This is a genomic window from Pantoea dispersa, assembly GCF_014155765.1.
In the GTDB taxonomy this organism is placed as follows: domain Bacteria; phylum Pseudomonadota; class Gammaproteobacteria; order Enterobacterales; family Enterobacteriaceae; genus Pantoea; species Pantoea dispersa.
Map to the genome: position 1 here is coordinate 262,746 of NZ_SCKT01000005.1, position 56,773 is coordinate 319,518.

Here is a 56,773-nt window from a genome sequence, read left to right on the forward strand (position 1 = left end):
GCTGCGATTCAGACGGCAGGAAGGCGGCCTCTGAACCCGCGCGAAGGAATCACATGCCGATGTATTTTTTGCCCTGCTTCAGCACCACATCGCAGGCTTTGGTTTTCAGCTTCTCACCCATCGGCGAGTTGCTCAGGCTTTGCAGATTCAGCTGCTGACCGTTGCCGGTGTTCAGCAGGCCCTGCAGCCCCTGCTGGTAATCGGTTTTCTGCTGCTGCGCGGTGGTACTGCTCAGGCCCAGCTTGCTCAGCACCTGATCCTTCACTGACTTCACGTTGTTATCCACCACGTTGTGCTGCACGCAATACTCCATCACGCCGGCGGCGTTGGTCATGCTATTGGCGCTCACCGCTTTATCGCCGCCGTTCAGCAGGCCGCTGAGCGAAGAGAGCGACAGGCCGCCGTTCTGTGTGTTGCTGGTGGCGGTGTTGCCGCTGTTCTGCTGCGACAGCTGCGATGCGGCGCTGCTCAGCTGATCCTGCCAGCTCGCCGCCGATGCGCTACCGGCTACCAGTGCCGCCGCGATACCCCATCCCCAAACTAACCGTTGTGTTGCTTTTTTCATCTCAACCTCGTTGTGCTTATACGTCTGACTGCGTCAGTTGTGGTTAAGAGGCATGCAGCGGCAGAAAGTTCCGGAGAAGTGGCCGCCGCGCGCGAGTTTGGGAGTGTTCCGGAGGCGACTGCCGGGGTTTTGCGCAGCGTTTTTGGCAGCGCTGCTTTTTTCGACGTTTAGCGCACATCCCCGTCGATTCCGGTTGCGCCGCAAGCGCGTAACGGTATAATCGCCCACGTTTTCCGCATCCTCTTCAGTGCCGAAGTGGCGAAATCGGTAGACGCAGTTGATTCAAAATCAACCGTAGAAATACGTGCCGGTTCGAGTCCGGCCTTCGGCACCATCTGATGCAACTTAAGTCGCTTACGAGCGGCTTTTTTTGTGCCTGAAATTCAGTAGCTGCAAGGTTTTTTTGATTTTTCTCTTGGCTTAAATCGATCTGGTTTGAGTTAAATCGGTTTAATGATCTTTTTATCTGACATTGCGGCCGATCAAAATGTCTTTGCTGAAAAAGTTTAGGGCTTTTGTGCTTAGTACGGCACATCAAAATCAACGAATCCTTAAGAATTAATTAGTTGATGTGACGTTGTTCGTTGCCCGTGAAGATGCAGGAAGCTAAGATAAAAGCTTATAGGCCATAAATATATGGATAGGCTGCACAGCGACAGATCAAAACTTAATGATGAATAAATCTAATTTTGAGTTCCTGAAAGGCGTCAACGATTTCACTTATGCCATCGCCTGTGCGGCGGAAAACAATTATCCGGATGATCCCAACACCACGCTGGTTAAAATGCGTATGTTTGGTGAAGCGACGGCTAAACACCTTGGCCTGCTACTGGGCGTCCCTTCCTGCGAGAATCAACATGATCTCCTCCGTGAGTTAGGCAAAATTGCCTTTGTTGATGACACTATTCTTTCTGTATTCCACAAATTGCGCCGTGTCGGTAACCAGGCAGTGCATGAATACCATAACGATCTTGATGATGCCCAGATGTGCCTTCGGCTCGGCTTCCGTCTGGGTGTCTGGTATTACCGTCTGGTCACGAAAAATTATGATTTCGCAGTGCCTGTTTTTGCGTTGCCTGAACGTGGCGAAAACCTCTACTACCAGGAGGTGCTGACGCTGAAACAGCAGCTGGAGCAGCAGTCACGCGAAAAAGCGCAGAGTCAGGCTGAGCTGGCAGCACAGCAGCAGAAGCTGATAAGCCTGAACGGCTATATCGCTATTCTGGAAGGTAAGCAGCAGGAAACTGAAGCGCAAACACAAGCACGACTTTCGGCGCTGGAAGCCCAGTTAGCTGAGAAAAATGCAGAACTGGCGAAGCAGACTGAACAGGAACGTAAGGCATACCAGAATGAAATCACCGATCAGGCCATCAAGCGTACGCTTGATCTGAGTGAAGAAGAGAGTCGCTTCCTGATTGATGCACAGCTGCGTAAAGCAGGCTGGCAGGCCGATAGCAAAGCGTTGCGCTTTTCTGAAGGCGCGCGCCCGGAGCCGGGAGTCAACAAAGCTATTGCTGAATGGCCAACCGGTAAAGATGAAACGGGCAAGCAGGGTTTTGCGGACTACGTTTTATTTGTTGGTCTTAAGCCCATCGCAGTAGTAGAAGCGAAGCGTAAGAACATTGACGTTCCCACCAAGCTCAATGAGTCCTATCGCTACAGTAAATACTTCGATAATGCGTTCTTACGCAATACGTTGCTGGAAGAGTACGCGGCAGAAGACGTGCACGAAGCGGTACCGCTCTATGAAATCAGCTGGCAGGATACCAGCGGCGAACAGCGCTTTAAAATTCCCTTCTGCTTCTCCACCAACGGGCGTGAATATCGCGCGGCGATGAAGACCAAAAGCGGCATCTGGTATCGTGACGTTCGCTATACCACCAACATGTCAAAAGCCTTGCCGGAGTGGCATCGTCCGGAAGAGCTGCTGGACATGCTCGGTAGCGATCCGCAGAGACAAAATCAGTGGTTTGCTGATAATCCAGGGATGAGTGAGCTGGGCCTGCGCTACTACCAGGAAGATGCTGTGCGGGCGGTAGAAAATGCCATCGTCAATGGGCAGCAGGAGATCCTGCTGGCAATGGCGACCGGTACCGGTAAAACCCGTACCGCTATCGCCCTGATGTTCCGTCTTATCCAGTCCCAGCGTTTTAAGCGCATTCTCTTCCTGGTTGATCGACGTTCTCTTGGTGAGCAGGCGCTGGGCGCGTTTGACGATACGCGTATAAATGGCGACACCTTTAATAGCATCTTCGATATTAAAGGGCTGACAGATAAGTTCCCGGAAGACAGCACTAAAATTCACGTTGCCACGGTTCAGTCGCTGGTTAAACGCACCCTACAATCTGACGAACCCATGCCGGTTGGTCGTTACGACTGTATCGTGGTGGATGAAGCACATCGCGGTTACATTCTTGATAAAGAGCAGACCGAAGGTGAACTGCAATTCCGCAGCCAGTTGGATTACGTCTCAGCCTATCGCCGTATTCTCGACCACTTTGATGCCGTGAAGGTTGCACTAACCGCTACGCCTGCGCTACATACGGTGCAGATTTTCGGCGATCCGGTTTACCGCTACACCTATCGTACTGCGGTAATCGACGGTTATCTGATCGATCAGGATCCGCCGATTCAGATCACCACCCGCAACGCGCAGGATGGCGTTTATCTCGCTCAGGGTGAGCAGGTCGAGCGTATTAGTTCGCAGGGTGAAGTGATTAACGACACCCTGGAAGACGAGCAGGATTTTGAGGTCGCCGACTTTAACCGCAAGCTGATTATTCCCGCGTTTAACCGCGCCGTCTGTAATGAACTGACTGAGTATCTCGATCCGACCGGGCTGCAAAAAACGCTGGTATTCTGCGTCACTAACGCCCATGCCGATATGGTGGTGGAAGAGCTACGTGCCGCGTTTAAGAAAAAGTATCCGCAGCTGGAACACGACGCGATTATCAAGATTACCGGTGATGCCGATAAAGACGCGCGTAAAGTGCAGACCATGATCACCCGCTTTAACAAAGAGCGGCTGCCGAATATCGTCGTCACTGTCGATCTGCTGACCACCGGCGTGGATATCCCGTCGATTTGTAACATCGTTTTTCTGCGTAAGGTACGCAGCCGCATTCTGTATGAGCAGATGAAAGGTCGTGCGACGCGTCTGTGTCCGGCGGTGGCTAAAACCAGCTTTAAGATTTTTGACTGTGTCGATATTTATAGCTCGCTGGAGAGTGTCGATACCATGCGCCCGGTAGTTATCCGTCCTCAGGTCGAACTGCAAACGCTGGTCAATGAAATCACCGACTCCGAGACTTACAAAACCATGGAGGCGGATGGTCGCAGCTTTGCCGAGCACAGCCATGAACAGCTGATTGCTAAGCTTCAGCGTATTATCGGCCTGGCCACGTTTAACCGTGACCGCAGCGAAACCGTAGATAAGCAGGTGCGTCGTCTTGATGAACTCTGTCAGGACACAGCGGGCGTTACGTTTAACGGTTTCGCCTCGCGTTTGCGGGATAAAGGAGCGCACTGGAGTGCCGAAGTCTTCAATAAACTGCCTGGCTTCATTGCCCGTCTTGAGAAGCTGAAAGCCGATATCAATAGCCTGAATGATGCGCCAATCTTCCTCGATATTGACGATGAAGTGGTAAGCGTTAAGTCGCTCTATGGTGAGTACGACACGCCGCAGGATTTCCTTGAAGCGTTTGATTCGCTGGTGCAACGTTCACCGAATGCGCAGCCAGCCTTACAGGCGGTGATCAATCGTCCGCGCGATCTCACCCGCAAAGGACTGGTCGAACTGCAGGAGTGGTTTGATCGCCAGCATTTTGAGGAATCTTCCCTGCGCAAAGCGTGGAAAGAGACGCGCAACGAAGATATCGCAGCCCGGCTGATTGGCCATATCCGCCGGGCGGCGGTGGGTGATGCGCTGAAGCCGTTTGATGAGCGTGTCGATCATGCCCTTAAACGCATCAAAGGCGAAAACGACTGGAGCAGCGAGCAGGTCACCTGGCTCGACCGTTTAGCTACGGCGCTGAAAGAGAAGGTGGTGCTTGACGACGACGTTTTCAAAACGGGCAATTTCCATCGGCGTGGCGGAAAGGCGATGCTGCAAAAAACGTTCGACGATGACCTCGACAACCTGCTCGATAAGTTCAGCGATTACATCTGGGACGAGCCTGCTTAACGCGTTATCATCCCCGGCAATGTCATCGTCTGCGGCCCTCATTAGGGCCGCTGTCTATTTATGGAATACCCAATGAACAATAACGATCTGGTCGCGAAGCTGTGGAAGCTCTGTGACAACCTGCGCGACGGCGGCGTCTCCTATCAAAACTATGTTAACGAACTCGCATCGCTGCTGTTTCTGAAAATGTGTAAAGAGACCGGCCAGGAAGCGGATTACTTGCCGAAAGGCTATCGCTGGGATGATCTGAAATCCCGCATCGGCCAGGAACAGCTGCAGTTCTATCGGAATCTGCTGGTGCATCTGGGGGCCGATAACCAAAAACTGGTGCAGGCGGTATTCCAGAACGTGAATACCACCATTACCCAGCCCAAGCAGTTAACCGAGCTGGTCAGCAATATGGATTCGCTGGACTGGTACAATGGCACGCACGGCAAATCCCGCGATGACTTCGGGGATATGTACGAAGGGCTGTTGCAGAAGAACGCCAACGAAACCAAGTCGGGTGCCGGTCAGTACTTCACCCCGCGTCCGCTGATCAAAACCATTATTCACCTGCTGAAACCGCAGCCGCGTGAGATAGTGCAGGACCCGGCAGCGGGGACGGCGGGCTTTCTGATTGAAGCCGATCGCTATATTAAGTTGCAGACCAACGATCTTGATGACCTGGATAACGATACGCAGGATTTCCAGATACATCGTGCTTTTGTTGGCCTGGAACTGGTGCCGGGCACTCGTCGTTTGGCGCTGATGAATTGCCTGTTGCACGACATTGAAGGCAATCTCGACCACGGTGGTGCGATCCGCCTGGGTAATACGCTGGGTAGCGATGGTGAAACCTTGCCGATGGCGCATGTGGTTGCGACCAATCCTCCGTTTGGCAGCGCAGCGGGCACCAACATTACCCGTACCTTCGTTCACCCGACCAGCAATAAACAGCTGTGCTTTATGCAGCATATCGTTGAAACCCTGCTCCCTGGCGGCCGTGCTGCGGTGGTAGTACCGGATAACGTGTTGTTTGAAGGCGGCAAAGGGACCGACATTCGTCGCGACCTGATGGATAAGTGTCATCTGCATACCATTCTGCGCCTGCCAACCGGCATTTTTTATGCTCAGGGCGTGAAGACCAACGTGCTGTTCTTTACCAAAGGCACGGCGGCGAAGCCGACTCAGGACAAGAGCTGCACCGATGATGTGTGGGTCTATGATCTGCGAACCAATATGCCGAGCTTTGGTAAACGCACGCCATTCACCGACGAGCATTTAAAGCCGTTTGAGCGCGTGTATGGCGAAGACCCGCACGGCTTAAGCCCGCGTAGTGAAGGTGAATGGAGCTTTAACGCTGAAGAGACGGAAATAGCCGACAGCGAAGAGAACAAAAACACCGATCAGCATCTTGCGACCAGCCGCTGGCGCAAGTTCAGCCGCGAGTGGATCCGCACGGCGAAATCCGATTCACTGGATATCGCCTGGCTGAAAGATAAAGACAGCATTGATGCCGACAACCTGCCGGAACCGGATATTTTAGCGGCAGAAGCGATGGGCGAACTGGTACAGGCGATGGGCGAACTGGATGCGCTGATGCGTGAACTGGGTGCGAGCGATGAAGCCGATGCACAGCGTCAGTTGCTGCAGGAAGCGTTTGGTGAGGTGAAGGAATGAGTGAAAAAACGAGGCCAGAATCATGGCTGTCAAAAATAGCCATTGATTGCTTTGATCAAATTTCAACCACAAACAATAAGGTAAAGAGTACTGCTTGTTCACCGCATGGGTTATATCCTGTAATTGACCAAGGGAAAAATTATATCTCTGGATATATTAATGATGAGAGTAAACTTATCAAAATAACTACGCCTATTTGTATATTTGGCGATCACACTAGGATCATCAAATGGGTGGAGCATAATTTCGTGCCTGGTGCTGATGGTACTAAACTACTAAAATCCAAGGGTTTTATTTACCCTAAATATGCATATTACAGCCTTTGCGCTCTGAATATTCCAGATAAGGGATACTCACGACACTTCAAGTATTTCAAAGAGTTAAAAATTGATATTCCTGCATGGGAAGAACAAAAAATTATCGCTGAAAAACTCGATACGCTGCTGGCGCAGGTTGATAGCAGCAAAGCACGTCTTGAGCAAATCCCAAAAATCGTGAAACGTTTTCGCCAGGCGGTGTTGGCTGCTGCGGTAGAGGGAAATTTAACAAATAGGTTAGATGAAAACCACAACTGGCAGGAACTACCATTGAGCCATATTGCGTCTCATATTGTGGACTGTCCGCATTCAACCCCTAAATGGAGCTCTGAAGGAAAATACTGCGTCCGGACTACAGCGTTCAGTCCATTTAATTTGGATCTATCTAATCAGGGATATGTTGATGAACAAACATATCTAGGAAGAATACAAAGGCTAAAACCTGAAGCTGATGATATTTTATATAGTCGTGAAGGTACCGTAGGTATTGCCTGCCAAATACCTAAAGGAGTAGAACTGTGCCTTGGGCAGAGAATGGTACTAATCAGAGCTACTGATAAAATAGCTGGAAAATATTTAACTATAGTGCTCAACTCTAATAAGATACTTAAAATTGTTAAATCCATGACAATGGGAAGTACCGTGCCTAGGATAAATATTTCTGATATTAAATCTTATCCAATCCCTTTCCCCCCACTGCCTGAGCAACACGAAATCGTCCGCCGCGTAGAACAACTCTTCGCTTACGCCGACACCATTGAAAAACAGGTCAACAACGCACTTGCCCGCGTAAACAATCTGACACAATCGATTCTGGCGAAGGCATTCCGTGGTGAACTCACCGCACAGTGGCGGACTGAAAACCCGGAATTAATCAGCGGAGAAAACAGTGCCGCCGCGTTGCTGGAAAAAATTAAAGCCGAACTGGCAGCCAGCACAGGTAAAAAAGCCTCGCGTAAAAAATCCTGATTCTTGTCTTATTGCGCACTTTGATGGTGCGCTTCTTATTATTTCCTGCCAGCTAAAGCGTAATTTTTATATTAAAATGATTTTATAAATAGCTTTTTCCCACTATTTCAAGCTGGGCTTCCTGTCTCTTTCCTGATGATATATACAGGTTTTTAGCGCGGCGCAGATATGCTGCAACACACCCCCGCCGCTAATCAAAACTACTATTTAGAAGGAATAGTAATCATGACTGACACGCATTCTATTGCACAACCGTCTGAACCAGAAGTCCTCGCGGCAAATAATCGCCAAATAACCGTTGGCTATGCGAGTTGCTATCCGGATTATCGTCGAACTCCTGCCATCATCATGAAAGGACAATGGCTGGAGGAGGCTGGTTTTGCCAGTGGCATGGCGGTTGAAGTGAAGGTAATGAAAGGCTGCATTGTGCTCACCGCCCGGCAGAAAGAGGATGAGCTAATGCAGTCGTTGCGCCAGGCATGCAAGCTGTCAGCACGGAAACAAAAGCAGGTGCTGGAGTTTATTCGGGTCATTGCCGGTAAACAGAAAGTCATCTGAATGATAAACCGCTCCCGACATCGCATCGGGAGCGGTTAACTTTCAGAGGGCAGTACAGAGCTATTCTAAGTAATATTTGCAAGCTTCGGAAACTCTAGCATCATTGGCAGTGATATTAGAACGGCATGCGAGGGAAAGATGGCTGGAAATTGGGTTCGTCAACTGTGCACTATTCTTGTATGTATTTTGATGAGTGGTTTTTTAAGTGCTTGTACTGAATTAGTTTCGGGTAGCCGCTCTATACCTGTAAAAGTGACAGATTATGAAGAAATCCATAAGATTACGTCTACAGTCTTAGACGCGCCATTGATCACTGCCCCCATTGGAAATCGACCTGTGAGAATATACAAAGTTGCTTTTGATGGGACGCTCAACGATCATGCCAGGATACCATCTGGTGAGCGGGAGACTCTTGTTGCCAGGATAGCAGAGCTTGTACAAGCTGATATTTACTATCCCGGAGCTGGAATGCAGGGCAGTAGTATCGATTATTTCGACGCTGCAACTGGTAGAAGTAGTATGGCAATTGCAGCAGATGCGGAAAAAAAATTCTATGCTCAAGCCAGAATTTGGCTAAAGCAAAATCCTGAAACTGATATTCGTGTTTTTGTTACCGGATTCAGTCGGGGAGCGGCAACTGCCAGGCACTTTATTAATATGGTCAGTAATCATTGGGGCCAGTATTTCAATTCGGATATTAATAGTCCACGATTTTATGCGCTGCTCTACGATACCGTAGCAACAGGTCAGCAAGATCGCCTTATTCTGAACATACCTCAGGACGTTGATTATCTTGTGCACTTTGTTGCAATAGACGAGGCCAGAAACTGGCTTTTTATTCCAACTATTGATGAGGATAAAACACCGTTACTTCGAGGTGCGCAGTTTTTCCCTATAAATCGTATTAATACTATCTATTTGCCTGGATCTCACTCTGATATAGGCGCTTCATACTCTAAGGGTATTGGGGATTTATATATTACATTAACTGAGCAGTTTTTATACATGATGGGCCTGGCTCAGACAAATTGTTGGGAAAACCATGATGATCCATTGTTAGCAGGGAAGCATGATTCACGAGGAGGGCTGGATATTTTATTTGGTAGTCAGAATCCAAACACTGTGATGGTTGTTGATCGGCCTGCAGTTATTAAAGAGACTAAGCCGCTGACAATTATACAGCGTAAAAATATCGCCCTCCGCCTGAATGAGATGTGGGTAGCCAATTTCAGGCGCATGGCGGGAATGTATGTCGCTCAGTCTGAGACGGCGCTAGCAACTATCACATTACGAAAATCAATAGAAGGTATTGTACCTGTCAGTGTATCGAATAACATAAAACCAGAATCATTAACACTATCACCTGAAGGCAATGCTATACGGCTCCGTTTTAGATTCACTATGGGGAAAGGTGAAAATAGTTTACTTCTTAAACCGAAAGTTACCAGGCGTATAAAATTCGAAGGCTCTAAAATTGCTTTTGGCTTTTTGGAATCACCGCCAGACAGTTACATGGCTACTTGGGTAGATAATCGGCTTATCGAATTAACTCCTATGACAGTTAGCTCAGAAGCTGTTTCTAAAGCTCCACATCAAAATTGTGTTAAACAGTTGGATGGCACGTTCCGCTCGCCTATCAGGGCTATGATTTTGAACCCCAACTAAAAAGCAGCGAGAGAGCATGATTAATTTGAATGGAAGTCTGGAGTCTGCGGCACGCAGGTTTCAACAAGCCTGATCTCTAGTGAGGCCAACACCGATTTTATATTTTAATTTCAAGAAGGTATTTGGCCCCGAAAGGGCTTCTTTGGTTTATAAAAACTCAGATAGTTTCACTATCAGTGTCACTATATCAATTTTAATAAACTAACTTAGCCATTCAGTCATGACCTTTTCCAGTTTACCCAGTGATTGCGCGCGCTTTTCTTCCGACATTTTTATGATGTTGCTGAGCTTCCATTGAACAGCTGGCAAATTTTGAATGTGGGTTTCTGGTGCTAAATGCCAGTCAGGTTCGCCGCGTTTGAATGACATCAGGAAATCGAAGTCCTGCTGAGTAAAATGCGCCTTCAGCGCACTGAGCATGCTTTCCGGAACCTCTCTCAGCGCTTCCAGTGAGACAACCTCAAAGGTCATGCCGCTGAATTCATTTTGAAAGGGCGCGGTAATATCCTTCCAGCGCGGGCTAAGCACTTCAGACAATGGACGCTTATGGCTAAGCAAATAAGTAATAAAGCCATTGAAAATCGTCCGGTCGATTCCCTGGGTATCAAGGAGCATTTTAACGTCGTAAAAATCTCTGGGATGCTGGCGATCTAACGCAGCACATAGCTTGCCACCGTATAAGTCAGGCAGTGAGACAACCGGGATCGCGGCAAAACCAAATTCTTCCTCCACCGCTTCCACGACATCGCGTTCTTGCGGTGGATACAATGTTCCACGGGCAACGGGTGAAACTTCAATTTTAATTTGCGCGTCATTCGTGGTGACAATGATGCGCATCTCATCGGGGTTATTGGTTTGCAGCACTGCGCTGATCCCGGCTTGCGCTTCCAGTTCGGCAGCGATGCGGGCAAGCGCTTCCCGCACGTTAGGTAACGCAACCTCTCTGCTTTCCAGTGGGATATAAGCCAGATCGATATCAACGGATAATCGGGGAAAATCACGGATGAATAAATTGATCGCAGTTCCACCTTTCAGCGCAAAACAGGTCTCGTTAGCGACATAGGGTAATGCCCGCACCAGCAGCGCGACCTGGCGGTAGTAAGGTGAGGTTTTATCCATGGCTTATTCCCTTCTTAGTAAAATTTTCGGGCACAGTAATCAGGTATTGCGTGTCCAGTTTGCCATTAACAACGATTTGTCGGTTGCCCGATCCCAGGTCGATTTTGCTGGTATCCACACGTTTGAACCATGCATGTTCATAGAAGCTGGCGAAAAAAAGATACAGGCGCTTGGTTCGCACAGACTGGCTAAGCGTGAGGAGGTTTTCCACTTTACGTGGGTTGAGATTGACCAGCCCCTGAAAAAGCTCGGCAGCATGCTCAAATGAGATTTCCTTAGGCACCGCGCTTAATAGCTCGTAGGCGGCCAGTTCTGGCACGCTGGCAGTTATTTTTTTCCCTTTGATCTCAAGCTGGGTTCGGTACTTCTCATCCAGTTGAGGGAGTTTTAAGGCCGATAACGTAAGCCACTCAACATGGGAAAATTCTTTAAACCATTTGGGCAATATGGTTTTATTTTCAACACTAATCCAGCATTGACTCTGTTTAAGCTGCAGGTAATGGGATCGTCCCTGCCAGGAGAGGCTACTCAATCCAGCCAGATAGACTGATGCTTCAAGCTGGTTCTGCAGACACCATAGCGCATCGCTCCAGTCAGGTTCCCGGCCAGCGCGGACATAAACACCAGCACGCAGTTTTTCCAGCCAGCCATTTTGCGCGTATTTAAATGCCAGTGAAGGCGATATGTTGTTTCGGGTTAGCCAGTTTTGTAAAACCAGGCTTCCTGGAGCGGTGTTCTGCAGCAGCCAGTTTATTTTTGATGTCATACATTCACTAATAGTGTGACTATGATTAAAAAAGTAAACCGCCCTGCGAGTAAAAAGTCAATGTACGGTGTTGATCGCAGCCTGAGCATCGTCAACAAAAAAAAGACTTTCCCTCAAAACTCCGCAAGATCCATCAGGCCCACTCTCCGCCACACGGGCATACTCATTCCCCAGAGAGGATGCTATGCCAGTAAACAAAAACGATCACCGCGAGACCTACCGCAAGCGCTTTGACAAGGTGTTCGACTACATCGAACGCCATCTTGATGAAGCGCTGCTGCTGGAGCAACTGAGTGAAGTGGCGCACTTTTCGCCGTACCACTTTCACCGCCAGTTCAGCGCCTGGTGCGGCATGCCGCCGGGGCGTTACATCCAGTTGATGCGGCTCAAACGGGCGTCGTACCGGCTGGCATTCAATCCGCACGAGAAAATCATTGAGATTGCGCTCGATGCCGGTTTTCAGCATGCCGAATCATTCAGTCGCGCCTTTAAACAGGTATTTGACGTGACGCCGAGTGAGTTTCGTCAGCAGCCGGTGTGGATGACCTGGCATCAGCGCATGCCTCAGCCACCCGTCAAACGGAGAGAGAGTATGTCAGTTGAGATTAAAATGTTTCCCACCACGCCGGTGGCGATGCTCACGCATCACGGCGATCCGCAGCGCATCAACGAAACGGCGGCGCAGTTTATTGCCTGGCGCAAAAGCAGCGGCGCGTCGCCGGTGCGCAGCAGCCAGACGTTCGGCGTCGCGCCGCGCGATCCGGCCAGTACGCCAGCCGGGGATTTTCAGTATCACCTTTGCGGTTCGGTGACAGCACCGGTTAACGAAGACAACGCCTTTGGCGTCGTCAACAGCACCATTCCCGGCGGACGCTGCGCGGTGCTGCGTCATCACGGCTCGCACAGCGCACTGACCGAGCTGGCGCGATCGCTCTACAGCGAATGGTTGCCGGCCAGCGGTGAAGAGCTGCGCGATTTCCCGCTGTTCTTCCACTATCACAACTTCGTGCATGAAGTGGCGGAACACGAATTGCTGACGGATATCTATCTGCCGCTTAAGTGATGAGGGTCCCGGTAGCAATGGCTATCGGGATTTTTATGCAGGATTGCGATACGTATTCACGGCTGACATTTTTTTCCTCCTGCCTCGCGGCAAGGCATGGCAAAATGCCCTGCGATCCTATCAGCACAGGCGAAGAGGCGACGATGACAGAGCAACTCGAACAGCGTATCTATGAACTGGTGCGGCGCTATGACGGCGTGTATCTGTTCAAGCAGAAAACGCTCACGCCGCAGATTGATATCGACAGCGATCTCAACTTCGAGCGTGACGAAGCTGCCGCGCTGATGGAAGAGTTTTTCAGCGAGTTCGGGGTCGATCGCGCGAATTTCGCTATTGAAACCTATTACCCGGACGAACCGTCGCTGGCGCAAATCCTCAACCCGTTCAATAAACGTGAAGTGCCGGTAGTGCCGGATTTCACGCTGGGCATGCTGATTACGTCGGCGCAGGCGGGGCGCTGGCTGTTTGAATAATGCGGCAGCGCGCCGCTGCGGTTTGGCGGCCTGCGGCTCAGCGCGCCACGTGCACGCCAAATCCGCGCTCACCTTCCGCAAGATCCTCGCGCAGCGTCAGCGCCGGAATCACATATTCACCGCCGTTCTGGCGACGGAAGGCAATCGGTTGATCCTGCGCTAAGCGATCCAGCCGTTGCGCCAGCGCGGCGCACCAGCCATCAAAGCGCTCCTGCGCCGACTTCTGCACGCGATACAACACCAGCGGTGGCAACACGCTGAAGCCGGGATAAAACAGCATGCCGTGCTGGATCGGGAACAGCAGATCCTCAATCGGGCCGTTGATGCCGCGCGGCGCGTAGTGCGACTCCCAGCCGCCGGTTGTCACCACCAGCATGGCGCGCTTGCCGGTGAGCGAGCCTTCGCCGTAGCGATCGCCCCAGTGATGATCGTTGTGCTCGCCGACGCCATAGGCAAAACCGTTGGCATACACGCGGTCAAACCAGCCTTTCATGATTGCCGGCATCGAAAACCACCACAGCGGAAACTGAAAAATCACCGTGTCGGCCCAGCGCAGCTTCTCCTGCTCGGCGGCAATGTCCGCTGCCTGCAACTGGTTTTCATAGGCGAAACGCGAATCCAGCGTGGCATCAAAATGCGCGCCCACCGGGGGCGCCAGCGTGTCGGCGGCATCCAGCTGCGCTTTCCACTGCATGGCGTACAGATCTGACACCTGCACCTGATGGCCCGCCTGCTGCAGATGATTCACGGCAAAGTCTTTCAGCGATCCGTTCAGCGAGCGCGGTTCCGGATGGGCATACACAATCAAAACATTCATGGCGGTATCCTGTGAGATGAAAACCGCTGCAGGTTAAGCCAGCACTGGCTATAGTAGAAATCAATTACTGATATCTCAGGTATAGACAGAATGAATATGCACTCGCTGGATTTGAATCTGCTGCACACCTTAGACGTGCTGCTGGTGGAGCAGAACGTGACGCGCGCAGCGCAGCGCCTCAATCTGTCGCAGCCGTCGGTAAGCGCTCAGCTGGCGCGCCTGCGGGTGCTGTTTGACGATCCGTTGCTATTGCCCGGTCCGCGCGGCATGCTGCCCACCGCCCGCGCCGAGGCCCTGCGCGAGCCGCTGCGTCTGGCGCTGGAAGCGCTGGAGCGCGCGGTGGCACCGCCGGCAGCGTTCGATCCGGCGCGCGCGGAGCTCACCTGGCGTATTGCCGCCACCGATTACATGTCATCGGCGCTGATCCTGCCGGCGCTGAAACTCATTCGTGAAGCAGCACCGCGCAGCCGCATGGCGGTGTTTGCACTCAATCCGCCGCAGGTAGCGCAGCAACTGGAGAAGGGCGAGCTGGATATGGTGTTTCACACCGGTGACAACGCGCCGCCGACGCTGCATCAGCGCCGCTTGTTCAGCGAGCGCTACGTGCTGGCCGGCCGGCACGATCATCCGCAGCTGCAGCAGCCCCTGACGCTGGACCGTTTTTGTCAGCTGGAGTTTGTGATGGTTTCGCCGGATGGCGGCGGCTTCAGTGCAGCCACCGATCGCGCGCTGGCCAGGCTCGGCCGCACGCGCCGCGTCGCGCTCTCGGTGCCGCATTTCCTGTTTATGCTCGACACGCTGGCCAACAGTGATTTGGTCGCCGTACTGCCGGAGCGCCTGGTGCGAAACGCGCCGCAGCTCCGCGTGCTGGCACCGCCGCTGGAGATTGAAGGGTTTGACATCCTGATGCTGTGGCACGAGCGCCTGCATCGCGATCCCGCCCAGCAATGGCTGCGCCAGCAGATTGTCGCAGCGCTGTAAACCTGAACTCTCGCCGAATAAGTCGCGGTCTTCATGCCCTCAGGCCTTGTCCGACAAGGCTTGCTCCTGCATTGCTGATGCGATTAGCGCCACCGCTCCACAGCACGCATCATATCAACACGACGAAACACTCGCGTTTTAACGTGCAGGAGAGAAGACCATGCAGATATTTGTCACCGGGGCCACTGGCTGGGTAGGTTCAGCGGTGGTGGAAGAGTTGATCGCGGCGGGCCATCAGGTAACAGGGCTGGCGCGTTCGGCGGAAAAAGCCGTGGCACTGGCCGTCACTGGCGCACAGGTTATTCGCGGTTCGCTGGAGGACGCTGACGTACTGCGTGACGCCGCGCAATCCGCGGACGCCATCATTCATACTGCGTTTAACCACGATTTCTCGCGCTTCGTGCAGAACTGCGAGCAGGACCGCCAGGTGATCGAACTGCTCGGCGAGGCGATTGCCGGATCGGATCGCATGCTGCTGGTGACGTCCGGCCTGTCCGGTATGGCGCGCGGGGCGACGGAGCTGGATCAGCCGCAGCCGGTGTCACCGCGTCAGTCGGAAGCGGCGGCGCAGGCGCTGTCGCAGCGCGGCGTGCACGTGGCGACGGTGCGGCTGGCGCCGTCGGTGCATGGCCTCGGCGACCACGGTTTCGTGCCGATTCTGGTGCGGCTGGCGCGTGAGAGCGGGATTTCCGCCTGGTGCGGCAGCGGTGAAAACTGCTGGTCCGGTGTGCACCGTCGCGATGCGGCGCGCGTCTATCGGCTGGCACTGGAGCAGGGCGTCACCGAACGCGTTTATCACGCGGTGGCCGATGAGGCGGTGCCGTTCCGCGCAATCGCGGAGACGATCGGACGCCAGCTCGGATTGCCCAGCGGCGAGCGCGACCGGGCTCATTTTGGCTGGTTCGCCAACATGGCGGCGGGCAACATGGCGGTCTCCAGCCAGCGCACGCGCACGCTGCTGGACTGGTCTGCAACCCGTCCGGACCTGCTGAGCGAGCTCAATACGCCTGCCTATTACACCCATCTCTGATATCACGCTGCCGCTGCGTGCGGCAGTTTTTCTGGATTATATCGATGAAAAATAATGTATTTATCACCTTGCTGCCGGTGACGCTGGCGGTGTTTATCGCTTTTCTCACCATGGGGATGCAGCTGCCGGTGCTGCCGCTGCATCTGCAGCAGAACCTCGGCATGGATACGCTGGCGATCGGCACGGTCATCGGCGCGCAGTTTGTCGCGTCGTTGCTGACGCGTTCGTGGGCGGGCAACTTCGCCGATATGCGCGGCGCGAAACGTGCGGTGCTGGCCGGGCTGTTGGTAGTGGCAAGTTCCGGCGTGATCTACCTGATTTCGCTGCTGTTCGTTGATCGGCCTGCCAGCTCGGTGGCCATCCTGCTGCTGGGGCGTGTGGTGCTGGCGCTGGGCGAGAGCCTGCTGGCCACCGGCGCGCTCGGCTGGGGGCTTGGGCTGGTGGGACCGGCCAATGCCGGTAAAGTGATGGCGTGGATCGGTATCGCGATTTACGGCGCCTGGGCGCTGGGTGCGCCGCTGGGCGTGGCGATTTATCACGGCTGGCACTTCACCGGCATCGCCATGGCGATCATCGTGGTACCGCTGCTGCCGCTGATGTTTATCACCCAGGTGCGCGCCGTCGCGCCGACCTCGACCAAACGCACGCCGTTCTACAAAGTCATGGGCGCGGTATGGCGGCCCGGGCTGGGTCTGGCGCTCGCCAGCGTCGGTTTTGGCATGATCACCGCGTTTATCGCGCTGCTGTTTGCGGCCAGGGCCTGGGGCAACGCGTCACTGGCGTTCACCGCATTTGGCGTGGCGTTTATCGCGGCGCGCCTGTTCTTTGCCCATCTGCCGGATAAGCTGGGCGGCGCGCGTGTCGCGCTGGTATGTGTGCTGATTGAAGCCTGCGGTCAGCTGCTGATTTGGGGCGCTGATGACGCGACCCTGGTTTATCTCGGCGCAGCGCTGACCGGTTTTGGCTATTCGCTGGCCTTTCCGGCGTTCGGCGTGGAAGCGGTGCGCCGTGCGCCGCCGCACACCCGCAGCCTGGCGATGGGGGCTTACGTGGCGTTTCTCGATATCGCACTGGCAGTCACCAGTCCGCTGGCGGGCGCGCTGGCCGCCCACCGCGGCGTGGCTTCGGTGTATCTCGCTGGCGCGATTGCCGTGGCGCTGGCGATGCTGGTGGCGCTGAGCCTGATGGCGCGTCAGCCACAACCACAGGCAGCGATGGAATAAGACCCGCCGCAAAAAATTCACTTCTCCCGCGCCGCAAAAATCATCACACTAGCCACCTTTACCATTAGGGAGAGATGGCATGAAAAGCCGATTGCTGCTGGCGCTGACGCTGTTCGCCAGCCTGAGTACGCCGTTGTGGGCCGACGAAGGCGTCTCGTTTAGCCATAAAGACTGGGAGCTGGCTTGTGATAATACGCTGACCTGCCGCGCCGCCGGCTACAGCGCCGAAGAAGGCGCGGGCGGATCGGTTCTGCTGACGCGCGCCGGCGGGCCAGACAGCCTGACGCACGGGCGCGTGGTGCTGGCCGATACCGGCGACGATGATGCGCAGCAGGTAAATGCGCTGGCGCTGTGGATTGACGATCGCGCGCTGGGCGAAGTCAGCAAAGCGGAGAACGATGAGTGGACGCTAAGCGACGCGCAGACCCAGGCGCTGATCGCCGCCATCAAAGGCAGCGCCAGAGTAGAGTTTCGCGGTGCGGCCGAGCCGTTTGAGCTCTCCGGCAACGGGGCCTTTGCCACGCTGTTGAAAATGGACGAGGCGCAGAGACGGCTGAACACGCCGGGCGCGCTGGTGCGCAAGGGCAACCAGCCGGAGGCCAGCGTACCGGCGGCAGTGGCGATGCCGGTGATCCAGCAGGTCCATGTGCTGAAAGCCGCGCCGCGCCCGCTGACGCCAGATGAACTGGCACAGGTCAAGCCAAAGCTGATTGCCTCGCTGACCGATGACGACAGCTGTGACAATCTCGCGCCGTCCGACGATCAGCCAGAAGAGGGCGCAGAACCGCCTACGCTGACGCCGGTGGATGCGCAGCACGTGCTGATCGCCGCGCTGTGCTGGCGCGGGGCTTACAACGAAGGCTACGGTTTCTGGCTGCTGGATAACGCGCTGCAGGGCACGCCGCAGCTGATCACCGACTCCGGATCTGATTATCACGACGGCGTGATCAGCGAAGCGCAGAAAGGGCGCGGCATTGGTGACTGCTGGAGCACCGCTGCATGGGTGTGGGATGGCCGCCAGTTTGTGCAGAGCAGCGAGGCCACCACCGGCATGTGTCGTGCCATCCGCGCCGGCGGCGCATGGCAGCTGCCAACGCTGGTCACCGAAGTCAAACCGGCGGGGTAATGTTCAGCGCGCAACGCCGGGCGGCAGGGATGCTTAATCCGTCACGGATTTTGCCGCGTCCCACGCGGCCATGACGTGGGCGATGGCGGTATCGATCTGCGCGCCGTTGACGCCATCGCGCACCAGCACCGACACGCCAAGCAGAAAAGCGTCGAGGGCGATGGCGAGGGCGGCGGCATCAGTGTCGGCGCGCAGTTCGCCGCTGTCGATGCCGCGCTGCACGCAGGCCGTCATGCCTGCCAGCGTGCGGGCGCGTGAGCGCGCCAGCGGCTGCGTGACATCCGCGTGTTCGGCGGAAGGCGCACTCATCACGCCCAGGCCGACCATACAACCCAGCGGATGGCCGGACTCACACTGCATGCTGGCCGAGCGCCGCAGCGCGGTCTCCATTGCGGTACGGGGCGGCAGGCTGTTATCCCACAGCGGCTCCACCACCTGCGCGTAAGTCGACAGATAGCGCTGCACACACTCCTGAAACAGTGCCTGCTTTGAGCCAAAGGCCGCGTAGAAGCTCGGTGCGGAAATACCGCCGGCAATTCCCGCCTTCAGCTGCGTTAACGATGTCGACTCATAACCGTGCTGCCAGAAAATCTTCATCGCCTGTTCAATGGCCGCATCACGATCGAACGTACGCGGCCGTCCCATAGTGGCCATCTCAGTGCTCCGTTAAGCTCAATGGTTAAATACTAATCGATACATAAGTCGTTGACAACGGTCTCGCACGTCAACTAATGTATCGATCAGTATATATTTGTGCCGGCGGGCGGCGGATAGCGTATCCGCGGGGTTGTTCCTGAACCGTAACAGGTTGTCGCACTTCGCCAATTTATATACTGATCGGTACATATAATTTCAACGACCGGCGCGCGCCTCACCTGCACGCTGATGACATCGGGAACGCTGATTGTGACAATTTTGAATACCGCCGCGGATAAAACCCGGCCGCTACCGCTGGGCGCGTTGCTGGCGCTGGCCATGACCGGTTTTATCTGCATCATCACCGAAACCTTACCGGCCGGACTGCTGCCGCAGATGGCGGCGGGCCTTGGCATTTCCACCGCGCTGGCCGGGCAGACCGTGACCGTTTATGCGCTTGGCTCGCTGCTGGCGGCGATTCCGCTGACCATCGCCACTCAGGGCTGGCGCCGCCGTAACGTGCTGTTGCTGGCTATCGTCGGTTTTCTGATTTTCAACTCCATCACCACGTTTTCGACCCACTTCGCACTGACGCTGGTGGCGCGCTTTTTCGCCGGCGCAGCGGCGGGACTCGCCTGGAGCCTGCTGGCCGGCTATGCGCGGCGCATGGTGCCGATCCAACAGCAGGGCAAAGCGCTTGCCGTGGCGATGGTCGGCACGCCGATTGCGCTGGCGCTGGGCGTTCCCGTCGGCACCTGGCTGGGCACGGCGGTAGGCTGGCGCACGGCGTTCGGCATCATGTCGGCGCTGACGCTGCTGCTGATCGGCTGGGTGCTGCTGCGGGTGCCTGACTATCCGGGACAAAGCAGCGATCAACGTCTGCCGCTGCGCACGGTGTTCATGACGCCAGGCGTGCGTCCGGTGCTGGGCGTGGTGCTGGCGTGGATGACGGCGCACAACATTCTCTACACCTACATTGCGCCGTTCGTTACCCAGGCGGGTCTCGCCGGGCAGGTGGACAGCGTGCTGCTGGTGTTTGGCATCGCGGCGCTGGCGGCTATCGGCCTGGCCGGTCGCCTCGTCGATCACCACCTGCGCGTCGCCGTGCTCGGCAGTCTGGCGCTGTTTGCGCTGGTCTCGCTGCTGTTCGTCTGGCTGGCGCGCTTGCCGCTGCTGGTTTATGTCGGCGTGGCGTTGTGGGGGCTGACGTTTGGCGGGGCGGCCACGCTGCTGCAAACGGCACTGGCGGATGCGGCGGGCGAGGGCGCGGATGTGGCGCTGTCGATGAACGTGGTGGTGTGGAACAGCGCGATTGCCGGCGGCGGTCTGGCCGGTGGCGTGTTGCTTACTCACTGGGGCGTGGCGTCTTTCCCGCTGGCGCTGCTGCTGCTGCTGGCGATTGGCTTCCTCATCGCACTGCAGGCGCGTCAGTACGGTTTCCAGCCCGGCGCGCGGCATCAGCGCGTACAAGGTCACTGACCTGCCGTGCGCACATGAAAATTTAAATAACTGTTTTAAATGGCATTATCACAAAATGGAGATCAATCACGTGTTCAAAAAATTACTGTTAACCCTGCTGCTTGCTTCGGCCGCGCTGTTTTCCGCTGCCAGCACTGCCGCGGATGAATTCCCGCTGCCCGCCGGTTTCACCAGCAGCTATCAAACCGTGAATGGCGTGCGCCTGCATTATGTGAAGGGCGGCAGCGGACCGCTGGTGTACCTGGTGCACGGTTTCGGACAGACGTGGTACGAGTGGCACCAGCTAATGCCGGAACTGGCAAAAAATCACACCGTCGTGGCGGTGGATTTGCCGGGGCTGGGGCAGTCTGACGTGCCGCATTCGTATCGCGCCACCGATGTCGCGCCGCTGCTTTATCAGCTGGCACAACAGTTCGCTGGCGGCAAAAAGTTCGATCTGGTGGCGCACGATATTGGCATCTGGAATACCTATCCGCTGCTGGTGAAACATCAGGACAGCATCCGCCGCGCCATCTTCATGGAAGCGCCAATCCCGGATGAAAGTATCTATCAGTTCCCGGCCTTTACGCCCGAAGGCGAATCCCTGGTGTGGCACTTCAGCTTCTTTGCGGCGCAGGGGCAGCTCGCTGAGCAGCTGATCGCCGGTAAAGAGCGCCTGTTCTTCGAGCATTTCATCAAAGAACATGCCGCCAACAAAGCGGTGTTCACCCCGGCGCTGCTGGATATGTACAGCAAATCCTATGCAAAACCGCACAGCCTGAACGCCGCCTTTGAATATTACCGCGTGCTGAATCAGGGAGTGGCGGACAATAAAGTGCTTTCCCGCGAGAAAATTGCCGTGCCGATGCTGGCGATTGGCGGTGGCGGTCACGGCGGACTGGGTGCCTATGAGCAGCAGGTGGTCAGCCGCTACGCCTCGCACGTCACCGGCAAAGTATTACCTGGCTGCGGTCACTGGTTACCTGAAGAGTGCCCCGCGCCGCTGAATGCGGCGGTAATGGAATTTCTCGCGTCCGGGAAATAACGCGGTGCGCAGGCCAGTTTTAGCGCTGGCCTGCGTTGACGTGAGCGTCTCAGGCTTTATTCAGGCAGCACTGCTTAAATTTTTTGCCGCTGCCGCACGGGCAGGGATCGTTGCGGCCGGTTTTTTCACCGGCAAAATGCGGCAGCTGCGGGGCCGGATCGGGCTGCGCCATGCGCTGTTCCTGCCAGTATTCGTGCAGTTCCAGCGCCGCCGGACGAATCGCCTCGATGCTGGTCTCAAACGCGTCCGGGGTGAAGGCTTCACGCTGCGCCAGCTGCTCTTCACTGCCGTGCAGCGCAATCGCCTGCAGCGCCGGTTGCTGTGCCGCCGGCAGCTGCGACCAGTCCGCATCCAGCGCTACGCCGCGCATGTAGCCGTAGCACCAGTCTTCCACCACGGTAAACAGCTGGTCTTCCATCTCCTGCTCGCCGAACAGCGGATCGAACTGTTCCGGATACTCCGCCAGCCGCTCGGCGATGTCGTTGAAGTGCTGGAAAGTCAGCGCCATGAAGCGGTCCATTTCGCGTGCGTTCGCCCACTGAGGAATCTTTTTCTCACCGCCCCAGATCGCCACCAGCCATTCGCTCGGTTCGATGTCGTTCGGGCCGGAGAGCAGGGCGGTCAGCATGCCGTCCAGTTCGGCGGTGTCCACCACGGAGTGTTCGTTGCCATATTTTTCCAGCATGTCATCAAGCCAGTTCAGCTCTTTTTCGGTTAACGGACCCTGATTCATCCGGCGTCTCCTGCGGTGTGCATTGGTGGGCAAAAATTGCTGGGCGCGATTATAGCGGCAGCGCGCCTGATTTACCGCTTTTTGCATATCGATAGCTGAAGTGCGCCTAAAAAGGAATCGCCATAACTTATGGCGCAACAGTATTGGCGGGAAACGGCGGCGAATGTCAGCGTAAACGCAGGATTTACCGATAGCGAGGAGACAACATCATGGCGGATACCCTGCCAGTACTGGATCTGGCCCTGCTGGAATTACCGGACGCAGAGCAGGCAGCTTACCTGGCGCAGCTGCGGGAGACCGCGCGTGACGTCGGTTTCTTCTATCTGGTTAATCACGGCATCAACCCGCAATTGCTGCATAACGTGCAGAGTATCACGCGGGCGTTTTTTGCCCTGCCACAGGCGGAGAAGCAGCGCGTGGCAATGATCCACTCGCCGCATTTTCGCGGCTACAACCACGCCGGTGTGGAATACACCCGCGACCAGCGCGATCAGCGTGAACAGTTTGATATCGGTGCCGAACGCGTGGCGCTGACGCTGCAGCCGGGCGATCCGGCGTGGAAACGGCTGCAGGGGCCCAACTTATGGCCGGAGGCGTTACCGCAATTGCGTCCGGTGATGCACGCCTGGCAGCAGGCGATGACCGCCATCGCATTGCGCCTGCTGCGTGCCTTTGCCAAAGCGCTGGCGCTGCCGCCGGATGCGTTCGACGCGCTGTATGGCACCCAGCCCAATGAGCACATCAAGCTGATTCGTTATCCCGGCCAGGCGGCAGAAGCCAGCCAGCAGGGCGTCGGCGCGCACAAAGACTCCGGCTTCCTCACTTTTTTGCTGCAGGACGATCAGCCCGGTTTGCAGGTGGAAGTGTCACCCGGTCACTGGGTGGATGCGCTGCCGAAGCCGGGCGCGTTTGTGGTCAACATCGGTGAACTGCTGGAGATTGCCAGCAATGGGTATCTGCGCGCCACCGTGCACCGCGTGGTGTCGCCGCCGGCTAATCGTGAACGCGTGTCAATCGCTTTTTTCCTCGGTGCGCAGCTGGACGCCGAAGTACCGCTGTATCAGCTGCCGCCGCAGCTGGCGGCAGAAGCCCACGGCCCGACCAGCGATCCTGACAATCCGCTGCTGCGCGAAGTGGGCTGGAACTACCTCAAAGGGCGTCTGCGTTCCCATCGCGATGTGGCGCAGCGCTATTACGCTGATGCATTAAGCACAGTGAAATCATAAGAAACGTAAGGAAAGCCCATGCAGAAAACGATGATAGCGTCACTGGCCCTGATGGCCCTGTTCAGCAGCGTGGCGTCCACCGCGGCACTGCGCGTGGCCGCCGATCCGGTGCCGCACAGTGAGATCCTCAACTACATCAAACAAACCGACAAACAGCTCGACCTGAAGGTCATCGAGCTTAACGGCAATTTAAACGCCAACGAGCTGCTGGCGCGTGGCGACGTCGATGCCAACTATTTCCAGCATGTGCCTTATCTGCGCGATCAGGAAAAAGCGCTGGGCGAAAAATTTGCCGTGGTGGCGACCGTGCATATTGAGCCACTCGGGATTTACTCGCACAAAGTGAAATCACTGAAAGATCTGCCGGATGGTGCGCAGGTGGCGGTGCCCAACAACGTCACTAACCTGAGCCGCGCGCTCTATCTGCTGCAGGCCAACGGCCTGATTACGCTGAAAAGCCGCAGCGCCAGTACGCTGGCGACCACGGCGGATATCAGTGACAACCCGCACCATCTGAAGATCATTGAAGTTGAAGCGCCGCAGCTGCCGCGCGCGCTGGATGATGCGCAGCTGGCGATTATTAACGGTAACTATGCCCTGCAGGCCGGGCTGGTGCCGTCAAAAGACGCGCTGGCGCTGGAACAGGCAAAGGATAATCCGTATGCCAACGTGCTGGTCACCACGCCAAAGCTGGCCAGCGACCCGCGCATTCTCGCGTTAGCGAAAGATCTCGAATCAAAACAAACTGCTGAATTTATCAACCAGCACTACAAAGGATCGGTTATCCCGGTTAATCAATAATGCCCGGCGCCACCAGCGGCTGACAGGTGGCGCACCCGCTGTTCTGTGGTATATTTCGCCACCAACACCAGTGGCACCTGCTGCATAACATAAAAAATAACTTATCAATTGATGGCTACTTCCCGCTTCGTCAGACTTCAGCGGCTGACGCTTTCTCGCGCATGGTTTCACCTGCGGCTGTCAGCCCTGTGTCTGCTGCTCAGCGGCTGCGGAACGCTGTCGCAAACGTCCGCGCCGGTGGGCGATCGCGTCTATCTTTCCCACGCCTCCTTCCATGAAAACGTCGATGACATTGTGCGCCACTACATGCAGCAAAAGCAGGTGACCGGCATCAGCATCGCCATTATTCACCAGCGCGGCGCGCCGCAGTTTTACAGCTATGGCGTCACCGATGCGCGTCAGCGTTATCCCATCACGCCGGATACGCTGTTTGCGCTGGGCTCGCTGAGCAAAGGCGTTACCGCAGAGGTCATTATCGGGCTGGTGGATCGCGGCGAGCTGCACTGGAACGACACGCTGGCCACGCTGCTGCCGCGCGGCGTGCCGCTGAGTGAGGATGCAAAACGTATCACGCTGCTGCAGCTGGTCACGCACACCTCAGGGCTGCCGCGTCAGGATATGGATCTGCCGATGTTCCTGAAATTTATGGCTTACCTGCGCAGCGGCGAAAATTTTTACGGCAATCTGGATAGCGATGCCGTGCTGAGTTATCTGGCCGATTTCAGCGCCCCCGCGCACCCGGCGGCGCAGTACTCCAATCTCGGCTATGCGCTGCTGGGCTATATTCTGCAGCATCGCCTGCATCAGGACATTGAAACGCTGGCGCAGCATCAGCTGTTTGGTCAGCTCGGCATGACCAGCAGCAGCTTCCATCCGCAAACCCTGCGCGGCTATCCGTGGCGCGCGCTGGGCCACGCCGGCGATCAGCCGAAACTGATCGCGCGTGGTCAGCTGACGCCGGACTGGGCCTTTCGCGGCAATATGGTGGCGGCCGCCAGCCTGTACAGCAATGCGCGCGATCTGATTCGCTACCTCGATGCGCATCTGCACAGCGATGCACAGGGCGCGCTCGGTCAGGCGCTGGCGCAGGTTAATCATCCTTATGAGCAGCATGGCAACCAGGCGCAGAATATCGCCTGGGTAACCGATACCTATGGTCAGCAGCAGATCACGTATCAGGTGGGGTATATTGGCGGTTATGCCAGTTTTATCGGCTACGATCGCGCCCACGGCAATGCCATCGTGGTGCTGCAGAATGCCTTCAACTGGAGCAACTATCTCGGCATTGCGCTGCTGCGTGATTTGGCGCGTAAAGATCGCCGGGATATGAACACGGTTGCTTGCAATTTTGCTGCTCAGCAAAGCGCGCCGCCTGAGGTATGCTGTGGAGCGAAATTTGACGCGCTAAGCGCGGCGCGGGAACCTTCCGCACGTGGCGCTTGTCAGTAAATGGGACAGTTAAATAATTAACCAGAGTGGAAATCACCAATGCGCAGGACACACGTCACCCTTCTTTCAGCAGGAATTTTTCTGGGCGCTTTAAGCCTGACGCCAGCAGCACTGGCAGAAGGTGAGCAAACCGATAGCGTACCGATGCCGCCGCAGGTGCAGCAAACCGCACCGGACGCCTCAGCGCCAGCGGCCACCAGCGATGCGCCCGCCAGCAGTGAACCGGCAGAATCCAGTGGCGATGTTGCGCCGATTCGCCCGTCACAAAACGGTCCGGGTGAAGCGCCATCCGCCGCCAATAATTACGATCTGCACACCATCATCATCGATTACAAAGAGTATAAAGTCGGTGACGTCGTGCCGGATGAGTACCGTAAAAAGCAGTACACCATCGTTGAGTGGCAGCCGCGCCACCTGCCTGCACCGCAGGAAGGCACGCACTGGGCTTACATCAACGCTAACTACATCCTGATCACCGACGACAGCGGCAAGATCGTGATGGGCAAATCCGGCGACATTTTCTTCAAGGGTTAATGCCCGGCAGCAGGCGCGCTAACTGCGCCACGCCTGCCATTATCTGACTGGTGCTGGTATTACCGTATCCCAGCACCAGTCCCTGCTGTTTTTGCCCGCCCAGATAAAAGCCTGACAGCGCGCCAGGCGCATAGCCATGGCGAAACAGCTGCGCCGTCAGCGCCACATCATCCACCGTATCCGCCAGCGGCAACACCAGATGCATACCGCACTCACCGCCCAGCAGCGGCACCTGAGCACCAAATGTCTCCTGTAGCGCAGCCCGCAGCGTGGCCTGCCGCTGACGATACAGGCGGCGCATTTTGCTCAGGTGGCGATTGAAATCCCCGCTGCGTAGAAACAGCGCCAGCGCCTGCTGTTCCGGCCGGTTACCGCCGCGTAACAGCTCATGCAAGGCTGGCCGCAGCCGCGGCAGTAGCGGCGCGGGCAGCACCATGTAGCCGATGCGCAGCGCCGGAAACAGGGTCTTGCTGAAGGAGCCGATGTAAATCACCGGTGTCGGCTGCGCCATGCCCTGCATCGCGGCAATGGGCTCGCCGCTGTAGCGAAAATCGCTGTCGTAATCATCTTCGATAATCCACGCCTGATGCCGCTGTGCCGCCGCCAGCAGCGCCAGCCGGCGCGCGGCGCTCATGATCGCTCCGGTGGGATACTGATGCGTCGGCGTGGTGTAAATCAGCCGCGGCGGGCGCTGCTGCCAGTCCTGCGCTGTCGGTGCCAGTCCCTGCGCATCCACCGCAATCGGCTCGATCTGCAGATCGCCGAGGCGCATCGCCGCTTTGGCGCCGCGATAGCCCGGCTCTTCCACCCAGCCGGTGTCACCACGATTGGTGAGCAGCGCGACGCATAGCGTCAGCGCCTGCTGCGCGCCTTCGGTAATCACAATCTGCTGCGGCGCACAGCGCACGCCGCGCGCCAGCGCCAGATGCTGCGCCAGCGCCTCACGCAGCGCCAGCTCACCCAGCGGATCGCCGTAGCCCAGCAGCTGTGCCTGCTGCGCGGTTTGATTGAGCGCGCGACGCCACTGCGCCAGCGGGAAATGCGCCAGCGCCGGCGTGCTCGGGCGCAGCGCCAGCTCCTGGCTGGAGAGGCGATGCAGCGAGTGCAACCGGGAAGCGCGCGCGGAAACCGGCCAGTCGGCGCTGTCGTCGGACGCCTGCGCTGGCAGCGGCGTGTGCGCCAGTCGGCTGACGCGGCTTCCCTGGCGGTCGCTGAGGATAAATCCTTCCGCCTGCAGCTGTGACCAGACGGCGATCACCGTATTGCGCGACACCTGCAGTTCAGCCGCCAGCTGGCGGGTCGCCGGCAGGCGCGTGCCCGCCGCCAGCTGACCATTCAGTATCGCCTGGCGCAGCCGCTGATACAGCTGCTGTTGCAGCGTCAGGCTGCCGTCGGCCTCTAACGGTGCCAGCAGCAGCGAATGCCGGTTTAATGCGCGCATTGGCGCCTCCGTGGATCTATCGATTTGTCACATTGTGGCGCTTTTTCCTGAACCAGCAAAGTGGCACGCTGCACGCTGTCACTCTCACACAGAAGGAATCGCCGTATGTCATCGCAGACCAATCGTTATGGACAACCCATCGGCCCGGCGCTGGAGGCGTGGCAGCCGCGCCCGCTGCCGCAGGGGCAGATTTTCACCGGACAATATTGCCGGCTGGAGCCGCTGGATGCCGCACGTCACGGTCACGAGCTGTATGCGGCTTATGCGCTGGCGGAAGATGACCGCGACTGGACCTGGCTGCCGGTCGGGCGCTTTGACGATGAAGCGTCTTATCTGGCGTTTGCGCAGCAGTGCCAGCAGAGTCCGGATTACCTGCACTTCGCGGTTATTGACCGGCAAAGCGGGCAGGCGGTCGGCTCGCTGGCGCTGATGCGCCTTGAACCGCAGCACGGCGTGATGGAGGTCGGCTTTGTGGTGTTCTCTCCGTTGCTGAAGCAAACCCGCATGGCCACCGAAGCCCACTATCTGCTGATGCGTTACGCCTTCGAACAACTCGGCTATCGTCGCTACGAGTGGAAATGCGACAGCTGTAACCAGCCGTCGTACAACGCCGCACTGCGGCTGGGCTTTCGTTATGAAGGCACGTTCCGTCAGGTGGTTGTGTATAAAAATCGCAGCCGGGATACCGCCTGGTTCTCTATCATCGACTGTGAATGGCCGCAGGTGAAGCTGGGCTTTGAGCGCTGGCTGGCGGCAGACAATTTCGACGCCCGCGGGCAGCAACGCGCCAGGCTGGAGACATTACGTCAGGCCTGACGCTAGCGCGCCGTGCTGGCTGTCCGGCTAACCGGCAAAAATATATTTGGCGGCTGACAACACAAAGGCGCTGGCCATCGCCATCATCAGCCGCCGATGCCAGAGATTATCGCGTTTGAGCTCATTGAAACCGAGCTGCATGCGATGGTCGAGATCCAGCAGGCGCTCATCCACTTTTTCAAAGCGTTTATCAATTTGCCTGAATTGCTCATCCATCTTTTCAAAGCGTTTATCAATTTGCCTGAATCGCTCATCGATTTGTTCAAAACGCTGATCGATTTTCCTGAATTGCTCATCGATTTGTTCAAAGCGTTGATCGATTTTCCTGAATTGCTCATCCATCTTTTCAAAGCGTTGATCAATTTTCCTGAATTGTTCATCGATTTGTTCAAAACGTTGATCGATTGTTCTGAATTGCGCATCCACTTTTTCAAAGCGTTTATCGATTGATCTGAATTGCGCATCCACCTTTTCGAAGCGTTGATCGATTTGTTCAAAGCGTTGATCAATTTTCCGGAATTGCTCATCGACGTTATCAAACCGCAGCTCAATGGCTTTAAACGTATGGCGGACCTCATTTTCAAAATGCCTGAGGCTCTGTGCCAGTTTATCGACACGCTGCGCGGTGGCGTGATTTGCCCGCATCACGCCTTCCATGGCCTGCGAAAGGTGCGTTTTGGTCAGGCTGTTTTCCTGCTGCATTTCGGCAAAAATGTCGACCATCACTTCGGCCTGGTGATCGGCCACGCCCGCCTGCTGCAGCGCTTTGAATGCCTTATGGGTGTTCATCATCGTCGGTATCATCCCTGTTGCTCCTGGTCGCCTTTCCTGTTGCCTGCAAGGTTATCCAGGTGGTGATAGTTGCACCATGTGATGATGTGGATTTTGCGCGACGTCTCGAAAAATATCAATTCGTACAAAGAGTAACGCTAAGCGGCAATAAAAAGGGCCTGCACGCTGGCAGGCCCTGGTCTGGCACGCATTTTTATCACTTTTCGGGCTGCGGAATTATTTTTATCTCCGCCATGCCGATACCGAGTTTGCGTGGATCCTGACCGGTAATGTTGCCGAGATTAGACAGCTGTGGTTCTGGCGGCGTGATGATCAGGTTGCGGCTGGCGCCGGGATTGGTGAAATGCAGCGTTTGCGTGGAGAACGCGTCACCCAGATTGAGCTGCTGCACTTGCTCGCCGACGCGCACCGGAATTGGCCGATGGGCGTTAGCCCCATAGGCACGTGCAGTGATCACCACGTCAAAGCGCGCCGGCAGCGGATCGACATATTCAATATTCACCTCCGGCGCGAGGTTGGCGTTCGACCAGCGTCCCCAGCTTTCCGGCCGTGAAATACCGCTAAAGCGCTTCACGCTGGCCGGCGCGCCCGGCACGGTCAGCAGGAAGCTGTCCGCCTGGTAGCGAATGGCATTGTCCTCAATGCGCATTTGCTGCTCGTTGAGCTGATAGGTCGCCGCGCTGACTTTCACCTGCGGGAACTGCGCTTTGCCCTGCCACACCGGCTGGTCGATGCGCGTCACCGTGGGTTGTCCGCCGGTCTGGCCCATCGCCAGACAGAGATCGGTCGACAGCGCCAGCGCCGGCTGCCACAGCCGGCCCATTTTGAAGCAGCGATCGACCCAGACAAACTTATCGCTGGCGGCAAAATCGGCCAGCTGGAAGCGCAGCGGCGCGGCGTATTCGCCTTCCGGCAGCGGCTCTACCTGATGATCGGATACGCGGAACAGGATCGGCAGCCTGAACGTCGCGCCCGAGAAGCTAAAGGTATTTTTGGGCTGGTCGATGGTGAACGTCTTCATCTGGCTGGGGAAATTCCACAGCTGAATGATATCGGCTTTCCACGCCGTGACCTTCTTCGCCATGTCATCGAACTGGCTGGAGAGCGAGGCCGAAGACAGCCCGCTGCGGCCAAGGCCAATCGCGTTATCCCCGCCGAGAATATCCAGCACCGTGGCGCCGTTATCCAGCGTGCTGCGCTTGCCATCCAGCACCTCGGCCTGCGGCTGATCGCCACGGATCACCATAAACAGATCGCGGCGCGGCTGCTTGATCAGATACTGATGCGCCGTGTTATTCATCGCCAGGTGATCGGAACTCACCACAATCACGGTGTTTTTAAACCACGGCGAGGCTTTGATGCGGGCAATCAGGCGCGCCACGTGCTCCTGGGTACAGGCCACCGCGCTAAACGACTGATTGGGTTTGCCGTCATAGCTGTAACTTTTGCGCTGACAGCTGCGCGAAATAAAGCCGTCCGGATGATGGGTGTCCACGGTGAGCGTAAACAGCGCAAAGCGTTTCTGCTGACGCGACAGCTCCTCATACTTTTCAAACACTTCATCCATCACCGTATCGTCGTAAAAGCCCCAGTTATTACGGTAGCTGGGGTCGGCGACGCGGCTCTTCAGCTCCTGCGAGCCGTACATGTTGGCGGCATCAAAACCGTGTGACAGCAAAAAGGTGTCTTTGCCGGCAAAGCGCAGGTCTGCACCCTGAATAAACCAGTTCTCATAGCCGGAGTGTTTGAGGATATCGCCGAGGCAGATATTTTGCGGATAGAAGCTGGAAAGCGAAGCCGAGGCGTTGCCGTCGAACGGCGCAAACAGCGGAATTCCGCACTGCGACGCCACCATGCCGGCGATGGTGTAATCGGTGCCGGGCAGTTGCTCGGTGTTGCTGAAGTCAATGCTGTGATCTTTTTCGCGACTCAGCTCCGGTGCCAGGCCAGGAAAAGCCTGTTGATCGAAGTAGGTGCGCTCAAGGCTTTCGCCGTAGATATACACCAGGTTGAGCTTCGGCGCGTTAATCTGCTTATTCGGCGTTTTGTAATAGGTTTCGAAATCCGAGTCGGCCTGACGCGCGTGGGAGGCGATCAGCTCTTTCACCTGGCGAAACGCCGGCGTGGTTTGCACCGAGCCGGCAGCACAGGCGATCGCCAGCAGGCTCCAGCCGAGATGATGCGGACGTTTATGCCGGCGCAGCACCCAGGAGAGAAAACAAAACAGTAAAAACAGGCCGATGATCAAGCCAAGCGCCGGTACCACATATTTGCTCACGCCCGCGCCGGTCAGGCTGTTGGTCAGGGTATAGAGCACCGCATCGTTGATGCCATCGCCGGTAAAATAGTTGCTGGCATACAGCGTGGCGTTGAGCACGATGAACAGGGTGAGCAGCAGCAAGATCAGGATAAACCAGAATTTATTTCGCCCGGCTTTATACGAATAGACTGCGATCGCAGCCAAAAAGAGCACTATTGAAAGCAACTCCAACGGCAGATCCTCACATTAAGTAAAAAGAACGCGTTACCTGCGTCTGCGGCCCTCTGCGGGGGTTTTGCGTCAATCTATATTGGCTGTCACAGGGCTGCAACACATCCAACCAGATTTGTGCGATGCATTGCGAATCGTTTAAGGCGGGTTTAGGCGGAGTCTGATTTAGTCTGGCAGCAACCGGCGCGCTGCTGCCAGACAGGGCGGGTGCGGGTGTTACAACTTACCGGTGAGATACTGCGCTTCGCCGTCGGCAAAGCTCCAGTCACCTTTGCTGTTGGTGATAAAACTGATCATCAGATCGTTGCCCTGCACGCCACAATTCTCCTGCAGCTCGCGCGCTAACTCTGCCATGAAGTGCGTTTTCTGTTCTTCACTTCTTGGGCTGGTGTACACGCGCACCATCACCAGATTGTCGCTGCGCGCAAAGCCCAGCCCGGTATCCTGAAAGACCATTTGATAACGCTTGTTTTCATGAACAATCTGATAACGATCGCGCGCCGGAACCTTAAATGCCGTGAGTACCGCGCGATGCGCGGCGTCGAGTAAGGTGCGAATCTCTGCTTCAGAACGGCCCTGAATAACATCAAAAGTCAGTAACGGCATCAATAAATCCTCGTTTTTGCCCACGCGGAAAGAGTAGGATGAAACGCTATGCTGCCGCTTGCTGCCGGAAAGAAAAAGCGCGCTGATTAAAATGATTATTTATTATTTTGAACAATCCTGATGAAAGAAATTAAAACCGATGCACTCTGGGTGCATTTGCACTGGCTGACGGTGCTGGCGGAACAGGGCAGTTTTACCCGCGCGGCTGAACGCCTGGATGTCAGTAAAGCGGCGATGAGCCAGAAAATCAAAGAACTGGAGCAGATGGCGGGCGTGGCGCTGGTGCAGCGCACCACGCGCAGCGTGCGGCTGACGTCGGCCGGTGAAAAGCTGGTGGACGACCTGCGTGAGCCGTTTGCGCGCATCGCACAGAGCTTCTTCAGCGTGCGTGACGAAGCCGGGCCGGTGCGCGGCCTGGTGCGCATCAGCGCGCCGGTGGCGTTTGCCCGGCAGCAGCTGGTGCCGATTATCGGCGACTTTCTGCGCGACTACCCGCAGGTGCGGTTGCAGCTCAACGTCAGCGATCGGCTGGTGTCGCTGGGCAGCGAAGGATTCGATCTCGCCATTCGCCACAGCCAGCAGCTGCCGGAAACGCACGTCGCGCTGCCGCTGTGTGAAACGCGCACGCTGCTGGTGGCCGCGCCGGATTATCTGACCCGTCACGGTACGCCAGATACGCCGCAGGCGCTGCAGCAGCATAACTGCCTCTATTATCCGCGCGGGCTGGAGTCGCCGCAGTGGCGCTTTCGTCTGCACAGCGATGACAGCGAAACGGTGCAGGTGAAGATTCAGGGTAATTTCGCCACTAATAACAGCGAGTCGATTCGTGACGCTGCGCTGCAGGGGCTGGGCATTGCCATGCTGCCGGACTTCAGCGCCAGCGCGGCGCTGACCAGCGGCACGCTGCAGCAGGTGCTGCCGGAGTGGCAGGCGGTCGATGCCTTTGCCGACCGCCTGTGGGTGGTGCGGCCTTACGCAGCGCAGGTACCGCGTGCCGTCACCACCTTTATCCACTGGCTACGCACGCGCTTTGTTGATGGGTGAGGCCAGCGGCGCGCTGAGCGGTGCTGTGGGCTGCATCATCGCCCCCAGCAGGCTGCGACGGTTATAGTTACCGAGACGCAGATTGAAGTCGAGATGCAGCTGCTCAATGCCGCTCAGCTTGATCACCGGCGGCGGCGTATGCGGGCGCTGATGGAACAGTACCGTGTGCGCAAAGGCATCACTTTGCCAGTTGCTCAGCCGCTGATAGTAATATGCGTTGGCCTCGCATTTACGCAGATACAGGTTCACGCGGCGATGTTCGCGCATCGCCGCCTGCTGCGCCAGCGAACCCAGCTGCTGTGCCGGCTCGGCGATTTTCTGCGTCAGCAGGGCAAAATCATCGCGCTTTGCCAGCTCATTAAAATAGTTGTGCGCCCCCAGATGCTTGATCGGCGCGTACTGTTTTTGCCACTCGCGAATAAAAGGATTATTGGGCGCAGCGGCAAGAAACCAGTTTTCAATCACCGGTGCCAGATAGTTGACGGTGGCAATTTCACGGTAATAGCCAATCACATCCATGCGGCGTTCCTGATGCGCACGGTGCACCCAGCTCAGGTCTTCAAATAACAGCGTGCTGCAGTCAATCGCAATGCCGCCGTAGCGTAATAATAATTCGAGGCGAATGACTTCACTTTTTTGCTGCTCACTTAATTGTGTCGAGGTAAAAATAAAATCCGGCAGGACTTCTTTAAGCGTTAAACGGTTTAATACATACACCTGATGGTCGGGATTATCCTGACGCAGTTGCTGGATATTTAACGCCATCGATTTCGGTAAATATTCATTGTCCCAGTACATCCAGATTTTTTTGGGTATTTCCGGCAGCGCTTTCTCACCCGAAAGCAACACGATATTGTCCTCTTCGCTGGGATCATATTCCGGCGCGCAGAGCGCAGTATGCTGTTTTTTCTGCAGTAATGTCTGGCCGGTAAAGGCGATTCTCTGCCAGTGTTGCCAGAGCGTAAGGGCTGGCTGGAGACGTTTTTTTGTCATGATGCACCTGATTATTGTGTTTATGGGGAGCAAGGATTCCCTGATGCTGGCGGCTTGAGCGCTCTTATGTGTCCTGACGGCTGTGTGTAAAAAGACTACCCTTGCTTAATAATCGATCCGCAGCGGCAAGGCTACGAATTTTTTTCGCTTTCAGATTTACCGGAAATGCCGGGATCCGGGATGGCTAAAAAGAGGTATCAATAAAATGATGAGGAAGTGCGTTTTTTATTTTTGCTCGATTAAGACTATTCCTAATAAAATAACCCTCTGCAGGCGCAGGCCGCGGCGCGGAATAAAAATGAGCGATCGGCGGTCCGTTAACGGCACTGTATTTTCCCCTGGCCTGGCCGCCGCTTGCCCAACGCGGAGGCAGGTTAGCTACGCTTAGAGCAGGCAACGAAAAAAAGGAGGCACTATGCAGCCACACAAGCGTGGGTTACTGGCGGTTGATAAGCAGGGCAACCGCGTGCTGTTTCTCAATCCCGACAGCTTCGCCGTTGAGCAGGAGCTGAATGCCTTACCGCCGCGACCGCATGAGCTGCTGATGCTGCCCGCGCTGGAGAAGGCGTATGTGCCGATCTACGGTGATGGCGTCCACGGCGACAATCCGCATCCGGGGCACAAGGTGGCGATTATCGATTTGCGCCAGCGGCAGATTCGCGGCTTTATCGATCTGTCACCGCTCAAGGCACCGCACAGCGGCCAGCTGGGACGCGATGGCAAAGTGTATCTGTGCTGTGAACACAGTGCCGCGGTGGCGGTGATCGATCCGCACAGCGACACGCTGGAGAAAACCATCCGGCTGCCGTCGCACAACGCGCACCGGCTGACGCTGTCGCCCAGCGGCCGCAAGCTGTTTACTGAAAACGAAGAGGACGCCAGCATCACGGTGGTGGATTTGTGCGAGGCGGAAGGGCGCATCATTGATAACATCCTGCTGCCGGGACCGATTGCCGGCATTGCCGCCTCGCCAAAGCACCCCTATCTGATGGCCAGCGCGGCAGACGCGCCGCTGCTGTACGTGGTGGATCGTCAGAGCCATCGTATCCGCCAGCGCATCACGCTGCCCGGCCATCAGCAGCCGTGCCAGGTGGTGCGCTTCAGCGCCAACGGTGAGCGGCTGGTGGCGATTGGCGACGGGGAAGGAGTGGTGACGCTGTTTGACGACTTGCTTAATCCGTTGGGTGACGTTGCGGTCGGCAATCAGCCGATGGATGGCTGTTTTAGCGCCGATAACCGCAGCCTGCTGATCGCTAATCAGGGTGACGGTTCGCTTAGCCTGATCGACCTGACGCAGATGAAGGTCATCGCCACGCCGCAGGCTGGCACCGGATGCGAAGTCCTGAGCTACTTTCAGCTGTCGTCCTGAGTGCGAAGGCCGCCATCAAATAAACGGCCGGTGATAAATAGCGCTGCTCCAGTGGCGGCTGCTGGCGTGTTTTTCTGCCTGCCAGCCGCGCTTGCGCAGTTGGCGCGCAATCAGTTTGTTCATAATACCGTGGCCCACCAGCAGCACCGTGCCTTGTTGCGACAGGGCAATCAGTTTGTCTGCCGCCCGCTGCGCGCGCTGCCGGGCATGCTGCACTGATTCCACGCGTCCGGCGTAACCGCACAGCCACAGCAGGCGCAGCAGTGCCAGCCACAGCGTCAGCGGCAGATGCAGGCGCGCAAACGGCAGTAGCGGCATCGCCACTTCACTGAACACCTCATCCACGTCCTGCGCCTGCAGGCCAAGCCGCGCCAGCGACGAACGCGCGCGCGGCAACGGGCTGCAGGCAATCACGCTGGCCATGCGCGCAATCGCCATACTGCGCGGCGGCGGCGCATCACAAATCACCGCCTGGTCGTAGCCTTCACACCAGTCCGCCAGCGCCCGCGCCGTAAAGCGCCCGCTTACCGGATGGTCTGGCTTGCCGTGTCGCATGAGGATAATGGTCATAATGCTCCTGAGTGAAGGTCATCCAGTCTACTGCAGGCGCGCAGGATTTCGCGCGGCCCGGGCGGTTTTAAGAATAATGCCCGGGTGTCATCAAAACTTAACTGAAATGTGCGAAAACGGCGCGGTGAAAGTTTGGTCGCCGTTTTTGCCAATGATAAGCAATAGTCGTTAATCACGCAGCGTGCGTGGATTTTTTTATGACGCTGGCTGTAATGTAATGTCATGAATTAACGCCGTTTTTATCTTTTTCTCCTGCACCATTGTGAAGATAAGTTAATTATTTTCCTGTTGATCACTTGATTTATCTACGCGCGTAGATAGACTGTCTTCACAGTGACAACTCACGGTGCCAGAGACGAAGTTGGCCTTGAGATGACCCAGTTACATTTGCCGTGCTAATGCGATCGATGAAAAAAACATCGGCGAAATCAGGCAAATAGATGAATTCCAACACCAGGGAATTCTTTACTGACCTTTCATCCAGGTTTGCCTACTGAACGTCGCCACCGGGGAGTTCCGCTTGTTGCCAGGGAACCTACCCACGGATGGGCGTTTACTGTTTTCACCTCTTTCAGGGAAATGGTTATGACGGTACATCACTCCGTTACGCAACAAGGTTCACCCGCTTCCGCCGCCGATGCGCGGCTGGAAACCACCACCGGGCGCAAAGATTTCTGGCGCGCCACCTTCTCCTGCTGGCTGGGCACCGCGATGGAATACGCGGATTTCGCCCTGTATGGCCTCGCTGCCGGCATCATTTTTGGCGATGTGTTCTTTCCCGAAGCCACCCCAGCAATGGCGCTGCTCTCCAGCTTTGCCACCTGGTCGGTCGGCTTTATTGCACGCCCGATCGGGGCGCTGCTGTTTGGCTGGATTGGCGATCGCAAGGGCCGCAAGGTAGTGATGATCAGCACCATCATTCTGATGGGCGCTTCGACCACGCTGATCGGCCTGATTCCTTCCTATGCAACGATTGGCCTGTGGGCGCCGGCCTGCCTGGTGCTGCTGCGTTTCACGCAGGGGCTGGGCGCCGGCGCTGAGCTCTCGGGCGGCACGGTGATGCTGGGTGAATACGCGCCGGTTGAGCGCCGTGGCCTGGTGTCATCGGTGATTGCACTTGGTTCCAACAGCGGCACGCTGATTGCGTCGCTGGTGTGGCTGGCGGTGATTCAGATGGATAAAGCCACGCTGCTCGACTGGGGCTGGCGAATTCCGTTCCTCAGCAGTGTGTTGATTGCTGCGGTCGCGCTGTGGATTCGCCGTCATCTGCGTGAAACGCCGGTGTTTGAGCGTCAGCAGGCGGAACTGCAGGCGCAGCGCCATGAAACGCTGGCGCAAAGCGCGACGCAACCCGACAGCCGCAGCTTCTGGCAGCGCAGCCGCGCCTTCTGGACCATGGTGGGCCTGCGCATCGGTGAGAACGGCCCGTCCTATCTGGCACAGGGCTTTATCGTCGGCTACGTCGCCAAAGTGCTGATGCTGGACAAATCGGTGCCGACCACCGCGGTGTTCATCGCCTCGCTGCTCGGTTTCCTGATCATCCCGTTTGCCGGCTGGCTGTCAGACCGCTTTGGCCGACGCATCACCTATCGCGGCTTCTGCCTGTTACTGATGATTTACGCCTGGCCCGCCTTTAGCCTGATGGACAGCCGCGAGCCGGCCATCGTGATTCCGGTGATTGTGGTGGGCATGGCGCTGGCGTCGCTGGGCATCTTTGGCGTGCAGGCGGCATGGGGCGTGGAGATGTTTGGCGTTAAACACCGTTACACCAAAATGGCGGTTGCCAAAGAGCTGGGGTCTATTCTTTCAGGAGGCACCGCACCGCTGGTGGCGGCGGCGCTGCTGTCGTTTACCGGCCACTGGTGGCCGATTGCCGTGTACTTCTCGGCCATGGCGACCATCGGTTTCCTCACCACCTTTGTGGCACCGGAAACGCGCGGACGCGATCTGAATCTGCCGGAGGATGCTATCTGACGCGCAGGATCGTGCAACATTCTTTGATTACGCTGGCCGGTACTCCCGGCCAGCGGCATTAACGCAGAGGCAATATTGGCGAAATCCCCAACCGGAAATGTGACACGCAGTGACGTCGCCAAAGCCGCCGGAACCTCGGTGGCGGTGGTCAGCTATGTGATCAACAACGGACCGCGTCCGGTGGCCGAAGCCACGCGTCAGCGCGTGCTGGCCGCCATCCAGCAAACCGGCTATCGCCCGAATGCGGTGGCGCGCGCACTGGCCTCCGGCAGTACCAAAACCTTTGGCCTGATCGTGCCGAATATCGCAAACCCGTTTGTCGCCTCAATGGCGCACGTGCTGCTGCAGGAGTCGCTGAACCACGGCCACGTGATGCTGCTGGGCGATGCCGGCGACGACCGCCAGCGCGAGCTGGAGCTGATTCAGGGTTTGCTGAATCGTCAGGTTGATGGCCTGTTTTACACCAGCGTCGATCGCCATCCCTATATTGATGTCATCCAGGCGAGCGGAACGCCGCTGGTGATGCTGGACCGCATTGAACCGCGCCCCGGCGTCAGCATGCTGTGCGTGAACGAACGTGAAGCGGCGCGTCAGGTCACGGCGCATCTGCTCAGCCACGGCTATCAGCAGGTCGGCATGATCAGCGGTCCGCGTGAGATGCTTAACGCGCAGGATCGTATTCAGGGCTGGCGCGACGCCATGGCGCAGCACGGGCTGACGGTAGATGAAGCGCTGATTTTTCCGGCCGGCTATTCGCGCCAGGGCGGTTACGACGCCGGGCAGCGCATGATTGCCAGCGGCCGGGTGCCGCGCGCGCTGTTTACCAGTAACGAAGGGCAGGCGATTGGCTGTATTCGCGCGCTGTCCGAACATGGCCTGCGCGTGCCGCACGATGTCGCGCTGGTGTGTTTCAACGGTACCGAGCAGTCGGCCTTTCATGTGCCCACGCTCACCACCGTGCGCCAGCCGCTGCGCGAAATGGCACGCAGCGCCATCGCCATGCTGAAAAACGGTCATGGCGAGGCGCAGCTGGCCGAATTTCCTCACCATCTGGAGATCGGTGAGTCCTGTGGCTGCCAGCTATCTCAACAAAAATAAATATATAACATTATGAAAAGACTAATTATTGATTGTGATCCGGGGAATGGTATTGCTGGCGCTAACACCGATGACGGGCTGGCGCTGGCCTTAGCGCTGGCGTCACGCGCGCTGGCCGTTGAGCTGATCACCACCGTGAGCGGCAACACGCCGAGCGCGGTGGGAGCGCGGGTGGCTAAAGATCTGCTGCAGCGGCTCGGACTGAACATTCCGGTAGTGCAGGGCGCGCTGCAGGCGCTGCGCGAAGATCCGGCGCCGTGGCGCGCGCGGCTGGATAACGTCGCCGACCCGGCGCTGGGCGAACTGTGGCGCGGCGTGCGTCAGCCGCAGATGGTGGCAGCGGACGGCAACGATGCGGCGGGCGTGATGGGCCAGCTGATTTGTGACAATCCCGGCGAGTTTACGCTGGTGGCAATAGGCCCGCTGACCAACGTGGCGCAGGCGCTGCAGCGCTATCCGCAGATGGCGGATTCCGTAGCGGAGATCGTCATTATGGGCGGCGTATTCGCGCTGGATGACTACATCAAAGACACCAATTTTGGCCTCGATCCGGAAGCGGCGCATCAGGTGCTGCACAGCGGCGCCACCATCACGCTGGTGCCAATGGATGCCACCACGCAGACGCTGCTGACCCATCAGGATCTCACGCGCCTGACCGCCTGCGATCATCCACTGCCGCAGTTTGTGCGCGAAACGCTGCGACCGTGGATTGATTACTCCATCCGCACCCGCCATCTGCCGGGTTGCTGGATCCACGATGCGCTGGTCATTGCCTGGCTGCTCAACCAGCGCGTGGCGGACGGCGTGGATTATCACGTCGATATTGAGCTGCGTCCCGGTGCCACGCGCGGCAAGACCTGGCGCTACCGCACGCCGCTGCGGCTGGATGTCGGCGTGCCGGCGGACGCGGGCGCACTGGTGCATGTGATGCAGAACGTAAACAATCCGCTGCTGCTGGAAGTGATTGAGCAGACGTTCAACGGATTGAAACGCTGAGATTTTGCTGCGGCGCGCGGTCTCCCGGCCGGAGTACCGTGCGCCGCTTTCCTGCCGACACGCTTCCTTACATCGCGAATCACTCGCTGACAATTCCCCGCCGCGCGGCGCCTTTCTGACATGCTATATACAAATGGTTAACACAATAATAACCAGTGCAACCATTCGCTGGATAACGTTCCAATAAAAATCTGGCCGCGAGCCGGAAGCAATCAGACAGGATACCCTTATGTTTAACTGGACTGCGACCCAGCGCAACGTGGCTTTCGCCAGTTTCGCCAGCTGGACGCTGGATGCGTTCGACTTCTTTATTCTGGTGTTTGTGCTCAGCGATCTTGCGCGCTACTTCAACACCAGCGTCTCCGATGTTTCCATTGCCATTATGCTGACGCTGGCCGTACGACCGGTGGGCGCATTGATCTTTGGCCGGCTGGCGGAAAAATATGGCCGCCGGCCGATCCTGATGCTCAACATCGTGCTGTTTTCGCTGTTTGAGTTGCTGTCGGCATGGTCGCCCAACTTTGCTGCCTTCCTGACCTTCCGCGTGATTTACGGCGTGGCGATGGGTGGCATCTGGGGCGTGGCCTCTTCGCTGGCGATGGAAACCATTCCCGACCGTTCGCGCGGCCTGATGTCCGGCATCTTCCAGGCCGGTTATCCGTGCGGCTATCTGCTGGCGTCGATAGTGTTTGGCCTGTTCTTCGAACAGGTGGGCTGGCGCGGCATGTTCCTGATTGGCGCGCTGCCGATTCTGCTGCTGCCGTTTATCTATTTTAAAGTGCCGGAATCGCCGGTATGGCTGGCGGCACGCGAGCGTAAAGAGAATCACGCGCTGCTGCCCATCATCCGCCAGCACTGGAAAATCTGTATTTACATGGTGCTGCTGATGGCCTGTTTTAACTTCTTCAGCCACGGCACGCAGGATCTCTATCCGACGTTCCTGAAAGTGCAGCACCAGTTTGACGCCCACACGGTGAGCATTATCGCCATCGGCTATAACATCGCGGCGATGCTCGGCGGCATTACGTTCGGCTCGCTGTCCGAGCGTATCGGGCGTAAAAAAGCCATCATGCTGGCGTCGTTTCTGGCGCTGCCGGTGCTGCCGCTGTGGGCGTTCTCCAGCGGTCCCTGGGCGATTGGGATCGGCGCGTTCCTGATGCAGTTTATGGTGCAGGGCGCATGGGGCGTGGTACCGACCTACCTGACCGAGCTGGTGCCGGCCAATGCGCGTGCGGTACTGCCGGGCTTCGTTTACCAGCTGGGGAATTTAATTGCTTCGGTCAACGCCACGCTGCAGTCACGCATTGCCGAAGCCCACGGCGGTAACTACGGACTGGGCATGGCGATTGTCGCCGGCACGGTGGCGGTGCTGATTTGCGTGTTCGTGGCGTTTGGCCGCGAGACGCGCGGCATCGAAATATCCGGGGCGGTGGCGAAAGAGACGCGTTAACGCGCCTCGCAGACGTCAATCCATTTCGCCGCCGTGAGCTCAGCCATGCGCTGCGGCGAAATGCGCACCGCGCTGTGAATCGAACCGGCCGCAGGTAACACTTCATCGAAACTGCGCAGCGACACATCGCAATAGACGGTCAGCGGATTTTCCAGCCCGAACGGGCACACGCCGCCGACCGGATGGCCGGTCCAGTTCACCACCTCATCCACGCTCAGCATGCGCGCTTTTGCCCCGAGCGCCGCCTTCAGCTTGCGGTTATCCAGCCGGGCGTCGCCGCGCGTGACAATCAGCACCACGCTCTCTTTCACTTTCAGCGACAGGGTTTTGGCGATTTGCCCCGGCGCCACGCCATGTACGCGTGCGGCCAGTTCTACGGTGGCAGTGCTTTCCGGCATCTCGATGATGTCGATATCCGGTGCGTGTTCGGCAAAGAAGTGCCGTACCGACTCCAGGCTCATTTTTTTCTCCGGTAAAAACAGAGCGTAAAAGCTGCCATAAGGCGGGAAAGCTGTAAACGGGAGAAACGGAGAATCTGTAACAGAATACGCCGCGCTTACACGGCATTTAACGTGCAGTTACCGCAGCGTTCGACGTCCGGAATGCGATAGCGCTGGCAGCAGCTACGCCGCTCCATCGCGCCGTTGCGCGGGATCATGGTGCGATACAGCGGATTATCACTGCCGTCGGACAGGGATTTGCTGAAAAACAGCGCCTGTTCCAGTTGATGCCGGGTGGCCGCAGGCAGCTGCTGCTGCAGTTCGCCAAGGAACCAGTAAAACGAGAAGCCTAAGTTGTTCCAGATCAGCCGCGCGTTGATATCACCGTGCTGCGCCATGCCGTTAACGGCGGGGATCAGGCCGTGCTGAATCAGGCGTTCGATACGCTGCTGCGGATTGAGATAGCGCGCATCCTCATCCTCCTGCACATCAATCCAGAAGGCGCAGGGATGGCCGTTTTCGTGGAACTCAACGTGGATACGCTGCGGCGAGCAGTCGAGCGCGCGCGGCTCCTGCAGCAGCGCCAGCATTAATGGCGGCAGCAGCAGGCCAAAATACCACTGGGCCCACAGCGACTGCAGCGGTTTGGCTTCCTGCGGAACATCGGGATGGTGGCGATAGAGATAGTCGCTGTAGCGCTGCGTCAGGCGGCGATAGTGAAACGGCGTGGACCATTCGGCCAGCGTCAGCGTGCCTGCGGGGGCCGGCTGGCCCAGCTTCACGTTTTCCCGCATGTAGCTACGCTGGTCGCACATCAGATCTTCCAGCGCGCTGGCTAAGCTGCGATCGCTCTGCATAAAGATCAACGGATGCGCGCTAAAGCGATGATCCTGACGCGTGATGATGGCCATGCGGCTCCTGAGTGAAAACGGGAAGCGAAAAACAAATGATAATCGTTCCCGATTCACTGAGCAAGATGCCAGCAGCGCTCACTGCCTGGCCACCGCGCATTTTGCGTGAAATCCTGCGGAAAGGGCGCGGCGTTGTCGCCGCACCGCTTACACCAGATCGCTGCTTACCGGCGCCAGCTTCGGTAAATCCTCCCACGCCAGAATGGTGTTACGTCCCTGATTCTTCGCCACGTACAGCGCGCGGTCGGCGTTGGCCACCGCCTGGTCGAAGTCTTCTGCGAAAATCGGCGCGATGCCGGCGCTGATGGTCACGTGGGTCGAGACTTTATCATTGAAGCGGTGGGGAATTTCCAGATCAACCACGTACTGACGGATGCGTTCGGCCAGCTTCATGGCAATCGAGGCGTTAACATTGGTCATCAGCACCAGAAACTCTTCGCCGCCGTAGCGCGTCACCACATCGCGCGAGCGCACCGCATCGCGAATCGCAACCGACACCCGCGCCAGCGCCTGATCGCCCATGGCATGACCGTAGTTATCGTTGTAGGCCTTGAAGTGATCAATATCCAGCAGCAGTACAAAGTGGCTGCCGGCATGATTTTCCATGATGGTATCCAGCCGGTTCTTCAGCCCGCGCCGGTTATACAGGCCGGTGAGCGGATCGAGCATGCTCAGGTCGCTGAAACTTTGCTTCTCCTCATACAGCTGGCGCACCAGCCGCAGGGTGAAGGTGTCGAAGCGGCGGCGCATCAAATGGTGCAGCGAGAAGCCGATCAGCGGCAGCGTAATGGTGAACAGAATGGTCATTAAATGCTGACCATCATCCAGTAACAGTACGGTTAATACCGGTGGCGTAATATGTAAACAGAACGCAAGCAAATAATCACTCAGGGCAATCGCGCTGATAAAAAATACGCTCAGCAGACTGATTATTAAAAAGCTACCGTCAAAATAAAACACCAGATGGTAACGATGGTTGATATGCCAGGCCCACAGCGCGCCTAATAGCAATGCGACAGGATTTAATAACGGGAATTTTAGATTTGGCGCGATTAAACATAGCGCCAGCAGCGTGGTGCTAAAGCCCGCCACCAGTGTTACCGGCAGCGAATTGATGGGATTATCCGTGCCGAAAAACGGCAGCAGACAAAAAAGCGAAACGGCGACATTCAAAAACAAAAATAGCATCAGCGACAGCCGATACTTGCTGTGTTTCAACTCATCATAAGATTGTAATTTCATTATTATTACTCGTGACAGCCCTGAAATATCAAAGCGCTACCCGCAGGAAATAATCCCACAACGCGGATAGTGAGCACGTTTTTGCTGTGTTATCAAAATAGTTATCGGCGGCAATCTATCATTTTCCAGTAATTCTGTCATCCGGCGCGGGCAGGGCAAAAAATTCGCTGCAAGATGAGAAATGTTGTCATATGATAATGGGAATATTTATCATTTGAAGGGTTGCGTGATGATCATGGCGATGATGGCTGCCTGCGGCTTGTGGGGCGTAAGCTGGGTGATGGGTAAACGTCTGGATAGCGGCTGGGGCGTATTGCTGCCCTGCGCGGCCATGCCGGTGTTTGCACTGTGGGAGCCGAGTTTCAGCCAGTGGCGCTTAGTGATGATCGTTGCGCTGCTGCTTACCGTGGTGATGTTGTTCCACCATCGTCTGCGTCATTATCTGCTGCTGCCTTCCTGCCTGGCGCTGGCTGGCGGTCTGGCGGCTATCTCAGTGAATTTTCACGTCATTTAACGGCGAGCAGAAACGACAATATCACGCAAAGGCGTGATAACAGCGGTAACAATCAATAGGGATGTACTGCAGAAGAAGTGTGACAACATTGGTGCGAAGAGAGGGACTTGAACCCTCACGTCCGTAAGAACACTAACACCTGAAGCTAGCGCGTCTACCAATTCCGCCACCTTCGCATCGTAGTTGTCTGTTTATATCACCGCATGGTGCGAAGAGAGGGACTTGAACCCTCACGTCCGTAAGAACACTAACACCTGAAGCTAGCGCGTCTACCAATTCCGCCACCTTCGCGCAGTGCACGCGATATAAACTCTGTGATTATTGGTGCGAAGAGAGGGACTTGAACCCTCACGTCCGTAAGGACACTAACACCTGAAGCTAGCGCGTCTACCAATTCCGCCACCTTCGCCTACCTGCAATACATTACAGTATTGCTAACCACGGAGGCGCATTTTAGAGATTTTACTCATTGCGTCAACACATATTTTGCGACGGTGAAACGACTGCTGCAAAAAGCAACGTTTTCCCCGTCGCATCGCGGATTTTACTACGCTTAGCGCGCTTTCGCGCCGCGGCCATATACGGCGCGATACACTTTGAAGCGGCCGGTCTGCGCCAGCACTTCATGGTTACCGAAGGTTTCATCCAGCACCTGCGGATAAGGCAGGAAGGCGTTGGCCACGATGCGCAGCTCGCCACCGCTGTTAAGATGTTTCACCGCACCGCGAATCAGCGTGTGGGCGGCATCAAGGCTGGTTTGCAGACCGTCATGGAACGGCGGGTTAGAGATGATCAGATCAAAACGGCCGCTGACGTCTGAGAACACGTTACTGGCAAACACTTCGCCTTCCAGGCCGTTAGCGGCCAGCGTGGCTTTACTCGCCTCGATGGCGGCGGCGTGCACATCGCACAGCCACAGCCGGACTTTCGGCGAATGCTGCGCCAGCGCGGCGGCTAATACGCCACTGCCACAGCCGATATCCAGCACTTTGCCTTTGGTATGCGGCGTAAGAGTGGAAAGCAGCAGATCGCTGCCGATATCCAGCCCGTCGCGGCTGAACACGCCCGGCAGGGTATGAATGGTGAGATCGTCCAGCTGATAGCGATTGCCGAACGCGCTGGCGTCAAAGCTGGCCTGCTGCGTCAGCTGGCCGTGATACAGCCCGCAGCGGCGCGCGCTGTCGATCTTCTCCAGCGTCGCCCAGCTCTCCAGCATGCCTTCAGCGCTGCGCACGCCGCTGCGGTTTTCACCGACGACAAAAATATCGCAGCCCAGCGGCAGCAGCGACAGCAGGTTTTGCAGCTGGAACTGCGCTTCCGGTTTGTTCTTCGGCCAGAAATAGACCAGCGTGTCGCAACCGGCCACATCGGCCGCGCTGGCCACCAGACCGTACACTGCCCGTTCACCGAGGCGACGGCTGAGGTTCTGCCAGTGATGGTACTGCTGAGTGTGCACGCGGCTCGACGCGGTCTCCAGCTGGGCGGGCAGGTCATCCTGCAGGTCGCCGGCGAACAGTACGTGGCGGGCGGTAAATTCATCACTGTGGCGCAGAATCACTTCGCTGGCCGGGGTAAAAGCAGACATGGAACGCTCCTGTTAAATCAGAGCGGCGATTATAGTGCTTTGTTGGCGCATGTTCGATGGGTTTGCTAGCATAGCGTCGCATTCTGGCAGGATTACAGGTAACAGCATGAGCACAAGGCGCGACTGGCTTCTACAGCAAATGGGGATTACGCAGTATCAGCTGCGACGTCCGCGCGTGCTGCAAGGTGAAATTGCCGTCACGCTAACGCCGGACACGCGGCTGGTGCTGGTCGCTGAGCAGGCGCCGGATCTGCAGGAGCCGCTGGTGCGTGACGTACTGCGGACGCTGAGCATTCAGCCGGGGCAGGTAATGACGCTGACGCCAGAACAGCTGCCGATGCTGCCGGAGCAGGTCGACTGTGCCGGCTGGCTGCTGGGCGTGACCAGCGATCATCCTTTTAACGGCATCACGTTCACCAGCGCCGTTTTCAATGAATTAATCAGCAGCGGCGCGGCCAAGCGCGCGCTGTGGCAACAGATGTGTAACCATGACAGCCATCTCTTTCATCACCCCTGATTTACAGCCGCGGCTGCTGGAGATCGAGCGCCGCGCGCATGCGTTTCCATGGAGCGAGCAGACCTTTGCCAGTAATCAGGGCGAACGTTACGTCAATCTTTGCCTGCACGCGGACGGCCAGCTGGCCGGCTTCGCCATCACCCAGGTGGTGCTGGATGAAGCGTCGCTGTTCAACATCGCGGTCGATCCCGCGTTCCAGCGCCGCGGCTATGCGCGTCAGCTGCTACAGCAGCTGATTGCCGAACTGGAGCAGCGTGCGGTGATGACGCTGTGGCTGGAGGTGCGCGCCTCCAATCAGCCCGCGATTACGCTGTATCAGCAGCTGGATTTTCATCAGGTCAGCGTGCGGCCAAACTACTATCCCACCGCCAGCGGGCGCGAGGATGCCATCATTATGGCGCTCACGCTCTGACGTCATTCAAAAGGGGCACTATGTTAAACGACTGGGACTGCATCCTGTTCGATGCGGATGACACACTTTTTCATTTTGACGCGTTTGCCGGCCTGCAGCGCATGTTTGCCAGCTACGACGTGCACTTTAGCGATCAGGATTACGCTGACTATCAGGCGGTGAATAAACCGCTGTGGGTCGATTACCAGAACGGCACCATTTCAGCGTTGCAGCTCCAGACGCGCCGCTTCACGCTGTGGGGTGAAAAACTCAGCGTGGCGCCGGAAGTGCTGAACAGCGACTTTCTTAATGCGATGGCCGAGATCTGCCTGCCGCTGGATGGCGCAGCCCGCCTGCTGGATACGCTCAAGGGCAAGGTAAAAATCGCCATCATCACCAACGGTTTTACGGCGCTGCAGCAGGCGCGCCTTGAACGCACCGGTTTCCGTGACTACTTTGACGCGCTGGTGATCTCCGAACAGTTGGGCGTACCCAAGCCGGACGCGGCGATTTTTGACCATACGCTGCAGCTGCTGGGCAATCCCGATCGCCGCCGGGTATTAATGGTCGGCGACACGCCGGAATCAGATATTCTCGGTGGTATGAATGCCGGCGTGAAAACCTGCTGGATCGATCACGGCACGCGTCCGCTGCCGGCGCACATCACGCCCACCTGGCAGGTGAAAACCTTGCCTGAGCTGCAATCTATTCTGACTGCTTAACAATCCCGATACCCGCTATTTTAGCGAATTAAACCAGCCTGTTCCGCCTGGCTGGTTTTTTTAACTGCCAGTTTGTCTTTATAACCCCTTTTTTACCGCCTGCCTCTGTTTTATCGCGCTCAGACAAAATGCGTGCCGCTCAGCGCCATTTTTTTATGACAATTTTTAATGATCGCGCGAGCAAATTTTCATCTTTCATTTACAATCTTTCACAGTTTTAATGGGTTGATAAGAATAGTCTTAGGTTTACGGGCAAAAGTGACGCAAATTTGCATTAAAAATATTTGTTAACCTTTACTGAACTAATTTCCTCTGCTAGCGGCGCGTTGAAATTTTGTCAGGCTTCTGTAAACTTCCGTCAGACATTAACAAATGGATTGTGATTGCATGCTCACGGGCAGGTTTTACCTGGCTCGTGCGGTAGCTATGATGTTTCCAGTCTTTTATATGTTGTTGATATATCTCAATAAATAGCAATACTGCCAGCGAATGCCGTAAGTTGTTGCTGTTATCCTCTTAATCGTTACCGATTAACCAGATTCATTGAACGTGATAGTTTTTAACCCAGGGATGGCATAAGAGAAACCGAGGTTTGGCTGTGGCCGACCCCTTCGCTTAGCAAAAATTGATCATGTTGCTGATCGTTTGTGAAACGATCGGAATTCTTCCGACATCATCCCTGTCACTAATGTTGCATTTTTAATACTTAATTCAGGCTGATCAATTTTTGCCTCGCTGGCGCGATGCGTTAGCCACACTCATTAAAGGGTCAACTTTTTAACTGGTACTGAATCGACGCCGGCTCCCGCCGTGCGCACGGTTCATTTTGCTCTTAACCGGCCTCTGGCCACTTTTTAGGCGTTAATGGAACTAAACATGAAGAAAATGGTGAATCTCCGTATGGCGTTGGGCCTGATGTTTGTTTTCGCAGTGGCTGGCTGTAAAGCACCGCCAAAGATGACAGACGACACTATTGTCAGCAGCACCGTTGACGGCGTCACGCTGTCGCACCGTTATGCCGTCCAGCCGCCGGCACAGTTCAGCCCGGTGAACGAGGCTTATCGCGCGCTCTATCCGGCTTCGATCATGACCCGCCCGAGCTTCGGCGGCAAAGTGGTGGATACGCTGAAAAGCGGTGAAACCTACACCGTGATTGGCCAGGTTGAAAACAACTGGCTGGCACTTGGCGAGTCGGCGCAGGCCGCAGACGAAGCGCAGCCTGAGACTGCACCGGCCGATGACAAAAAAGCGCAGCAGCCGGCGGCTCAGCCTGCGGTACAGCTGATCGGTTATGTCCCGTTCCGCGCGGTGGTGAAAAGCGCGCTGTATGAGCAGACCATCAAAGCGGACAAGCCGAAGCGTCGCGCCCGCGCCAGCAGCAAGAAAAAGACCTGCGTCGCGGTGGATGGCGACAGCAAAGCGTGCCAGAACAGCAACAGCGGCACCTGGATCATCAACTAACACGGTAAGCAGGGAGGGCTGAATGATGACGACGATTTCTCTCCGCCGCGCCGGATTACTGCTGCTGGCTTGCCTGCTGGCCGCCTGCAGCAGCAACAGTCCGGCGCCGGTTGCACGCTACAATCTCGACTTTCAGGCGCATCCGCAGATCAACGCGGGTGCGCCGCTTAAAGTCCGGGTGATGTTGCTGACCTCCGATGCGGAATTCATGTCCGCTGATTTCTACTCCCTGCAGAACCAGCCCGCCACCGCGTTGGGCAGCACGCTGCTCAACAATCAGCAGTTCTTCCTGATGTCAGGTCAGTTGAGTAAAACCCTCAGCGCGAAAAGCCTGCCGGAAGCGCGCTTCATCGGCATCATGGCCGAGTATCAGGCGCTGGACGGTAAAGTCTGGCGTCTCGCGCTGCCGTTCCCGGATGGCGACGACAGCGCATTCTGGCAGTTCTGGAAAAATAACGATGGTGAGTTGAATGCCCGCGTCGTGGCGGATATCAACGGCCTGCGCGTGGTTAAGCAGTAAGGATGCCTATGAACCGAGCCGAAAAGGTTGTCTGGACCGAGGGGATGTTCCTGCGCCCTCACCATTTCCAGCAGTCGGAAAATTTTCTACACAGCACCCTGCGCGAGTGGGGGCAGTCGCAGCGCGCCTACACCTGGGGTTTTTTTGATCTCGAATTTGATGAAGCGCTGTTGCGCCAGGGAAAACTGGCGCTGAGTGCCGCCAGCGGATGTCTGCCTGACGGCACCTTCTTCTCTTTCAGCCAGCCACAGCACGGTCCGGCTCCGCTGGATCTGCCGGCGAATGTCGATCGCAGCAAAGTGGTACTGGCGATCCCGGCCCGGCGCAACGGGCGCGAAGCGGTGGCGTTTCAGGAGACGCAGGATTCACTGGCGCGCTATCTGGCGTGGGAAGCCGAAGTCGAAGATGACAACGCTCAGGCGGTCGGCGCTGCCACCGTTCAGTTCGGCAAACTGCGCCTGCGCCTGATGCTGGAACAGGATCTCACCGCGGAGTGGACAGCGATGGGCGTGGCGCAGGTGATTGAAAAACGCAGTGATAACCACGTGCGCCTCGACACCGATTACATACCGCCGATGCTGACGCTCAACGCCAGCCGTCCGCTGCAGAGCATGCTCAATGACCTGCACGGCCTGATTCAGCAGCGCAGCCAGCAGCTGAGTCAGCGCACGCCGGGTACCGGCCGTTTTAATAGTGCCGACATGGTCGATTTTATGCTGCTGACCTTACTCAATCGTCAGCTTGGCCTGCACGCGCACTTACAGCATCTGCCGCTGCTGCACCCGGAAACGCTCTACAGTCACTGGCTGCAGCTGGCCGCTGAATTGAGCAGCTGGATGCCGGCGCGCACCCCGGACGCGCTGCCGCTGTATGACCATGACGATCTGTACAGCTGCTTTGCCCGCTTAACGCTGCTGCTGCGCCAGGGACTGTCGCAGGTGATGGAAGAGAGCGCCATCCAGCTGCCGCTGACGCAGCGCTCGCACGGCCTCAACGTGGCCACGGTGCCGGAAAGCAGTATGGTACGCGAGTTCGGCTTTGTGCTGGCGGTCAAAGCCAGCGTGCCAGCCGAAGCGCTGAAAACCCACTTCCCGGCGCAGATGAAAGTCGCGCCCGTCACCAAAATCCGCGATCTGGTGCAGCTGCAGCTGCCGGGACTGGCGCTGAAAGCCATGCCGGGCGCGCCGCCGCAAATCCCGTGGCATGCCGGCTACAGCTATTTTGAGCTCGATAAGAACAGCGAGCTGTGGCAGGAGATGGAGCGCTCAGGTGCCTTTGCGCTGCATCTGGCCGGTGAGTTTCCGGGCCTGAACATGGAGTTCTGGGCCATTCGTAGTCAGTCAGAATAATCAAAACTGAGCACGCCGCATGATGCAGGAACAACAGAAACCGAACAGTGACGTCACACAGCAGGATGTCAGCCATCAGAATGTGCTGGTCGCCGCGGCGAATCCGCTGATTAACGCGATCCCGCAGATTCGCCACTCCGTCTCGCACGACGATCCGGCGCGACTGCGCCAGCAGCTGATCGATCAGATCCGTCGCTTTGAGCTTAGCTGCCAGCAGTCGGGGCTGAGTTATGAAGTGATCGTCGGCGCGCGCTACTGCCTGTGCACCGCGCTGGATGAAGCGGCGGCGCTGACGCCGTGGGGCAGCCGCGGCGTGTGGACCAGCAACGGCCTGCTGGTGACGTTTCACAATGAAACCTGGGGCGGTGAGAAGTTCTTTCAGCTGCTGGCCAAGCTGTCGCAAAACCCGCGTCAGCACATCCTGCTGCTGGAGCTGATCTATTTCTGCCTGCTGCTCGGCTTTGAAGGGCGCTACCGCGTGCTGGATAACGGGCGTTCGCAGCTGGAAACCATCAAACAGCGTCTGCTGCAGATGATCAAAAGCGTGCGCGGCAGTTACCCGGCGGCGCTGTCACCGCATCCCACCGATCAGCCGGTGCTGCGCAAGCTGTGGCGGCCGATGATTCCACTGTGGGCCTGTGCGGCGGTGGCCGGCTTTGCTGCCTGCCTGTTCTACATCGTCCTGAACTGGCGTCTCGGCGACTACACCTCGCCGGTGCTGGCCAGCATCTATCAGACCGCGCTGCCGGAAGTCAAAATCAGCAATCCGGCACCGCCGCCGCCCGCCACGCTGCACCTGAAAGCGTTCCTCAAGCCGGAAATTGATGCCGGCCTGGTGGCGGTGCGCGATGAAGCCGACCAGAGCGTGGTCACCCTGAAGGGCGATGGCCTGTTCGCCTCGGCATCCACCGAAGTGCGTGGCCGCTACGATGCGGTGATTCAGCGCATTGCCGCCGCGATGAATAACGTCAGCGGGAAGATTCTGGTGATTGGCTACAGCGACAACGTGCCGATTCGCAGCGCCCGCTTCGCCTCCAACTATGAACTCTCCCTGGCGCGCGCGCAGTCGGTGCAAACCCTGCTGCAGCAGCAGCTGGCACAACCGTCGCGGGTTAAAGCCGAAGGGCGTGGCGAAAGCCATCCGCTGGTGCCGAACACCAGCGCTGAGAATCGCGCCCGCAACCGTCGCGTAGAAATTACTCTGCTGGTCGCGCCGGATGCGACGCAAGCGGAACTCAACGGCCTGGCGAGAGGGAACTAATCCATGCTGAATATGCTTTTTGCGGTGCTGACCAGCCGCCTCGCCTGGGGTTTTGTCGGCATTACCGCGCTTTCCTTTATCATCTGGGTGATTGGCCCGGTGTTTTCCATTGTCGACTCGCGGCCGCTGGAGCCAGAGCAGAACCGCATCATCAGTATTGCGCTGCTCTATCTGGTCTGGGGGCTGAGCCAGGCGATTCCGCGCCTGTATAACTTCTGGCTCAACCGCAAACTGATGTCGAGCCTCGAAACCAGCAAAAGCGATGCGCCGGAGCAGGACCGCAAACGCCTGACCAATGAAGAACAGGTGCTGGCGAGCCGTTTCTCCGAAGCCACCGACATGCTGAAAAAAGCGCACTTCCAGCGCGCCAGCAGCAAGGGCGCGCCTTTCTGGGCGCAGCGCTTCAGCCATCAATACCTCTACCAGCTGCCGTGGTACATGATCATTGGCGCTCCGGGTGCCGGTAAAACCACCGCGCTGGTCAATTCCGGGCTGCAGTTCCCGCTGGCGGACAAGTTCGGCAAAGCGGCGCTGCGCGGCATTGGCGGCACGCGCAACTGCGACTGGTGGTTCACCAACGAAGCGGTGCTGCTGGATACCGCCGGTCGCTATACCACCCAGGAGAGCCAGCAGGAGCGCGACGCCAGCGAGTGGCATCACTTTCTCGACCTGCTGCGCAAATATCGCGGCCGTCAGCCCGTCAATGGCGTGATTGTCACGCTCAGCGTCTCCGATTTACTGACGCAATCGCCGGAAGCGCAGCGCAATCAGGCGATCGCACTGCGTCAGCGGCTGATGGAGCTGCACGATCGCCTTGGCATTCGCTTCCCGGTTTATGTGCTGGTCACCAAAACCGACCTGCTCAAAGGTTTCCGCAGCTACTTCGCTTCGCTGGATAAAACCCAGCGCGAGCAAATCTGGGGCTTTACCTTCCCGTGGGCGCAGGCATCGACCGCAGAGTTTGAGCTCAACAGCCAGTTTCAGCAGGAGTATTCACTGCTGCAGCAGCGTCTGGATGCCGGTATGGCCGATACGCTGCTGGCGGAAAGCGATGCGCAGGCACGGGCGGAGAGCTATCTGTTCCCGCAGGAGTTCGCCGCGCTGCGCCCGCTGCTGGCGGAGGCGCTGGATACGCTGTTTGCCCGCTCTGATTTCGAAACCCAGTTCGCGCCGCGCGGTATCTATTTCGCCAGCGGTACTCAGGAAGGGCTGCCGTTTGACCGCGTGATGGGCGAGCTGAGCCGCGCCCTGCATCTGCCGGGACAGCGCAGCGGCGAGTCCGGCAGCTGGGACCAGGTCGACAAAGAGTCACCGATCCCACCGAACAAAGGCCAGAGCTTCTTCCTGAAAGGCGTGCTGGAAAATGTCATCTTCCAGGAGTCGGGCCTGGCGGGCAGTAACCGCTGGTGGGAGCTGCGCAATCGCGCCGGATTGTGGTCCGGCTATCTGGCGCTGCTGGTGCTGGTACTGATTGCCGGAGCGCTGTGGCTCACCAGCTACAGTAAAAACAAAGCCTATTTGCAGGAGATGGCGGGTAAAACGCCGCAGGTGGAACAGCTGGGACAACAGCTGGAACGCCAGGGCAATGGCGATCTGTTTGCGCTGGTGCCGTATCTCAACACGCTGCTGCAGCTGCCGAAAAGCGCCGACTTCTCGCTGGAAGATCCCCCGCTGACGCGCCGCATGGGGCTGTATCGCGGTACCGAAGTCAGCGACGCCACGCGCACCCTGTATGACAAAGCGCTGAAACAGCTGCTGCTGCCGCAGGTGGCGCAAAACATCACCCGCTGGCTGCGCAACGACAACGGCAGCGATGCGGATTACAGCTACGAAGCGCTGAAAGCTTACCAGATGCTGTATCAGCCAAAACATTATGACGGCAAATTCCTGCATGCCTGGCTGATGCTGAATATTAGCCGCGAACTGCCGCAAAACGTGACGCAGCAGGAAGTGAAACAGCTGGCGTGGCATCTGCAGCAGCTGCTGGAGACACAGATTCAGTCCTCGCCGTACGCGAAGGATGACGCGCTGGTAAAGCGCGAGCAGGCGCTGATTAATCAAATGCCGCTGTCGCAGCGCGTCTACGGACGTCTGAAGCGCCTGCTGCAGCGTGACGGCAGCCTGCAACCGGTCACCCTCGCGGCGCTGGGCGGGCCGCAGAGTGAGCTGGTGTTTTCACGCAAAAGCGGCAAATCGGTCAATGACGGCGTGGCCGGCCTGTTCACGCCAGACGGTTACTGGCAGCACGTCGATAAACAAATCGCACCGGTCACGCAGGCGCTATTCCAGGATGATGTCTGGGTGCTGGGCGGCGTTGCGTCGCCGGAGAACAGTCAGCAGACCGATCTCGCGGTACGCCAGCTCTACGTGCAGGATTACATCCGCCAGTGGGAGCAGTTCCTCAGCGATATTCAGCTCAACAGCAGCGCGGATTTGTCGCAGCGCATCAACACCGCACGTCTTCTGTCGGGCAACCACTCGCCACTGCGCCAGCTGGTGGTTAACCTTAGTAAGCTGCTGACGCTGAACCGCGCACAGCCGGATGAGCAAAGTACCCAGGCACAGCCGGCGACGGGCAACAGCGCCACGCGCACTTTAGAAGCGCTGTTCAGTTCCTCCAAAGCCAGCGCGGCGCCGGGCCAGGGCGCAGCCCAGCAGGCACCGGAGCAGGCGGTGGCGGTGCACTTTGCGCCTGTGCTGGAGCTGGCACAGCCGCTGCAGCAGGGCAGTAAAGTGCTGGCGGTGGATGATTTTCTGCATCAGATCGACGATCTCTACCGCTATCTGACGGCGGTGCAGGACGCCGCCAATAGTGGCATGCCGCCGCCTTCCGGCGATGCCATCAGTCGTCTGCAGGCCAGCGCCGGTCGCTTACCGGGTTCGCTGCAGAATATGGTTTCCAGCATGGCCGTGGGCGCCAGCAGCGATGCACAGCGCCGCGATATGGATAACGTGCGCAAGCGCATCACCATGGAAGTGGGCAGCTTCTGCCGCCAGGCGATTGCCGGCCGTTATCCGCTGGTGCGCAATGCGCGCAGCGAAGTGACGCCGGACGATCTGGCGCGCATGTTCGCGCCGGGCAGCGGGCTGATGGACAGCTTCTTCCGCGACAATCTGGCCAGCAAAGTGGATACCACCAATACGGCGTGGCGTTTCACGCCAGGTATCGACGGCAAAACGCTACCGGGCGGTGAGGCGCTGCTGCGTCCGTTCCAGCAGGCGCAGTCGATTCGTGATGCCTTCTTTGCTAACGGGGCGACCACGCCGTCGTTCCGCGTCACGCTGCGTACGGTGAAGATGGATAACGACATTCTCAACCTGACGCTCGACGTCGATGGCCAGATTCTGCGTTACAGCCACGGCCCGCAGGCGGTGCAGATGGTGAGCTGGCCCGGACCGGGCGGCACCAGCCAGGTGCGGATGCAGCTTGGCCTGACCAACGGCACCACCTCAACGCTGGTGACCAGCGGTCCGTGGGCGCTGAACCACTTCTTTGATCGCGCTCGTTTGACCGCGGTCGGTGGCCTGACCCGCGAGGCCAGTTTTAACGTCGATGGCCATCAGGTCACGTTGTCGTTCACCCCTGGCAGTATTCGTAACCCGTTCCAGCTTCCCGGCTTTAGCTGCCCCTGAAACAGGACCTGATAATGACTCATTACGCAGCACCCGGCTGGTACGGCAAATTGCCCAGCTCGGGTGACTTTGTGAAGCGACGCTTCCCCGATGTGCTGTACCGGCAGTGGTCGAACTGGTTTCAGGTCGGACTGCATCACTGGCAAACCAGTGAAGAGAGTAAAAACGCCCCGTCGCGCGCCTTTCTC

The 56,773-nt window shown here is 57.2% G+C and carries 50 protein-coding genes, 4 tRNA genes and 2 pseudogenes (1 of these 56 running past the window's edge); 36 read left to right on the forward strand and 20 right to left on the reverse strand.

The features are described from left to right. Positions 1-49: 49 nt before the first annotated feature. Positions 50-565 carry a YjjA family protein gene (locus H7K56_RS16095; RefSeq protein ID WP_021506733.1) on the reverse strand — a complete coding sequence of 172 codons (516 nt, stop codon included), beginning with the start codon at positions 563-565 and terminating at the stop codon, positions 50-52. A 249-nt stretch (positions 566-814) separates the two neighbouring features. Between H7K56_RS16095 and H7K56_RS16100 the strand changes: the two genes are divergently transcribed. From H7K56_RS16100 to H7K56_RS16125, 7 genes and pseudogenes are all read left to right on the forward strand, one after another. After that, positions 815-899, forward strand: a tRNA-Leu gene (locus tag H7K56_RS16100). Positions 900-1,235: 336 nt separating this feature from the next. Further along, complete coding sequence (hsdR, locus tag H7K56_RS16105) at positions 1,236-4,748, forward strand: type I restriction-modification system endonuclease (RefSeq protein WP_170264740.1); 3,513 nt, start codon at positions 1,236-1,238, stop codon at positions 4,746-4,748. 72 nt (positions 4,749-4,820) lie between these two features. Then, positions 4,821-6,410 (forward strand): N-6 DNA methylase, encoded by a 1,590-nt coding sequence (locus H7K56_RS16110; RefSeq protein WP_150360422.1) that lies wholly within the window; start codon positions 4,821-4,823, stop codon positions 6,408-6,410. Then, positions 6,407-6,838: pseudogene (locus H7K56_RS23550) on the forward strand (restriction endonuclease subunit S domain-containing protein); the annotation flags it as partial. The gene H7K56_RS16110 and the pseudogene H7K56_RS23550, both read left to right, overlap by 4 nt. Further along, positions 6,818-7,696: pseudogene (locus H7K56_RS16115) on the forward strand (restriction endonuclease subunit S); the annotation flags it as partial. The pseudogenes H7K56_RS23550 and H7K56_RS16115, both read left to right, overlap by 21 nt. A 225-nt stretch (positions 7,697-7,921) precedes the next feature. Beyond that, entirely contained in the window at positions 7,922-8,254 is a 333-nt protein-coding gene (gene symE / locus H7K56_RS16120) for an endoribonuclease SymE (protein ID WP_150360424.1), read from the forward strand. A 138-nt stretch (positions 8,255-8,392) separates the two neighbouring features. Continuing rightward, positions 8,393-9,919, forward strand: coding sequence for a T6SS phospholipase effector Tle1-like catalytic domain-containing protein (locus H7K56_RS16125; RefSeq protein WP_150360425.1), 1,527 nt, complete (start codon positions 8,393-8,395; stop codon positions 9,917-9,919). Positions 9,920-10,120: 201 nt separating this feature from the next. Here the strand turns inward: H7K56_RS16125 and H7K56_RS16130 are convergent, their stop codons facing one another. Then, positions 10,121-11,038: a nucleotidyl transferase AbiEii/AbiGii toxin family protein gene (locus H7K56_RS16130; protein WP_150360426.1), complete on the reverse strand. Its 918-nt coding sequence runs from the start codon at positions 11,036-11,038 to the stop codon at positions 10,121-10,123. After that, a complete protein-coding gene (locus tag H7K56_RS16135; protein ID WP_150360427.1) occupies positions 11,031-11,804 on the reverse strand; it encodes a type IV toxin-antitoxin system AbiEi family antitoxin in 774 nt (257 codons plus the stop codon). The genes H7K56_RS16130 and H7K56_RS16135 overlap by 8 nt, the downstream gene beginning before the upstream one ends. 184 nt (positions 11,805-11,988) lie before the next feature. Between H7K56_RS16135 and H7K56_RS16140 the strand changes: the two genes are divergently transcribed. Together H7K56_RS16140 and H7K56_RS16145 are read left to right on the forward strand one after the other, a co-directional pair. Beyond that, complete coding sequence (locus H7K56_RS16140) at positions 11,989-12,867, forward strand: AraC family transcriptional regulator (protein WP_150360428.1); 879 nt, start codon at positions 11,989-11,991, stop codon at positions 12,865-12,867. Between the two features lie 143 nt (positions 12,868-13,010). Beyond that, the gene (locus H7K56_RS16145; RefSeq protein ID WP_150360429.1) at positions 13,011-13,340 is read left to right on the forward strand and encodes a DUF1493 family protein; all 330 of its coding nucleotides are present in this window, start codon (positions 13,011-13,013) and stop codon (positions 13,338-13,340) included. 37 nt (positions 13,341-13,377) lie between these two features. On the opposite strand, the gene H7K56_RS16150 is transcribed toward H7K56_RS16145, so the two are convergent. Beyond that, positions 13,378-14,157, reverse strand: coding sequence for an NAD(P)H-dependent oxidoreductase (locus H7K56_RS16150; RefSeq protein ID WP_150360430.1), 780 nt, complete (start codon positions 14,155-14,157; stop codon positions 13,378-13,380). A gap of 90 nt (positions 14,158-14,247) precedes the next feature. Here H7K56_RS16150 and H7K56_RS16155 point away from each other — a divergent pair, with 90 nt between their 5' ends. The 4 genes from H7K56_RS16155 (at position 14,248) to H7K56_RS16170 (ending at position 18,517) form a co-directional block, all read left to right on the forward strand. After that, positions 14,248-15,138, forward strand: a complete 891-nt coding sequence (locus tag H7K56_RS16155) for a LysR family transcriptional regulator (RefSeq protein ID WP_182689033.1) — start codon at positions 14,248-14,250, stop codon at positions 15,136-15,138. Between the two features lie 160 nt (positions 15,139-15,298). Beyond that, positions 15,299-16,168: an SDR family oxidoreductase gene (locus tag H7K56_RS16160; RefSeq protein WP_141496405.1), complete on the forward strand. Its 870-nt coding sequence runs from the start codon at positions 15,299-15,301 to the stop codon at positions 16,166-16,168. Positions 16,169-16,212: 44 nt separating this feature from the next. After that, positions 16,213-17,391: an arabinose transporter gene (locus H7K56_RS16165; RefSeq protein ID WP_058771424.1), complete on the forward strand. Its 1,179-nt coding sequence runs from the start codon at positions 16,213-16,215 to the stop codon at positions 17,389-17,391. A gap of 79 nt (positions 17,392-17,470) precedes the next feature. Continuing rightward, a complete protein-coding gene (locus H7K56_RS16170) occupies positions 17,471-18,517 on the forward strand; it encodes a DUF1176 domain-containing protein (RefSeq protein WP_150361243.1) in 1,047 nt (348 codons plus the stop codon). A 33-nt stretch (positions 18,518-18,550) separates the two neighbouring features. On the opposite strand, the gene H7K56_RS16175 is transcribed toward H7K56_RS16170, so the two are convergent. Then, positions 18,551-19,171, reverse strand: coding sequence for a TetR/AcrR family transcriptional regulator (locus H7K56_RS16175; protein WP_150361244.1), 621 nt, complete (start codon positions 19,169-19,171; stop codon positions 18,551-18,553). Between the two features lie 321 nt (positions 19,172-19,492). Here H7K56_RS16175 and H7K56_RS16180 point away from each other — a divergent pair, with 321 nt between their 5' ends. Together H7K56_RS16180 and H7K56_RS16185 are read left to right on the forward strand one after the other, a co-directional pair. Next, entirely contained in the window at positions 19,493-20,632 is a 1,140-nt protein-coding gene (locus H7K56_RS16180) for an MFS transporter (protein WP_249042745.1), read from the forward strand. A gap of 70 nt (positions 20,633-20,702) precedes the next feature. Then, on the forward strand, positions 20,703-21,656 hold the full coding sequence (locus H7K56_RS16185; RefSeq protein ID WP_150361246.1) for an alpha/beta fold hydrolase: 954 nt from the start codon (positions 20,703-20,705) through the stop codon (positions 21,654-21,656). A gap of 49 nt (positions 21,657-21,705) precedes the next feature. Here the strand turns inward: H7K56_RS16185 and H7K56_RS16190 are convergent, their stop codons facing one another. After that, the gene (locus H7K56_RS16190) at positions 21,706-22,389 is read right to left on the reverse strand and encodes a YecA/YgfB family protein (RefSeq protein ID WP_150361247.1); all 684 of its coding nucleotides are present in this window, start codon (positions 22,387-22,389) and stop codon (positions 21,706-21,708) included. 206 nt (positions 22,390-22,595) lie between these two features. Here H7K56_RS16190 and H7K56_RS16195 point away from each other — a divergent pair, with 206 nt between their 5' ends. The 4 genes from H7K56_RS16195 (at position 22,596) to H7K56_RS16210 (ending at position 26,399) form a co-directional block, all read left to right on the forward strand. Next, complete coding sequence (locus tag H7K56_RS16195) at positions 22,596-23,615, forward strand: isopenicillin N synthase family dioxygenase (RefSeq protein ID WP_249042746.1); 1,020 nt, start codon at positions 22,596-22,598, stop codon at positions 23,613-23,615. Between the two features lie 18 nt (positions 23,616-23,633). After that, a complete protein-coding gene (locus H7K56_RS16200; protein WP_150361249.1) occupies positions 23,634-24,416 on the forward strand; it encodes a MetQ/NlpA family ABC transporter substrate-binding protein in 783 nt (260 codons plus the stop codon). Between the two features lie 111 nt (positions 24,417-24,527). After that, positions 24,528-25,865 carry a serine hydrolase domain-containing protein gene (locus H7K56_RS16205; protein ID WP_249042738.1) on the forward strand — a complete coding sequence of 446 codons (1,338 nt, stop codon included), beginning with the start codon at positions 24,528-24,530 and terminating at the stop codon, positions 25,863-25,865. Positions 25,866-25,904: 39 nt separating this feature from the next. Beyond that, complete coding sequence (locus H7K56_RS16210) at positions 25,905-26,399, forward strand: RcnB family protein (protein WP_031279558.1); 495 nt, start codon at positions 25,905-25,907, stop codon at positions 26,397-26,399. Here H7K56_RS16210 and pdxR read toward each other — a convergent pair. Continuing rightward, positions 26,389-27,840, reverse strand: a complete 1,452-nt coding sequence (gene pdxR / locus H7K56_RS16215) for a MocR-like pyridoxine biosynthesis transcription factor PdxR (RefSeq protein ID WP_127834573.1) — start codon at positions 27,838-27,840, stop codon at positions 26,389-26,391. The genes H7K56_RS16210 and pdxR overlap by 11 nt on opposite strands. Positions 27,841-27,945: 105 nt before the next feature. Between pdxR and H7K56_RS16220 the strand changes: the two genes are divergently transcribed. Beyond that, the gene (locus tag H7K56_RS16220; protein ID WP_150361250.1) at positions 27,946-28,656 is read left to right on the forward strand and encodes a GNAT family N-acetyltransferase; all 711 of its coding nucleotides are present in this window, start codon (positions 27,946-27,948) and stop codon (positions 28,654-28,656) included. A 27-nt stretch (positions 28,657-28,683) separates the two neighbouring features. Here the strand turns inward: H7K56_RS16220 and H7K56_RS16225 are convergent, their stop codons facing one another. The 3 genes from H7K56_RS16225 to H7K56_RS16235 form a co-directional block, all read right to left on the reverse strand. Then, positions 28,684-29,460: a hypothetical protein gene (locus tag H7K56_RS16225; RefSeq protein WP_220496605.1), complete on the reverse strand. Its 777-nt coding sequence runs from the start codon at positions 29,458-29,460 to the stop codon at positions 28,684-28,686. Positions 29,461-29,644: 184 nt separating this feature from the next. Beyond that, the gene (opgB, locus tag H7K56_RS16230; RefSeq protein ID WP_150361251.1) at positions 29,645-31,945 is read right to left on the reverse strand and encodes a phosphatidylglycerol--membrane-oligosaccharide glycerophosphotransferase; all 2,301 of its coding nucleotides are present in this window, start codon (positions 31,943-31,945) and stop codon (positions 29,645-29,647) included. Positions 31,946-32,155: 210 nt separating this feature from the next. Continuing rightward, the gene (locus H7K56_RS16235) at positions 32,156-32,545 is read right to left on the reverse strand and encodes a tautomerase family protein (protein ID WP_150361252.1); all 390 of its coding nucleotides are present in this window, start codon (positions 32,543-32,545) and stop codon (positions 32,156-32,158) included. A 120-nt stretch (positions 32,546-32,665) separates the two neighbouring features. On the opposite strand from H7K56_RS16235, the gene H7K56_RS16240 reads away from it, so the two are divergent. Next, the gene (locus tag H7K56_RS16240; RefSeq protein ID WP_150361253.1) at positions 32,666-33,589 is read left to right on the forward strand and encodes a LysR family transcriptional regulator; all 924 of its coding nucleotides are present in this window, start codon (positions 32,666-32,668) and stop codon (positions 33,587-33,589) included. On the opposite strand, the gene H7K56_RS16245 is transcribed toward H7K56_RS16240, so the two are convergent. Then, positions 33,563-34,582, reverse strand: coding sequence for a glycosyltransferase family 32 protein (locus H7K56_RS16245; protein ID WP_021506762.1), 1,020 nt, complete (start codon positions 34,580-34,582; stop codon positions 33,563-33,565). The genes H7K56_RS16240 and H7K56_RS16245 overlap by 27 nt on opposite strands. 415 nt (positions 34,583-34,997) lie before the next feature. On the opposite strand from H7K56_RS16245, the gene H7K56_RS16250 reads away from it, so the two are divergent. After that, positions 34,998-35,951, forward strand: coding sequence for a YncE family protein (locus tag H7K56_RS16250; RefSeq protein WP_150361254.1), 954 nt, complete (start codon positions 34,998-35,000; stop codon positions 35,949-35,951). 15 nt (positions 35,952-35,966) lie between these two features. On the opposite strand, the gene H7K56_RS16255 is transcribed toward H7K56_RS16250, so the two are convergent. Together H7K56_RS16255 and H7K56_RS16260 are read right to left on the reverse strand one after the other, a co-directional pair. Continuing rightward, the gene (locus tag H7K56_RS16255; protein WP_021506764.1) at positions 35,967-36,521 is read right to left on the reverse strand and encodes a histidine phosphatase family protein; all 555 of its coding nucleotides are present in this window, start codon (positions 36,519-36,521) and stop codon (positions 35,967-35,969) included. Next, positions 36,518-36,745 carry a hypothetical protein gene (locus H7K56_RS16260; RefSeq protein ID WP_125310878.1) on the reverse strand — a complete coding sequence of 76 codons (228 nt, stop codon included), beginning with the start codon at positions 36,743-36,745 and terminating at the stop codon, positions 36,518-36,520. Before H7K56_RS16260 ends, H7K56_RS16255 begins: the two co-directional genes overlap by 4 nt. Positions 36,746-37,106: 361 nt before the next feature. On the opposite strand from H7K56_RS16260, the gene H7K56_RS16265 reads away from it, so the two are divergent. The 4 genes from H7K56_RS16265 to H7K56_RS16280 all read left to right on the forward strand — a co-directional run bounded on the left by H7K56_RS16265 (position 37,107) and on the right by H7K56_RS16280 (position 42,039). Further along, positions 37,107-38,495: an MFS transporter gene (locus H7K56_RS16265; RefSeq protein WP_150361255.1), complete on the forward strand. Its 1,389-nt coding sequence runs from the start codon at positions 37,107-37,109 to the stop codon at positions 38,493-38,495. Between the two features lie 75 nt (positions 38,496-38,570). After that, the gene (locus H7K56_RS16270; protein ID WP_058771438.1) at positions 38,571-39,593 is read left to right on the forward strand and encodes a LacI family DNA-binding transcriptional regulator; all 1,023 of its coding nucleotides are present in this window, start codon (positions 38,571-38,573) and stop codon (positions 39,591-39,593) included. Between the two features lie 12 nt (positions 39,594-39,605). Then, positions 39,606-40,589: a nucleoside hydrolase gene (locus H7K56_RS16275; RefSeq protein ID WP_059011088.1), complete on the forward strand. Its 984-nt coding sequence runs from the start codon at positions 39,606-39,608 to the stop codon at positions 40,587-40,589. A gap of 229 nt (positions 40,590-40,818) precedes the next feature. After that, entirely contained in the window at positions 40,819-42,039 is a 1,221-nt protein-coding gene (locus tag H7K56_RS16280) for an MFS transporter (RefSeq protein ID WP_127834567.1), read from the forward strand. Here the strand turns inward: H7K56_RS16280 and H7K56_RS16285 are convergent. The 3 genes from H7K56_RS16285 to H7K56_RS16295 form a co-directional block, all read right to left on the reverse strand. After that, positions 42,036-42,500 (reverse strand): YbaK/EbsC family protein, encoded by a 465-nt coding sequence (locus H7K56_RS16285; protein WP_021506770.1) that lies wholly within the window; start codon positions 42,498-42,500, stop codon positions 42,036-42,038. The two genes, H7K56_RS16280 and H7K56_RS16285, sit on opposite strands and share 4 nt — an antisense overlap. 95 nt (positions 42,501-42,595) lie before the next feature. Continuing rightward, positions 42,596-43,390, reverse strand: a complete 795-nt coding sequence (fhuF, locus tag H7K56_RS16290; protein ID WP_088516711.1) for a siderophore-iron reductase FhuF — start codon at positions 43,388-43,390, stop codon at positions 42,596-42,598. Positions 43,391-43,537: 147 nt separating this feature from the next. After that, a complete protein-coding gene (locus H7K56_RS16295; protein WP_021506772.1) occupies positions 43,538-44,632 on the reverse strand; it encodes a GGDEF domain-containing protein in 1,095 nt (364 codons plus the stop codon). 229 nt (positions 44,633-44,861) lie between these two features. Between H7K56_RS16295 and H7K56_RS16300 the strand changes: the two genes are divergently transcribed. After that, positions 44,862-45,146 carry a DUF1435 domain-containing protein gene (locus H7K56_RS16300; RefSeq protein ID WP_058757170.1) on the forward strand — a complete coding sequence of 95 codons (285 nt, stop codon included), beginning with the start codon at positions 44,862-44,864 and terminating at the stop codon, positions 45,144-45,146. Positions 45,147-45,235: 89 nt separating this feature from the next. On the opposite strand, the gene H7K56_RS16305 is transcribed toward H7K56_RS16300, so the two are convergent. The 4 genes from H7K56_RS16305 to rsmC all read right to left on the reverse strand — a co-directional run bounded on the left by H7K56_RS16305 (position 45,236) and on the right by rsmC (position 46,731). Then, positions 45,236-45,322 (reverse strand) — tRNA-Leu (locus H7K56_RS16305). A 28-nt stretch (positions 45,323-45,350) separates the two neighbouring features. Next, positions 45,351-45,437, reverse strand: a tRNA-Leu gene (locus H7K56_RS16310). 31 nt (positions 45,438-45,468) lie between these two features. Further along, positions 45,469-45,555 (reverse strand) — tRNA-Leu (locus tag H7K56_RS16315). A 144-nt stretch (positions 45,556-45,699) separates the two neighbouring features. Beyond that, complete coding sequence (gene rsmC, locus H7K56_RS16320; RefSeq protein ID WP_125311687.1) at positions 45,700-46,731, reverse strand: 16S rRNA (guanine(1207)-N(2))-methyltransferase RsmC; 1,032 nt, start codon at positions 46,729-46,731, stop codon at positions 45,700-45,702. A 106-nt stretch (positions 46,732-46,837) separates the two neighbouring features. Between rsmC and H7K56_RS16325 the strand changes: the two genes are divergently transcribed. The 9 genes from H7K56_RS16325 to tagF form a co-directional block, all read left to right on the forward strand. Continuing rightward, entirely contained in the window at positions 46,838-47,248 is a 411-nt protein-coding gene (locus tag H7K56_RS16325; protein ID WP_031279565.1) for a DNA polymerase III subunit psi, read from the forward strand. Next, entirely contained in the window at positions 47,220-47,660 is a 441-nt protein-coding gene (gene rimI, locus H7K56_RS16330) for a ribosomal protein S18-alanine N-acetyltransferase (RefSeq protein WP_058771441.1), read from the forward strand. Before H7K56_RS16325 ends, rimI begins: the two co-directional genes overlap by 29 nt. 20 nt (positions 47,661-47,680) lie before the next feature. Then, a complete protein-coding gene (gene yjjG / locus H7K56_RS16335) occupies positions 47,681-48,361 on the forward strand; it encodes a pyrimidine 5'-nucleotidase (protein ID WP_127834566.1) in 681 nt (226 codons plus the stop codon). An 864-nt stretch (positions 48,362-49,225) separates the two neighbouring features. Beyond that, positions 49,226-49,822 carry an SH3 domain-containing protein gene (locus tag H7K56_RS16340; protein WP_150361256.1) on the forward strand — a complete coding sequence of 199 codons (597 nt, stop codon included), beginning with the start codon at positions 49,226-49,228 and terminating at the stop codon, positions 49,820-49,822. Between the two features lie 22 nt (positions 49,823-49,844). Beyond that, positions 49,845-50,342: a type VI secretion system lipoprotein TssJ gene (gene tssJ / locus H7K56_RS16345; RefSeq protein WP_150361257.1), complete on the forward strand. Its 498-nt coding sequence runs from the start codon at positions 49,845-49,847 to the stop codon at positions 50,340-50,342. An 8-nt stretch (positions 50,343-50,350) separates the two neighbouring features. Continuing rightward, positions 50,351-51,691, forward strand: a complete 1,341-nt coding sequence (tssK, locus tag H7K56_RS16350; protein ID WP_058757167.1) for a type VI secretion system baseplate subunit TssK — start codon at positions 50,351-50,353, stop codon at positions 51,689-51,691. Positions 51,692-51,710: 19 nt separating this feature from the next. Continuing rightward, the gene (locus H7K56_RS16355) at positions 51,711-52,952 is read left to right on the forward strand and encodes a DotU family type VI secretion system protein (RefSeq protein ID WP_150361258.1); all 1,242 of its coding nucleotides are present in this window, start codon (positions 51,711-51,713) and stop codon (positions 52,950-52,952) included. A 3-nt stretch (positions 52,953-52,955) separates the two neighbouring features. Then, positions 52,956-56,585 carry a type VI secretion system membrane subunit TssM gene (gene tssM / locus H7K56_RS16360; RefSeq protein ID WP_150361259.1) on the forward strand — a complete coding sequence of 1,210 codons (3,630 nt, stop codon included), beginning with the start codon at positions 52,956-52,958 and terminating at the stop codon, positions 56,583-56,585. A gap of 14 nt (positions 56,586-56,599) precedes the next feature. After that, positions 56,600-56,773: the beginning of a type VI secretion system-associated protein TagF gene (tagF, locus tag H7K56_RS16365; protein WP_150361260.1), read on the forward strand. 540 nt of this gene lie beyond the right edge of the window; 174 of the gene's 714 nt are visible here — the first part of the coding sequence; the start codon lies at positions 56,600-56,602; its stop codon lies beyond the right edge, outside the window.

What these genes read in the sequence shown, in the direction of transcription:
- H7K56_RS16240 (WP_150361253.1), top strand. Translation starts at nt 32,666, where the DNA reads ATGAAAGAAATTAAAACCGATGCACTCTGGGTGCATTTGCACTGGCTG.
- H7K56_RS16200 (WP_150361249.1), top strand. Translation starts at nt 23,634, where the DNA reads ATGCAGAAAACGATGATAGCGTCACTGGCCCTGATGGCCCTGTTCAGC.
- rsmC (WP_125311687.1), bottom strand. Translation starts at nt 46,731, where the DNA reads ATGTCTGCTTTTACCCCGGCCAGCGAAGTGATTCTGCGCCACAGTGAT.
- H7K56_RS16130 (WP_150360426.1), bottom strand. Translation starts at nt 11,038, where the DNA reads ATGGATAAAACCTCACCTTACTACCGCCAGGTCGCGCTGCTGGTGCGG.
- H7K56_RS16285 (WP_021506770.1), bottom strand. Translation starts at nt 42,500, where the DNA reads ATGAGCCTGGAGTCGGTACGGCACTTCTTTGCCGAACACGCACCGGAT.
- tssM (WP_150361259.1), top strand. Translation starts at nt 52,956, where the DNA reads ATGCTGAATATGCTTTTTGCGGTGCTGACCAGCCGCCTCGCCTGGGGT.
- H7K56_RS16220 (WP_150361250.1), top strand. Translation starts at nt 27,946, where the DNA reads ATGTCATCGCAGACCAATCGTTATGGACAACCCATCGGCCCGGCGCTG.
- H7K56_RS16225 (WP_220496605.1), bottom strand. Translation starts at nt 29,460, where the DNA reads ATGATACCGACGATGATGAACACCCATAAGGCATTCAAAGCGCTGCAG.
- H7K56_RS16095 (WP_021506733.1), bottom strand. Translation starts at nt 565, where the DNA reads ATGAAAAAAGCAACACAACGGTTAGTTTGGGGATGGGGTATCGCGGCG.
- H7K56_RS16125 (WP_150360425.1), top strand. Translation starts at nt 8,393, where the DNA reads ATGGCTGGAAATTGGGTTCGTCAACTGTGCACTATTCTTGTATGTATT.
- tssJ (WP_150361257.1), top strand. Translation starts at nt 49,845, where the DNA reads ATGATGACGACGATTTCTCTCCGCCGCGCCGGATTACTGCTGCTGGCT.
- H7K56_RS16300 (WP_058757170.1), top strand. Translation starts at nt 44,862, where the DNA reads ATGATCATGGCGATGATGGCTGCCTGCGGCTTGTGGGGCGTAAGCTGG.
- H7K56_RS16325 (WP_031279565.1), top strand. Translation starts at nt 46,838, where the DNA reads ATGAGCACAAGGCGCGACTGGCTTCTACAGCAAATGGGGATTACGCAG.
- tssK (WP_058757167.1), top strand. Translation starts at nt 50,351, where the DNA reads ATGAACCGAGCCGAAAAGGTTGTCTGGACCGAGGGGATGTTCCTGCGC.
- H7K56_RS16205 (WP_249042738.1), top strand. Translation starts at nt 24,528, where the DNA reads ATGGCTACTTCCCGCTTCGTCAGACTTCAGCGGCTGACGCTTTCTCGC.
- H7K56_RS16140 (WP_150360428.1), top strand. Translation starts at nt 11,989, where the DNA reads ATGCCAGTAAACAAAAACGATCACCGCGAGACCTACCGCAAGCGCTTT.
- fhuF (WP_088516711.1), bottom strand. Translation starts at nt 43,390, where the DNA reads ATGGCCATCATCACGCGTCAGGATCATCGCTTTAGCGCGCATCCGTTG.
- H7K56_RS16190 (WP_150361247.1), bottom strand. Translation starts at nt 22,389, where the DNA reads ATGAATCAGGGTCCGTTAACCGAAAAAGAGCTGAACTGGCTTGATGAC.
- H7K56_RS16250 (WP_150361254.1), top strand. Translation starts at nt 34,998, where the DNA reads ATGCAGCCACACAAGCGTGGGTTACTGGCGGTTGATAAGCAGGGCAAC.
- symE (WP_150360424.1), top strand. Translation starts at nt 7,922, where the DNA reads ATGACTGACACGCATTCTATTGCACAACCGTCTGAACCAGAAGTCCTC.
- H7K56_RS16145 (WP_150360429.1), top strand. Translation starts at nt 13,011, where the DNA reads ATGACAGAGCAACTCGAACAGCGTATCTATGAACTGGTGCGGCGCTAT.
- yjjG (WP_127834566.1), top strand. Translation starts at nt 47,681, where the DNA reads ATGTTAAACGACTGGGACTGCATCCTGTTCGATGCGGATGACACACTT.
- H7K56_RS16170 (WP_150361243.1), top strand. Translation starts at nt 17,471, where the DNA reads ATGAAAAGCCGATTGCTGCTGGCGCTGACGCTGTTCGCCAGCCTGAGT.
- H7K56_RS16160 (WP_141496405.1), top strand. Translation starts at nt 15,299, where the DNA reads ATGCAGATATTTGTCACCGGGGCCACTGGCTGGGTAGGTTCAGCGGTG.
- H7K56_RS16235 (WP_150361252.1), bottom strand. Translation starts at nt 32,545, where the DNA reads ATGCCGTTACTGACTTTTGATGTTATTCAGGGCCGTTCTGAAGCAGAG.
- H7K56_RS16275 (WP_059011088.1), top strand. Translation starts at nt 39,606, where the DNA reads ATGAAAAGACTAATTATTGATTGTGATCCGGGGAATGGTATTGCTGGC.
- H7K56_RS16175 (WP_150361244.1), bottom strand. Translation starts at nt 19,171, where the DNA reads ATGGCCACTATGGGACGGCCGCGTACGTTCGATCGTGATGCGGCCATT.
- H7K56_RS16165 (WP_058771424.1), top strand. Translation starts at nt 16,213, where the DNA reads ATGAAAAATAATGTATTTATCACCTTGCTGCCGGTGACGCTGGCGGTG.
- H7K56_RS16155 (WP_182689033.1), top strand. Translation starts at nt 14,248, where the DNA reads ATGAATATGCACTCGCTGGATTTGAATCTGCTGCACACCTTAGACGTG.
- H7K56_RS16255 (WP_021506764.1), bottom strand. Translation starts at nt 36,521, where the DNA reads ATGACCATTATCCTCATGCGACACGGCAAGCCAGACCATCCGGTAAGC.
- H7K56_RS16135 (WP_150360427.1), bottom strand. Translation starts at nt 11,804, where the DNA reads ATGACATCAAAAATAAACTGGCTGCTGCAGAACACCGCTCCAGGAAGC.
- H7K56_RS16295 (WP_021506772.1), bottom strand. Translation starts at nt 44,632, where the DNA reads ATGAAATTACAATCTTATGATGAGTTGAAACACAGCAAGTATCGGCTG.
- H7K56_RS16210 (WP_031279558.1), top strand. Translation starts at nt 25,905, where the DNA reads ATGCGCAGGACACACGTCACCCTTCTTTCAGCAGGAATTTTTCTGGGC.
- H7K56_RS16110 (WP_150360422.1), top strand. Translation starts at nt 4,821, where the DNA reads ATGAACAATAACGATCTGGTCGCGAAGCTGTGGAAGCTCTGTGACAAC.
- H7K56_RS16355 (WP_150361258.1), top strand. Translation starts at nt 51,711, where the DNA reads ATGATGCAGGAACAACAGAAACCGAACAGTGACGTCACACAGCAGGAT.
- H7K56_RS16340 (WP_150361256.1), top strand. Translation starts at nt 49,226, where the DNA reads ATGGAACTAAACATGAAGAAAATGGTGAATCTCCGTATGGCGTTGGGC.
- pdxR (WP_127834573.1), bottom strand. Translation starts at nt 27,840, where the DNA reads ATGCGCGCATTAAACCGGCATTCGCTGCTGCTGGCACCGTTAGAGGCC.
- H7K56_RS16150 (WP_150360430.1), bottom strand. Translation starts at nt 14,157, where the DNA reads ATGAATGTTTTGATTGTGTATGCCCATCCGGAACCGCGCTCGCTGAAC.
- H7K56_RS16245 (WP_021506762.1), bottom strand. Translation starts at nt 34,582, where the DNA reads ATGACAAAAAAACGTCTCCAGCCAGCCCTTACGCTCTGGCAACACTGG.
- rimI (WP_058771441.1), top strand. Translation starts at nt 47,220, where the DNA reads ATGACAGCCATCTCTTTCATCACCCCTGATTTACAGCCGCGGCTGCTG.
- hsdR (WP_170264740.1), top strand. Translation starts at nt 1,236, where the DNA reads ATGATGAATAAATCTAATTTTGAGTTCCTGAAAGGCGTCAACGATTTC.
- H7K56_RS16260 (WP_125310878.1), bottom strand. Translation starts at nt 36,745, where the DNA reads ATGACATTACATTACAGCCAGCGTCATAAAAAAATCCACGCACGCTGC.
- H7K56_RS16180 (WP_249042745.1), top strand. Translation starts at nt 19,493, where the DNA reads ATGACCGGTTTTATCTGCATCATCACCGAAACCTTACCGGCCGGACTG.
- H7K56_RS16280 (WP_127834567.1), top strand. Translation starts at nt 40,819, where the DNA reads ATGTTTAACTGGACTGCGACCCAGCGCAACGTGGCTTTCGCCAGTTTC.
- H7K56_RS16265 (WP_150361255.1), top strand. Translation starts at nt 37,107, where the DNA reads ATGACGGTACATCACTCCGTTACGCAACAAGGTTCACCCGCTTCCGCC.